Source organism: Methylobacterium sp. CM6247, from assembly GCF_054817925.1.
In genome coordinates this window covers 4,513,082-4,568,375 of record NZ_JBTXKX010000003.1, presented here as the reverse complement: position 1 = coordinate 4,568,375, position 55,294 = coordinate 4,513,082, and the positions used below count along the sequence as shown (strand labels likewise).

Genomic DNA, 55,294 nt, shown 5'->3' with positions numbered 1-55,294 from the left:
TTAACGTCCCCATAAGACGCTGCAGCGCACCCATGAAGCACTCACATCGCAATAACGCTTTAGATCAGGACTTGAAGCCGTTTCATGGCGCATCGCCAGATCGATTGTGATCCTTTCTTGTGCGACGCACAATGGGGCATGTGAACAACGCCGTGAGTGTCTGGATGGCTTATGCGGAGAAGGCACACGCCCCCGGCGCTTACTCCTTCGGAAGCGCCGGGGGAGGGTTCGCTGACAACGCGATCACCTTCCCGGGGTTCAGCAAATCTCGCGGATCGAGGGCGCACTTGAGCCGGCGCATCAGGTCCAGGCCGACCGGATCGGCGTAGAGGCCCAGTTCGTCTCGCTTGATTAGGCCGATGCCATGTTCGGCGGCGATGGACCCGCCCATCCGATGCACGATGTCGTGAACGATCCTGTTGAAGCGTCCCCATTCCTTGAGGAACGTAGCCTTGTCCATGCCGAGAGGCTGGCTAAGGTTGAAGTGGATGTTGCCGTCGCCGAAATGCCCGAAGGCGCAGACACGCAGGCCAGGCATTTCAGTCTCGCATGCCGCGATCGCCGTATCGAGGAAATCGGCGAGACGCGATAGCGGCACCGAGACGTCGTGCTTGATCGAGCCGCCTTCGAGCGACTGAACGTCAGACAAGTTTTCTCGGAGCGCCCATAGGCTCGCGTTCTGCGTCTCACTCGACCCGATGACCGCGTTTTCCACGAGACCACGATCGATAGCAGTGGCAAGCGCCGTCTCGATGGCATCCGAGGCCTCTGCCCCAGCGTGCGTCGTAGACATTTCGATGAGCGCGTAGCCCGCATGATCCCCGGGAAGAGGACGTGGAAAAGCGGGTCTGTGTTTCAGTACGATTTCGAGTCCGAAGCGCGGAATGTACTCGAATGCCGTGAGGTTATGGCCAGCCGTCCGTTTAAGCGTGTCGAACAAGGCCAGAGCGGAATGCGGCGACGAAAGACCCGCAAAGCCGACTGCCCGCGACGAAGGCTTGGGATAGAGCTTCAGCACCGCCGCGGTGATGATTCCAAGGGTCCCTTCTGATCCAACGAACAGGTGTTTCAGGTCGTAGCCCGCATTGTCTTTGCGCAGCGCGCTCAACCCGTTCCAGACCCGGCCGTCTGCCAGCACCACTTCGAGGCCGAGCACGAGATCGCGCATGTTGCCATAGGCAAGGACGCCGGTTCCGCCGGCATTGGTGGCGAGGTTGCCGCCGATCGTGCACGAGCCCTCCGAGGGCAGTGACAGGGGGAACAGCATCCCCTGCTCGTCGGCCGCCGCCTGAGCCTCGGCGAGCAGGACGCCCGCCTCAACGGTGATACTGGCGCTCAACGGGTCGATGGCGCGGATGTGCGAGAGGCGACCAAGCGACAGGACGATCCCGCCATGCGGCACTCCGCCTCCCACCAACCCGGTATTACCACCCTGAGCAACGATGGCGATTCCAGCGTCGGCGCAGGCCGCAACAACGAACGCGACGTCGCCGGTATCGGCCGGCCGAACGACGGCGAGCGCGCTGCCATGAAAGAGGCCGCGCCATTCCAGGAGATGGGGTGCAATCTCTGCGGGGGCCGTAAGGACGTGCTTCTCCCCCAAACGCTCGGTGAGACGGAAGAGAAGATCGGCGGGAGCAGTCACGGGCAGCTCGGGGCTTGAGATCGGGGGTAACACGAAGGGGGAGGCCGGACCATCACGATGGCGGCTGCGAGCTCACCTCCTATGATAAGGTTCGTGACCCGTCTTTGCAGGGCACGGAGCCGTGCCGCAACCGATCAGCGCAAACCCGGAGGAGGCGCCCAACCGATGCTGTCCGTGATCCCGAACCCACCCCGTACCGCCCTGCCCATTGTTGGCAGCGAGGACTTTTTCCCTGTGCGCCGCGTCTATTGCGTGGGACGCAACTACGCCGCCCATGCCCGCGAAATGGGGAAGGATCCCGAGCGCGAGCCGCCGTTCTTCTTCATGAAACCGGCGGACGCGCTTCAGATCGTCCCGGGCGCGGATGCAGTAGACCATCCCTATCCGCCCCGCACCGCCAATTACCATTTTGAGGTGGAACTCGTAGCAGCCCTCGGACGCGGCGGGCAGGACATCCCCACGGCCGATGCCCTCGATCATGTCTACGCCTACGCCGTCGGGCTCGACATGACCCGACGCGACGTTCAGGACGAAGCCAAGCGCCTTTCCCGCCCGTGGGACCTCGCCAAATCGGCCGATGCCTCGGCACCCATCGGACCACTCCACCCGGTCGAAGGTCGCAGGCATCCGATGCGCGGCGCCATCACACTCTCGGTGGACGACAATCCCCGCCAAGCCGGCGACCTATCGGAGATGATTTGGTCCGTAGCCGACCAGATCGCGCTCCTTTCCACCTATTTCGAGCTCCATCCCGGTGACCTGATCTTCACCGGTACGCCTTCAGGCGTCGGTGCGGTCGAGCGCGGGCAAGTGATGCAGGCGGCCATCGAAGGCTTCGGTGCCATCCGCCTCAACGTCGTATGATTGGCTCCCTCCTCAACCGGCCGCTGATCCAACGGTTATTCCAGTTCGGCGCCCTCGTGTCCCGTGGAATGACCCTCGGCGTGCGGGGCGTCGCCTTCGACGCTCAGGGCCGCGTCTGCCTCGTGCGCCATACTTATGTGGAGGGATGGCACCTGCCCGGGGGTGGCATCGAGATTGGCGAGAATGCCGTCGACGCCATGGTTCGAGAGTTTCGGGAGGAGGCCGAGATCGTCGTGGAGGCGGCAGACACCTTGCGCCTGCATGGCTTCTTCCGCAGCACCGCCGCAGCGGGCCGCGACCACATCGCTGTCTACGTCGCCCCCACCTTCACACTCCTCGGACCGAAGGCGCCAGACCGGGAAATCGCGCAGAGCGACTTCTTCGCGCTCGACGCCTTGCCCAAAGACACGACGCGGGCCACCCACAGCCGCCTCGACGAGATCGTCCATGGACTCTCCCCAACGGCCACGTGGTGAGAACGCGAGAAAGTTGCCCGCCGGCAAAAGAACCGAAAAACAGCTCTTGCCACGCCCGCCGGAATGTTGTTTAGAGACGCCGTCCGGGGCCGCCGGCGGGTCTTCTCCTCAAGCGGCACGGCATAGTGAGCGGGTGTAGCTCAGGGGTAGAGCACAACCTTGCCAAGGTTGGGGTCGAGGGTTCGAATCCCTTCGCCCGCTCCAATTCATCCAACCATCAGAACATACGCGATAGGCCGCCTTCGGGCGGCCTTCGTCGTATCTGGGGCTCGCATTCCGTCTTTCGATGGACGGTCATGACGAGTTCTCAAGCATACACATTGCTGGTCATCCGATGGCTGCCAGCGGACCTTCTCGATGAACCAATACGCCCTCTGCATGTTGAGTCACCGACAGCAAGGGATAAAACGTATGACATCGACCTGGATGACCCTCGAGGAACTCGCCCTCAACCGCCAGATCACGGTGGATGAGGCGCTCCGCATCGTGAACGAGGCCCATTGCCCAAAGGTGTTCCGTGCTACGGCAACCCTGTATCTGGTCTGAGGGCCAGGCGGGCGTAATAGAGATTCAGTAGCGGTAGTTATTTTCTACCTCCGTCGGGTTCTGACTCGGCAACTTAGGACCCGGCGGCATACAGAGCGCTGAAATCAATGCGGGTTGCCTGTCTGACGGCATTCAAAAGCTGCACTATCTTCGCTTCGACAACCTAGGCTGCGCCCATGCAGCTCGACGAGGTGCGGTCAGCACCGTTGAACACGTTGAGTACGGTTCCGATAGCAGCGCCTATTATCTGCGCCGAGAGACCATTCGCCAGGAAATTCGTCGTGAGCATCCTTTTAAGATCCCCGTCTTTGGGCTTTGTGCTGCGGTTACTGAATATCACACCGGCATTAGTTTTTAATTGAGCTAAATGGGGATAGTCCAGCGCCATCATTTGGCACTGGGCTATTTTTGTTTCAAGAAATATCTAGCATCAGCTATTGGTACGGTATTAGTCGCGAATAACGTTCTATATCGAGGCGATAGCAGATCCGGTATTTCCGACCCGACCGTGCCGGGTCATACCGGTATTCGGCAGGATCGGTATTGTCTTGGGCTGCAACCCGCACTGCCCCTGCACCGGCGAAGAACGGCCAGCTGGTGACGTTTCCACCCGCCCCCACCTTGGCTGGGACAAATAGCGTTGGGACCGCCCAATTCAATAAATCTGCTCCTTCGCGCGCACGAGAAACCGGTTTGTCACCGCCGCTTGAAAGCGCTGAACGGTGATACCGTCACAGCGCCTGTCCGCCATTCTGACGCATGGGATCACAGATTTTCGCAGACACCTTATCGAGATGTTCGCATGCATTCTTGAGGTACCAAGCCTTCAGATCCGGCTGGGTTGGTGCGACGAACATCGCCACAAGGACGAAGCCGACGAAGCCGAGGACGACAAGCGTCAGAAGATTCCGCATCAACTCACTCCAAAAAAAGAGCGTCCTCTCCTGGAAACAGGGCGCAAGCCCATAGGAGACAACGTAAAACGGCCAGCCAATCGCCTCAACGGACAATTCAGCTGGCCGATTCGGTAATAACACGGCTTGTGAAAGCCGACACGGGAAAGGCTGTTGAGACCTGAACTTTCAACCTTGTTGGCAGCGTCCTGGTTCCCAGTTGTGGATCTTATCTCTCTGCAGGTTCAAAAAGCGGTAAGATCTTCATGGCCGGCACCAGCACGAGGCCTTTGTCGGTGATCCGAATCTCTGGAATGACAGACAGCGGAATTAGGTTGAACCCCATATAGGGGATCGTGCAGCCGGCCCGCTCCCAGGCCATCTTCAGCAAACGGACTTCTTCGGCGACGAGGCCGACGCGCTTGTCGGAGAGAAGCCCTGCCACAGGCAGCGGAACCATCGCGGTGACCTTCCCATCCTCGACCACGCAGACGCCCCCCTGGATCGTCGACAGCGCATCTAGAGCGACGCGCATGTCCTCTTCATTCAGCCCGGCCACGATTGCGTTGTGCGAATCGTGGCCGACACTGCTCGCGATAGCGCCCTGTTTCAGACCAAAGGCGCGCAGCAATCCGTGCGCGACGTTCCCGGCCCTGCCATGGCGCTCGATTACGGTGACGAAGCACAGGTCGTTGTCCCGCAATGTCGTTACCCAATCGAGGCCGGGAGTCAGATCGTAGCGCTCGTGGGTCAACTCGATGCCGGGAAGCGTGGTGCGAATGGCGTTGACGACACAGCGGCCTTCGGGAAACGGCGGGACGAGGGCAGGAAGCGGCTGTGGCAGATGCATCGTTGCATAGGCTGGTGCAGGATATCGATAGGGTCGCGAGAGTGCCGCATCGAGGAGGGGAGTAACCACACGGTTCTCGACCACGCACCGTCCGCCATACCATGTGGTCTGCGGGATCAAGTCATCATCGAGGAGGACCAGATCGGCCCGACGTCCCCCGCCGAACCCACCAATCTCGCCATCGAGCCCATACCGGGTCGCCGGATGGAGCGAGCCCATTGACCATGCCTGTTCGCGGGGGATGCCCATGCGGATTGCCTCGCGCACCACCCAATCCAGGCCGTAAGCGAGGAGATCCTGCGCGTCCCGGTCGTCGGTGCAGACGCAGACCCGCTTGGCCGAGGCTCCCAGTTCGATGATCGTGCCGATAGCCTTGGGCAAACTGTGCCAGGGCGTGGTCGGCGGGCCGCCGCGCAGGTAGATCCACAAACCCGCCTCGAGCAGGTCGTCGGCAATGTCCCTGTCGATGGCTTCGTGGGTATCAGTGACCCCGCTGGCCGCGTAGGCCGCAACGAAGCCGCGGCCGTAGATATGGCCGGAGACCGGCCGCCCCCGTTGCAGAGCCGCCGCGATGATGGCATGCGCCCTCTCATCGCCCTCGGCGACGGAGACGAAATCCATCTTCTCGCCAAGGCCGATCGCCTCCGGCCACGCATCGAACAAAGCTCCGATCTTCTCGGCCGTCAGGTCGCCGCCGGCGGTTTCCAAGGTCGGCGACGTAGCCGGGACCGTGCTTGGCACCGTGAGGTAGATATTGAGCGGCGCCTCGCGGGCGTCCTCCAGCATCCAGGCGATGCCGTCCGCATCGAGGACATTTCCGATCTCGTGGCTGTCGCAGACGATGGTCGTGGTGCCGTTGAGGAGCGCCGCCTCGGCATAGGCGCAGGCGGTCACCATGCTGCTCTCGATATGCAGATGTGGATCCACCAGGCCGGGCGCCAGAATACCGCCGGCCGCATCGTAACGGGGGGCACTCCCCCGATAGGCACCGGCAGGCTTTACGGCGGCGATACGTCCTCCGGCGATCCAGACTTCACTGTCCGGCCGGATCCGCTCAGAATAGGTGGAGAGGATACGCGCACCGGTGATGACGAGATCGGGCTCCGCCCGCCCCGCGGCGACGCCGGCGAGATGCCGGGTCATCCGGGCCAAGGGTGCGATGGAAAAACGTGTCAGAGGCGTCGGATCGGTCATCGTCGGCTTGGCTCCTGGCATCATCGGACCGGCCGCCACGGCAGGCCGGTCTTGCCCGGCGGCGCGCACGCATCATGCCACAGGCGGGTCTACCGCGCCTGCGCGTCCAGAAAGGCGGGTTGCCAACCTGTTTCGCCGGGACCATGTAGCGCTGCGAGTTCGGTCGTGGCGTCTCCCAACGGTGACGGTTACGGCGCAGGAATGTCGGCGGGACCAGACGGTCGAACGTCGAACATTCCGCCTACCGAACCCTCGACATCACATTCCCCGATCGCATCATCGAGCATTTGTCATGGCCAAGCGTACAAAGTCGAAACCGCAGGAGCGGGGCTCAGTCCTGTTCGACGTGGTCTATGAAGACGAGTCCCGTGCCTCGAACCGTCGGGTTCCCATGGAAATCCTCGGAGGGCTCGACGGTGACGAGCCCGCCCGGCAACTGATCGAGGAGCAGGACCGCGCCATCGCCGAGAAGTCGGGCCGCCCGTCCCGCGCCATTCGAAGCCTGAGCCGGTCGCCGGCCCGCGCGATCAGCAGCGAGTCCGGCGATTGATTCTCAGGCTTTCTTGAGGAACTGTGTCTTCAGAACGAGGCCCTTCACCTTCTCGGCGTTGCACTCGATCTCTTCAGGATCCTCCGTGAGGCGGATGTTCTTGATGAGCGTCCCGCGCTTCAGGGTGGTGGAGGTGCCCTTCACCTTGAGATCCTTGACCAGCGTGACGGAATCCCCGTCGGCCAGCTTGGTGCCGTTGGCATCCTTCGTATCGGCCATGGTTCAGGCCCCGGCATCGGGCGGCATGTAGGGCTGCCCGGCATTGGTCAGCGCCCGGTCCACCGCCTCGATGGCGAGGAGGATGCGCATGAAATCCTCGGCGGCGGAGGCAGCTGCGAGTTCGCTCGAACCGATCCGCTTGGCCAAGGCGTTGCGCTGTCGCGAGAGGCTGGCGCGGGCGCGGTTGAGGTCGGCAATCTCGTCGGGCGTCATGGTAGGGTCTCTCTGCCGATCGACCGTCCAGGCGGTCTCGGGTGCGGAGCGATGCAATCTTTGGCCGCAGGATGCAATGGCGCATCCGGCGGCATCGCCGCGGATGGGGCGACGGATTCGATACAGACGGCGCCGGCCGTCTCGGGAAGCGGCCTTACAGAGCGGTCACAGCTCCGCGGACCGCCCCGAAAGCTCGGCCCGCAGGTTCCGGGCGGCCTGGGTCAGCGCCTCGTCGCGGCGGCGGCGCGGACGCGGCACGTCGATCGTCATATCGGCCGCGACCCGGCCCGGACTGCCGGCGAGGACCACGACACGGTCGGCCAGGGTCACGGCCTCGTCGATGTCGTGGGTGACGAACAGGATGGTCTTGCCGGTCGCGGCCTGGATGCGCTGCAACTCGTCCTGCAGGCCCTCGCGGGTGAAACTGTCGAGTGCGGAGAAGGGCTCGTCCATCAGGAGCACGTCCGGGTCCACGGCGAGCGCGCGCGCGATGGCGACGCGCTGGCGCTGCCCGCCCGAGAGCTGGTGCGGCCAGCGCTGGCCGTATTCGCCGAGTCCGACGAGGTCGAGCATCTCCTGCGCCTTGGCGAGGCGCTGCGGCTTCGACAGGCCGCTGCCTTCCAGGCCGAAGGCCACGTTGGCGACGACCCGGCGCCAGGGCAGCAGGCGCGCATCCTGGAACACCAGCGCCATCGGCGTCCGGCAGCCCTCGCGCGTGGCGAGGCGCACCGTTCCCCCGCTGGGGGCGGCGAGGCCGATGAGAACGCGCAGAACGGTGGATTTGCCGACGCCGGATTCACCGACGATGACCACGAACTCGCCGCGCGCGATGGAGAGGTCGAGCTCCGACAGGATGACGTTGCGGATTCCGTCGCGCTCGTAGGCGAGGCTCAGGCCGCGTATGTCGATGATCGGGTCCATCAGGCGCGCCACCGCAGGAGCCAGCTCTGGAGGGCGACGAAGCCGGTATCGAACAACCCGTAGAGGCCGGCCATGGTGAGCATGTAGACGACCACGATATCGGTGGAGAGGAGGCTGGAGGCCTGCATCATGCGGGCGCCGACGCCAGGCACGCCGAAGATCTCGGCGGCCACCACCGCCATCCAGGCCTGGCCGAGGGCCGTGCGCAGGCCGACGAGGATGCCAGGGGTCGCGGCCGGCAGCAGGATCTTGGTGAGCCGCGCCAGGGGCGAGCGGAAGCCGAAGGCCTGGGCGACCTCCACGAGGTCCCGGTCGACCCCACGAACGGCCCCTTGAGTCGCGAAAAACACGATCCAGAACACGCCGATGGCGATGATGAACACGGCGGCCGAGGGCTGGACCCCGAACCAGATGATGGCGAAGGGCACCCAGGCGAGGCCGGGAATGGGCCGCAGCAGGCGCACGATCCAGGCGGTGAGCGCCTCGAAGCCCCGGAACATGCCGACCAGGATGCCGAGCGCGATGCCCGCCCCGGCGCCTACGGCGAGGCCGACGAGGTAGTGGCTCAGGCTCGACAACACCGCCTCGCCCCACACCCCGAGACGGATCTCGTTGAGGAAGGCGGCCGGGATCGTGCTCGGCGGCGGCAGGAAGGCCGGGTTGATCAGCCCGAGCCGAGGCATCGCCTCCCAGAACAGGAGGAAGGCGGCGAGGCCGAGAGCCGCGAGGGCGGGTGCGCGAAGGGCCTTCATCCGATCAGCGCGCGATGGCCTTCTCGTAGTAGCGGGAGTCGAACAGCCCATCGAGGGGCACGTCCTTCTCGAGGGCGCCGATGGAGACCTGATAGGCCTGCATCGCCTTGGTGGCGACGATGATGGCGCGCGGATCGACGGTGAACTTCGCCGCCGGCGAGGTCAGGGCCTTCTGGATCGTGGCGAGGTCGACGATGCCCTTGCCGAGGGCGGCGAGCACATGGGGCGCGGCCTTGGCCGAGTCGGATTTCAGCAGCGTGTCGGCGCGGATGAGGGAGCGCACCAGGGATTCCACGGCGCCGGGGTTGCGGTCGGCATAGGCGCCGTAGACGCCCACCACCGTGCCCGGCTGGTCGGGGAACATCTCGGCTCCGTTGGCGATCAGCTTCACGCCCGGATTGCGGCCCTGGATGATGGTGAGGGCCGGCTCGCGGATCGAGGCGCCGTCGACGGCTCCGGCGAGGATCGCCTGCTGCGTGGCGTCGATGCCCATGGGCACCACCTCGGCATTGGCCTTGTCGGTCTTCGCCACCTGCCACAGCCAATGCTGCAGGGTGGTGTTGGGCACCGAGCCGAGGGGCTGGGTGGCGAGGCGGGCGGTGCGGCCCTCCTTGGCCTTGAACTGCGCGAAGGCCTCGGCCTTGCTGGCGCCGTTGGCGAAGAACGGGGCGAGCTTCGGCCCGGCCACGAACACCATCTCCTCCACGGCCGTGGAGGCGACCACGCGGACGTCGATGTTCTTGGTCCGCGCCACGGCCAGCGGCGCGACCCCGGCCACGTAGACGTCGATCGTGCCCGAGGCGAGGGCCTGGATCATGTTCGGGCCGGATTCGAAGGTGGTGAAGGAGGGGGCGAGGCCCGCCTCCTTGAGCCAGCCCTCGCCGTCGGCGACGAAGATCGGCGAGGCGCCGATGACCGGGATGACGCCGATCCGCATGGGGATCGGGGCCGTCTGGGCGGAGGCGGGGGCCGCGATCAGCCAACCGGCCAGGGAGGCCAGGATCGTCGCGATGACGGGAAGGGCAGGGCGCATCGAAAGGTCCGGATTCCGGGGGAAACAGGTCGGCTCGCGGCGAGCCGTGGCCCGGCCATGCCACAGGAGCCGCGTTCTTCAAACACCGTTGCGCGAAAGAACGGCCCGCTTCGCGAATCTAAGGACGCCATTCCACGGCCAAGCTTGAGGGGAGAGGCTTTATTCCCCAGCCCCGGGCGTCCGGCCGGAACGGCCTTGGCTGTATTCAGTTGAGAGGCAGGACCTCGTGAAGAGCAAGGCCTCGGCCGTCCATCGAGACGGCCGACCAACGACAAGGACAGACGCCATGAGCTTTCTCGGCAGCATCGTCAGCAAGATCCTCCATCCGTTCGGCGGCGGAACCACCTCGGCGGACGCCGCACCGGCAAACGCCCCGGCCGGCTCCAGCACCACCGCCCCCACGGAATCGGCGGCCGCTCCGAAGCCCGGCGAGCCGGTGGACGTGGAAGCCGTGCTGAACGGCATGGCCGCGAAGAACTCGCAGCAGCTGAACTGGCGCACCTCCATCGTCGACCTGATGAAGCTCCTCGACATCGATTCGAGCCTCAGCGCTCGCAAGTCGCTCGCCGACGAGCTGCACTACACCGGCGACAAGGAAGACTCGGCCACGATGAACGTCTGGCTGCACAAGCAGGTCATCAAGAAGCTCGAAGAGAACGGCGGCAAGGTGCCGGCCGACCTGAAGGATTGATCGCCGCTTGAACCCTCCCCCCTCTGCGGGGGAGGGTGCCTGCGGAGCAGGCGGGAGAGGGGGCGACATTTCCGGACAACGCGCTCCCCTCATCCGATCCGCTTCGCGGACCACCTTCTCCCGCAGAGGGGCGAAGGACACGTGCGCCACCGGCTCTCCACACACCTTCACCCCCGCGCGCGACAGCGCCGGGGGCATGGCCCAGAAGAAGCCCCGAACAGGGGACGCGGGACGCCGCGGAACCCATTGAGCGCTATAATAAGTTTGCCGGTCCCCCGGCGTCCCGTCAGGCTCCGGCGTTCCCGCCGGGGCCTGTTTTGCGTCGCGGTGTCTCCAGCGGTCCTCGCGTTGCGTCGCGCCTGAGGTGGTCGTGTTGCATCCCAGCCCGGCTGTTCGAACGGACTTTGCCCCGCACGCCCTCTCGTATTGGAGGGGCCGCAAACCTCGTCATGGCAGCCCAGAACGGGGTCGGTGCCGGGGCATTTAACTCCCGACCTACCGCGCCCCCATCCGAGCCAACAGACTATCGAGCCGCCGCCCGGGGCGATGGTGACCGACACCACCGACGCAGGCACCGCCCCGCCGCCCCTTTCGGCCCGCCCGGTCGGTCACCGGACAGGCCCCCTTCGCTGGGCGGCAGGTGTGGGGATATAGGCATGGAATAGGAATTTTGTCAATATCAAGTTGATAGATGATGCTCGCCATCACCGATCAGCCGCCGAGGCTGGCTCAGCCCCACCGTCGATGGCAAAGCCTGTTCATTTGGTTTACGGGAATACAGCGCTGTAAACATCAAGAATGATCCCAGTCATCGCAACACATAGGGAATCCCAATCAAAATTATTAGAATCGATCTGATGTTGGGCAGGCCTGTAATGTACAAAAGAATTTCTTAGCCAGTATATAGACTTAGAAGCACGAGATACCAATAAATCTGGATCAGATGTCAGATCTTTATTAAGTATAGACAATATAGATACTAGATCAAGAGGTGATGCATATCTCAATATCGCCTCTAAACTCCTCTCCTCCCTCGGATGCCATCCCAATGCATCCTCTAAAATGGTGGCTACTTCACCCCAGCCGTTTGGTATCGCAAGCTTCGTCACAAGCGACTGAGCACTTGAATAAGCATACAACGCCTCAAGACACCGATATTGGGCAAGAAAGAAAGTAGATCTGTCACTGTCGAATATTGACCTACATAATACTTTATAAGGAATTCGACGAATATCAAGTTTGCATAGCGCAGAAAGAGTTTCGGCAAGCGCTCTATCCATCCAGAAAAAGCCAGCAGAGCATTCATCTAGGCAAAACTCGAAAAATACATTCCATACGCTTGAAACATCAGCGTCCCTAAAATCAAAAACTCTTACCGCTGGATAAATAGTTGCAATTTCCTCATAGGAATGTCCACGATAATTTGAGTGGCATCCTTATCCGACCATTCAACGATATTTTTCACATGACTTACGTCGGCTTTAGGACGAGGGCGAAGCTCAGCTAAAGCTACAGTTAGGAAGGCGGGGTCTAACTCCAATTCTCTCTCGGAGTAATTTTTATTAACTACGTCAAATCCTATAGACAGCAAATATGAACGAGCATCGATATCAATTTTTGCGAGCTTTTTAGTTGGAGAGAAAGAAAATTGCTCAACAACTTTTGAGTTAGTCATAAAATAACGATGCTTGCTTTCTGATGCAATCCACCTGCGCGCACCGCTGTTCGAAAGTCCGTGGGCCCTTGACCTACAAAAATCGTCAAGGGCCGTGAAAACTTGAGTGTTCACGGAGATTAAATGTCTTGTCATTAGTTCGCGCGCCAACAAGGCTCGAGATTTTTAAGATCAAAGTTTTCTTCAATCAACACCTGGAATCCATCAAAGTACAATCCACGTTCGTAACGACCGACTTGACCAACTCTTTTGTCCAGAGTTTCTGATAATACATCAAGCTTTAAAAAGTCGCCTAAATCCTCTGTGCGAAGAAGCGTGAGCCTTGCGAGCATTCTCCGAGCGTCTTTCCGAATTTTCCTCATCCTTGCAATTCTCTCGTCGTGAGTTCGATCCATTCCAGGACGCCCCAATACGTTTTGAGCAACTGCGACGGTGAACCCTATTCGCGCCGGCTGACTATCGAATATATTGCGTCCCTTCGAAAATTTAGCATTCGATCCTCGATCATACCGGGAGAAAACTTCGTCAAAGCTAGCTAACATGGAAAGGCAGTCATAGAACTGCGGCTGAAAGGCCGAGTCATTCAAGTTGTCAACAAAGTCGAGTCTAGAAAACTCATCAGACAAAGCTTCTCGAGTATCAATATTTGTTTTGCGCAGAGAAAACGCGATATACAGTTCCACCAACGCATCGCTACTGAATTCGCCCGGATTAACTCTTCTCCCCGGCTTATCGGGTGTGAACATTCTGTTAATTTCGGGAACATTATCTTGCACTTCACCCAAGAGAGGGGCAAAGACGACAGAAAGCTGCCGAGAAAGAGGCCATGGCACTTGCCCTGTATTAAGGACAAGCATCCTATATACCATTGTGCTAACTGATCGCGTCAACCAAAATTCGACGCGCATACTTCGATTCAATACACTTGTATCAATGTCTGATGCTTCTGACAGTGCCGATGTACGCTGCATTCCATCAATGATTGAAAGCTGCTCCCTGACACTTGTAGGCAGAATATCATCTGGTACCGTTGCTGTATTATTGGGGTATGTGTCGAAAGTTTCTTGATCGACAACAGCACCAATTACTACAGGCGGAAGCACGGCGCCACGCCTAATATCTGCAACCATTCGCTCACGAATTCGTTTCGCAGTAGTAGTTTTTAGTTTGTCGCGCTGACCACTAAGAGCGCCCCGCGCAGAATGCGCAAGACTAACCAACCTCAAATAGTCGCCTATAGTCATCACGGTTTGAACCGAAAAGCATTCTGCCCTTTGATCATGAAGCCAGTTCATCACATACTCCAGCAGTTATATTTTTGCATATCAGGGATTTATTACAATATTTCTTGAAGACAGTGTTTTTATAACGACGCTAAATGCTAGGCGCATTTAACGAAAAATCGCAGTAAGTCGTGCGTCTCACCGTCCCGTCCTCACCCGCGTCCAATTCCGCGTCACGAACCGCTGCGTCCGGTCATCCCAGGCCTGGTTGGTGAACAGCCGCTGCATCGTCGCGTCGTCCGGGTAGATGCCGGGGTTGGTGAGGATCTCCGGCTTCACCAGGGGTTTCGCGGCGAGGTTGCCGTTGGCATAAGCGACGAAGTTGGTGTTGGCCGCCGCCACCTCGGGGCGCATCATGTAGTCGATGAAAAGGTGGGCCTCCTCGGGGTGGGGCGCGTCCTTCGGGATGGCGAAGGCATCGAACCACATCAGCGCGCCTTCCTTCGGGATGAAATAGGCGATCTCGACGCCGTTCTTCGATTCCTCGGCGCGTTTCTTGGCCTGCATCACGTCGCCGGAATAGCCGACCGCGAGGCAGAGATCGCCGTTGGCGAGGCCGTTGATGTATTCCGAGGAGTGGAATTTTCGCACCGAGCCGCGCACCTTGAACAGCGCGTCGGTGACCTGGGAGATGTCGTCCCAGCGCTTGGTGTCGGGCTTGAGGCCGTAGGCCGGCAGCATGCTGGGGATCAGGTCCTCGGGGCTGTCGAGCATCATCACCCCGCAATCCTTGAGCTTGGCCATCAGGGTGGGGTTGAGCACCAGGGTCCAGCTGTTGAGCGCCTGGTTCGGGCCGAGGCGCTCGCGCACGGGGCCGAGATTCACGCCGATGCCGGTGGTGCCCCACATGTAATCGACGGCGTAGGTGTTGCCGGGGTCGTAGACCGCGAGGCGCTGGGCGATCTCGGGCCAGGCGTGTTTCAGGTTCGGGATCTTGGCCTTGTCGAGGGGCCGGAACACGCCGGCCTTGATGAGGCGCTGCAGGAACGGGCCGGTGGGCACCACGAGATCGTAGCCGGACTGGCCGGCGAGCAGCTTCGTCTCCAGGATCTCGTTGTTGTCGTAGGTGTCGTAGACGACCTTGATCCCGGTCTCCTTGGTGAAGGCCTCCAGGGATTTCGGATCGATGTAATCCGACCAGTTGTAGATGTTGACCACGCGCTCCTGCGCCTTCGCCCCCGCCGAATTGAGGAGGGCGAAGGCGAGGAACAGGGACCCGAGAAGGCTGAGCGCCAGCGCGATCATCAGGACGGCGAACACGATACGACGCATCGGCGGGCTCTCTTGTCTCGGGACCGGGTCGGGATCAGGCGGGGAGCTTGGCCGCGACGACGACGATCTCCACGAGGTATTCCGGCCCCGCGAGCTTGGCTTCCACGGTGGCGCGGGTGGGCGGGTTCTCCTTCGAGACCCAGGCATCCCAGGCCGCGTTCATCTCGGCGAAGGTCGCCATGTCGGCGAGATAGATCGTGGCGGAGATGAGCCGGGTCTTGTCGCTGCCGGCCAGCGCCAGCAGCCGGTCGATCTCGGCGAGCACTTCCTGCGTCTGCGCGGTCACGCCGGCCCCCACCGTCGTCCCCGCCACTTGGCCCGCGAGGTAGACCATGTCGCCATAGGTGACGGCCTGGCTCATGCGGGCGCCGGATTCGAAACGGGTGATGGTGGTCATGGATCGCTCTTCATGGGGCGCCGCGCGGGCGCGTCGTCGGGGCAAGCGTTGTGCCGCGCGCCACGCATCCGCGTAAAGGGGAGGGCGGCGGCCAAGGTCGAGAATGCGACACAATCGCCGTCCCGCGGCGCAACCCATCCCGCGATGCGGCGTTGCATGAGCACAAACGGTCAAGTCCGGGCGGGACAATCCCGGCCACCGCGTTTCGAGGATCAGCTCATGGATATCATCTGGACCATCATCATCGGCTTCCTGGCCGGTGTCGTCGCCAAGTTCATCATGCCGGGCGACAAGGAGCCTGCAGGGTTCATCCTCACCACCATCCTGGGCATCATCGGCGCCTTCGTCGCCACCTTCCTCGGTCAGGCGCTCGGCTGGTACGGTCCGAACCAGGGCGCGGGCTTCATCGGAGCCGTGGTCGGCGCCATCGTCGTGCTCGCCATCTACGGCTTCATCGCCAGCCGCCGCACCACCACCCTCTGAACGGACGTGACGGCGCGGGCCTCGGGTCCGCGCCTCTCGCATTTCATCGGACAGACAAAAGGGGCGCCCCATCGGAGCGCCCCTTTTTCGTGGTCCGGTTCAGGAAAGGTAGCCGGCGGACTTGGCCGGGCAATGACCGGTTGCACCCCGGATGGCGAGGCCGGCGCCGACGACCAGGGCCGCCAGGCTGAGCCACTTGTTCGGGCGGGGCTGGGCGGCGGCGGCGGCGATGCCGAGGCCCAGAACGACGGACACGGCCCGCTCGGTGGTCGACAGGTTGGTTTCGCCTTCGAAGATGCTCGGAATCATCGGATCGGCCATGGTCGCACATACTCCTCGTGTTGCGTCGCGGGGCGAACGCGGCGGGAGGATGGGTGTTCCTCACGACCGGACCGGGGCGTTGACGCATCCTCGCCCCAAACGAAAAGCGCGGCCCCTTGCGGAGCCGCGCTTCTCATTCTCGATCAACCCTCAGGGCTGAGACGGCTTACGCGTCCTGGCGGGGTCCGCGGGCGCGGTCCTGCTCGGCGTTGCGCTCGGCCTTCAGCTTCTCGGTCAGATCCTCGCCGGTCTCCTGGTCGACGACCTTCATGGAGAGGCGGATCTTGCCGCGATCGTCCGCGCCGAGGAACTTCACCTTGACCTTCTGGCCGTCCTTGACGACGTCCGTCACCTTGGCGACGCGCTGGGCAGCGAGTTCCGAGATGTGGACGAGACCGTCCTTGGCGCCGAAGAAGTTCACGAAGGCGCCGAACTCCATGCACTTCACGACGGTGCCGTCGTAGATCATGCCGACTTCGGCTTCCGCCACGATCGACCGGATCCAGTTATAGGCGGCCTTGATGGCCTTGCCGTCGCTGGAGGCGATCTTCACCGTGCCGGTGTCGTCGATGTTGATCTTGGCGCCGGTCTTCTCGACGATCTCGCGGATCACCTTGCCGCCGGTGCCGATCACTTCCCGGATCTTGTCGGTGGGGATCTGCATGGTCTCGATGCGGGGCGCGTATTCGCCGAGCTCGGGACGGGCATCGGTGAGGGCCTTGGCCATCTCGCCGAGGATGTGGACGCGGCCTTCCTGCGCCTGATGCAGGGCGACCTTCATGATCTCCTCGGTGATGCCGGCGATCTTGATGTCCATCTGCAGCGAGGTGATGCCGGCTTCCGTGCCCGCCACCTTGAAGTCCATGTCGCCGAGGTGATCCTCGTCGCCGAGGATGTCGGACAGCACGGCGTAGCGCTCACCCTCGAGGATGAGGCCCATGGCGATGCCGGCCACCGGACGGCGCAGGGGCACGCCGGCATCCATCAGCGACAGCGACGCGCCGCAGACGGAGGCCATCGAGGAGGAGCCGTTGGACTCGGTGATCTCGGACACGACGCGGATCGTGTACGGGAACTCGTGGGCCGGCGGCAGCACGGGGTGCACGGCGCGCCAGGCGAGCTTGCCGTGGCCGATCTCGCGACGGCCCGGGGAGCCCATACGGCCGGTCTCGCCCACCGAGTAGGGAGGGAAGTTGTAGTGCAGCAGGAAGGTCTCCTTGTAGGTGCCTTCCAGCGCGTCGATGAACTGCTCGTCCTCGCCGGTGCCGAGGGTGGCGACCACGAGGGCCTGGGTCTCGCCGCGGGTGAAGAGCGACGAACCGTGGGCGCGCGGCAGCACGCCGACCTGCGACACGATCGGGCGCACGGTGCGGACGTCGCGTCCGTCGATGCGGGAGCCGGTGTCGAGGATGTTCCAGCGGACGACCTTGGACTGCGCTTCCTTGAACGCGGCCTTGACCTTCTCGGCGGGGAACTTGGCCTCGCCCTCGGCCGGACAGAGAGCCGCGATCACCTTCGCCTTCACGGCGTCGACGGCGGCGTAGCGCTCCTGCTTCACGGTGTTCTTGTAGGCGTCGCGGAGTTCCGCTTCGCAGACGTCGAGCACGGCCTTCTCCACGTCGCCGTTCTCGGGCGCTGAGAAGTTGCGGGGCTCCTTGGCGGCCTTCTCGGCGAGGCGGATGATCGCATCGATGACCGGCTGGAAATGCTTGTGGCCGAACATCACGGCGCCGAGCATGGTCTCTTCGTCGAGCTCCTTGGCCTCGGATTCCACCATCAGCACGGCGTCCTGCGTGCCGGCGACGACGAGATCCAGGGTCGAGTTCTCGAGCTCGGGAACCGGCGGGTTCAGGATGTACTGGCCGTTCACGTAGCCGACGCGGGCCGCGCCGATCGGGCCGGTGAAGGGCACGCCCGACAGGGTGAGGGCGGCGGAGGCCGCCACCATGGCGAGGATGTCGGGATCGTTCTCGAGGTCGTGGGTCAGGACGGTGACGACGACCTGGGTGTCGTTGCGCCAGCCTTCGACGAAGAGCGGACGGATCGGGCGGTCGATGAGGCGGGAGACCAGCGTCTCCTTCTCGGAGGGACGGCCTTCGCGCTTGAAGTATCCGCCGGGGATGCGGCCGGCGGCGTAGGCGCGCTCCTGGTAGTTCACGGTGAGCGGCAGGAAGTCGATTCCGGCCTTGGGCTCCTTGCCCGACACGACGGTGGCCAGCACCGAGGTCTCGCCATACGTCGCCATCACGGCGCCGTCGGCCTGGCGGGCGACCTTGCCCGTCTCGAGGACGAGCTTGCGGTCGCCCCAGATCAGCTCTTCACGTTGTACGTCGAACATATGTCATGCCTTCCTGCGGTCGGGCGTGCCCGGCGCCGCCAGGGGCAAGACGGCAAGGAGTTCCGCGCCGGACCGGCGAAGAACTCCTGGCGATCCTGTCCCCGACGAGTGCGCCTCGAAGCGGCCCGATGGTCGCGCGGCCAGACCCATTCCGGCAGCGCGGGACGTCAATGAAACGCGGCCCTGAGCCAGGCTCGGGACCGCGAAAATCGCCTTAGCGGCGGATGCCGAGACGCTCGATGAGGCTGCGGTAGCGAGCCTCGTCCTTGCGCTTGACATAGTCGAGCAGCGAGCGGCGCTGCGAGACCATCTTCAGGAGGCCGCGGCGGGAATGGTTGTCCTTGCCGTGGGTCTTGAAGTGGCCGGTGAGGTTGGTGATCCGCTCGGTGAGGATCGCCACCTGGACCTCCGGAGAACCGGTGTCCTTGCCGCCGGTCGCGTATTCCTTGATGAGCGCAGTCTTGCGCTCGGCCGAAATCGACATCGCATTCCCTTTCGATACGGGTTTTCGGGTCGAGACGGTCCTCCTCGGGAGGGACCGCCTCAGCCTGGGACGGGGCCTGTGCCGGGATGTCGTCCAGCACGGTCGCGTTCACAAGCAGGTTTGGCCCCGTGCCCGTTTCCGGGTCGAGGCACCGAGACACATACACGAATCCGGGTCGCGTGCCACCCCCCGCGGCACCCCGGCGGGCCGTTGCCGGGCCGGGGAACAGAATTCCCCAAACTGTTATGCCGGCCCGGCACCCGCGCCAACGCCTTGATTCAGCACAGTGTCGGCCGATCTGCCGACATCTCTTTCATCGCAGCGTTACAGTCGGCGCTTAATTCAATCGTTGTCACGGACCACCAGAACATTCATATGGTTGGGGCTAGTCGGCGATCCCCTGTCGCCCAACAATTTACCATGTCGCCGGAAACACAATGGATAGAATCGCCGTAAAAATCCTGAAGCCAATAGCCTTCGCGGCACTAACATTTGGCGCAAGCTATTACTTGTTCAATTCAGCATTCGTCTCCCTGATTCTCAGCCTCGTCCCCCTATTACTCGGATGGCTGGGTGTGCTTGAAACGTTTTCGTACACGATCGCAGCAGCTTTATTCATCGCCGCCGTCGTCTGGTCCGTCGTTCCGGTGGATATGAAGAATCTGGTGGCGCTACAGACCGAGGCTGCAGTCAAGGAATTCTCGACGACGATGCCTACGCCAAAAAAGCCCGACTGAGACTTTCCAACTGCTTCATCGGGTAGCTCGATGGAAGCGCCTGACGAATCAGGCCGTCAGCGCCTCGCTCACGCCGCGGATGTCCCGAACCAAGGCGTCGATCCGATCCGGATCGGAATCCCAGGCGAACATGAACCGGGCGCCTCCGCCGATAAACGTGTAGAAACGCCACCCCCTCTCCCGCAAAGCCTCCAGCCGCTCGGGGGAGGCCTTCAGGAACACCGCATTGGCCTCCACCGGGAACATGGCGGTGAAGCCGGGGCATTCCGCCACCGAAGCGGCGAGGCGTTGCGCGCAGGCATTGGCATGGGCCGCGTTGCGGAGCCAGGCGCCGCCTTCCAGCATTCCGACCCAGGGGGCGGTGAGGAAGCGCATCTTCGAGGCGAGCTGACCCGCCTGCTTGCAGCGATAGCCGAAATCCTCGGCGAGGGCAGGATCGAAGAACAGGATCGCCTCGCCTGCCGCCATTCCGTTCTTGGTGCCGCCGAAGCAGAGCAGATCGACGCCAGCCCTCCAGGTCATCTCCGCGGGCTCGCAGCCGAGGCTGGCGCAGGCATTGGCGAAGCGCGCCCCGTCCATATGAAGGCGCAGACCAAGGTCACGGCAGGCAGCGGAGATCGCCCGGATCTCGTCGAGCGTATAGACCTGCCCCGTCTCGGTTGGCTGGGTAATGGTCACGACCCGGGGCTTGGGGAAGTGGATGTCCGAGCGGCCGGAGGCGAGCCCGCGGATGAGGGCGGGGGTAAGCTTGCCGTCGGCGCTCGCCGCCACCAGCAGCTTCGAGCCGTTGGAAAAGAACTCCGGCGCGCCGCACTCGTCGGTCTCCACATGGGCCGAGGCCGAGCAGATGACGCTATGGTAGGATTGGCACAGGGAGGCCAGCGCCAGGGAGTTCGCGGCGGTACCGTTGAAGGCGAAGAACACCTCCGCATCCGGCTTGTCGAACAGATCGCGGAACGCGTCCGATGCCCGCTTCGTCCAGGCATCCTCTCCATAGGCGGGCACCGAACCGCCATTGGCCGCTTCGGTGGCGGCCCAGACCTCGGGGCAGATGCCGGCGTAATTGTCGCTGGCGAATTGCTGGGGTTCGGTCTTCATCGTCACTTCGCCTTCCGTCGGTCCCGCAGGAGAGCCGAAGCGACGCGTGGCGAAACCCGTTTCGTTGCCGGTTCGGCCACATCCCCTCCAGTCGATGAGGGCTCCACCTTGCTCGGATCAGCAGGTTGGCGTCGGGCGTCGCCGCGACTCTTGATGCAAAGGGAAGCTTAACAGCGCGCGGGGCCAGCCGCAACGCGACGAGAGTGATGCGTACCGCCCGTCCTCCGACACTCGAAGGACGGGCGGGGAACTACCTTCAGGCCGTCGGGCGACCCGAGCGACCGGAATAGCGGCGACGGAGGTAGGAGACGACTTTGGGGAGAAGGAAGGCGAGGATCAGCTTGCGCATGCGCGACACTCCGGAAAGGGAAGAAGATACGGCTCCATCCGGAGCCGCCTGTCTGGAGAGCAATGATCGGCCCGGCGTTGCGTTCCTTGGCCGGCTTCACAGATGGGATGCGACGGCCCGTCAGAGCTCCAGCGTCAGCGTGACCGGGACATGGTCGGAGGGACGCTCCCAACCGCGTGCCTCGCGGAAGACGTCCACCGCGCGGGCGGTGCCGTCGAGATCCGGCGAGACCCAGACATGGTCGAGGCGACGCCCCTTGTTGGCGGCGGACCAGTCGGGCGAGCGGTAGCTCCACCACGTGTAGATCTTCTCCGGCTCAGGCGTCAGGACGCGGGCGGTATCGATCCAGCCGGCCTCACCACGCAGGAGCTCCAGCGCTTCCGTTTCTACCGGCGTGTGGCTGACGACGGAGAGAAGCTGCTTGTGCGACCAGACGTCGTGCTCGAGCGGCGCCACGTTGAGGTCGCCCACCAGGATCGCCGGGCCGGCCATGCGCCGCCCGCCCCATTCACGCAGGTCGCGGAGGAAATCGAGCTTGTGGGCGAATTTCGGGTTGAGGCCGGCATCCGGAATGTCGCCGCCGGCCGGAACGTAGAAGTCATGAATCACGAAGCCGGCGGCAGCGCCAGCCTCCGGCCCGAGCGCCGCCGAGATGTGGCGGGCATCCGGCTTCCCGCAGAAGGCCATGACGTCGCGGGTGAGCAGGGGAAAGCGCGATAGGATGGCGACGCCGTTATAGCCCTTCTGGCCGGCGAACACGACGTTCTCGTAGCCCGAGCCGCGCAAGGCCTTGAGGGGAAAGGCATCGTCCGGGCACTTCGTCTCCTGCAGGCAGAGCACGTCGGGCTTCACCTCGGCGAGAAACCGAAGGACGAGATCGATGCGCAGCCGCACCGAATTGATGTTCCAGGTGGTGACGGAGAGGCGCAACGGGTCTAGCTCACATATGTCATAAGGATCGGGACCGGCCGCTTCGATAGACCGGATCGGCCCGCCCGTCGCCGCACAATTGCCGCGTTCCATCGTCGAGAGGGATGCGCCGTCGCAGATACTGGAAGGATCGCCCGTCGTGTCGCGCACCCGCTCTGCGCTTTTCAATATTTACTGGGCCGCCTGGACCGCTTGTTTCGCGCTGCCCCTCGTGGTGCTCGCGATCCTCGGTTGCCCGACACGGCCGATCCGTGCGGCGACGCGGCTGTGGTCGCGCGGCATCCTGTTCGGCCTGCGTCATATCGTCGGCCTGACCTATGTGGAGGAGGGGCGCGCGCATATCCCCTCCGAGCCGTGCCTGATCGTGGCCAACCACCAATCGGCCTGGGAGACCCTGGCCTTTCTCATCCTGATCCCGAACGTCGCCATCGTGGCCAAGCGCGAACTCGTGGCGATTCCCATCGTGGGCTGGTTCCTGCGCCGTTCGCCGATGATCATCATCGACCGGGCCAACGGCACCCAGGCCCTGCGCACGATGATCGACGAGAGCCGGCTCGCCATCGCGGAAGGCCGCTCCATCCTGATGTTCCCGGAAGGCACCCGGAGCACCATCGACGCGCCGGTGCAGTTCAAGCGCGGGGTCGAGCTGCTCTATGCCAAGCTCGGTCTGCCCGTCCTGCCGGTGGCGGTGAATTCGGGCCTGTACTGGCCGCATGGCGGCTCGCGCCACATTCCCGGGACGGTGGTGGTGAGCTACCTGGAAACCCTGAAGCCGGGCCTCTCGGGCGGAGAGTTCATGCGGGGCACGCAGGACGCGATCGATGCCGAGCTGAACCGTTGGCGGAGCGGCAACCCGGAAATGAGCCTTCAAGCGTCGTAAGCCTCCAAACCGCTCCTCGAAGAGCCGAGGCCGGCATGGCCCGGAGCCCGTCGTGCTTCCGATAGATCGATCCTCCCTCCACGCGAGGGAAATAACTCCCGCCTAGGTTGTGTGAGTTAATCCACAGTTAGTAAGGTTGTCCTATATGCTTGCGGCAAGACCACAACCGCAAGGTTAACCGCCATGACCGCAATCGCAGCAGCATCGACGGCGGGGACGACTGTTGGCAGGCCCGGCGCCGACAAGTCGCAGAACGGGGCACAAGCTCCCGCCGCTACGGCCTCATCCGCCGTGACGAAACCCGCCGCCGTGATCGACCTGAGCGCCAATGCCAGATCGGTACTCGCCAGCCTCGTGGGAACGTCGACGGGGACCAAGGACGTCACGCCGTTCGAGACGATGCTCAAAGAGCGGACCGACGCCCTAACGCAGAAACTGCTCAAGGCGTTTGCGGACAAATCCATTCCCGCGGACGAATCGTTCACGCTGCAGCTCGACGATCTTGGGAATCTCAGAACCGACAGCCCATACAAGAAGACGATGGAGGAGATTTTCGAAAAAGATCCCGACCTCGCCAAGGAATTCAAGGAGATCGCCTCCCTCAACTCCATGAAGGCAGCTCAGAAGGCCATGGAGGCCTTCGAGAAGGAGAAGGCCGCCGCCAGGGACGATGATGAGAGAAGTGCGGCACAGAGCCGGTTCACCACGCGCCTATCGACGTCGCTGGAACTCTCGAAGACAATGGTCCTGAAGGACGGAAAACTGACGTCGCTGAGCCTGGACTTCATGACGAAGTCGGTGGGCGAAACCGTCGCGCCGAAAGCGAGCGAGAAAGCCAAGCAGCTGGCCGCCAAGGGGGTATCCATCGAGGTCTGAGCCAGAGCGTCCGCGTATGACGCTGGAGATCTTCCGGCTCGATGCTTCCGCAAAATTGGCCTGTCCCGGCCGCCTGAAGCGGCAGCTCACAGTGATCCGGCACCCGGTGCAAGGGGCTCTGCCTCGACGGCCACGGATTGGGGAGCTGGATGAGCGAGACGCCCTTCTCCCCTCCACCCGGGATGGGAATGGCCTTCACTGCGCCTTGATCTGCTTCTCCATCGCCTTGTCCTCGCTGCGCCCGTAATTGATGAAGAACTGGCTGCCGTCGATGGCCTTGCCCTTCTGCAGGTTCGAGAGCTGGACCGTGGTCTGGTAGCCTTGCGGATCGGTGATCCGCCACTGGCTGAGCGTCTTCACCTCGGCGTCGAAAAACAGCTGGATCTTCGAGGTACCGCCCAGTGTCGCACGGTCCTCCAGCGAGATGCGGATGCCGCCCGGATCGTTGGCGATGTCCGACACGGTGAGGTCGCGGGCAAGGTCGATCTTATCGCGCAGCAGGAATTTCAGCGGCGTCTGCGAGATGAAGTAGAGGTCCTGGGTCTTCAGCTTGCGGTCCTTCACCGCCACCGACGTGCCGTCCGCCACCACCTCCATGGGGGAGGGCTGGTCGTAGTCGAAACGCAGGCGGCCAGGCTTGGCCAGCGTCAGCTTGCCCCCGATGCGGCGCCCATCGGCGGCGATCTGGACGAAGTTGCCGCTGAGCGTGGTCATTCCGTTGAAATAGGCATTGGCCTGGGCGAGCACGGCGGCGGGCTCGGCATCCAGCATGGACGACGCGGCGGTGGGGGCGCCGACGGCGGCGACCTTGGCGGGCGCGTCCGAGGGCGCGGCCTTCGCGGCGGGTTTCGCGCCGGAGGCGGCCTTGTCCGCCCCCGCCTTGGCGTCCTTGGCGGGTTTGGGCGCCTGGGCCGCCGGCTTCTTCGGCGCGGTGGGAGCGGCCGGGGGCGCTTCCGGCTCGGGAGCGGGGGCCGGCGCGGGCTGCTCCTTGCGGCCGAACAGACCGTCGAGGAAGGACGAGACCTGCGCCGTGGCCGGCGCGGGTTGGAGGCCGGCCGCCAGCACGAGGAGCGAGCCGGCGGCGAGAAGGTGGCGTCGGCCGGTCATCCTGGGGCGTTCTCCGAAGTCGGGTGGGGTTCGGCTTAGAACTCGACCCTGTGGCGAATATGGGACGGGACCTCCCTCGCCCCAAAAGGGAGACGGACGGTACTCATACCGTTCTCCGCTCGATCGCCTCGGATCGTGCGGTCGCCGCGGGTCTCCCTCTCCCGTGTGGGAGAGGGTACCCGCGGTACATCTCGTTCTTCGATGATCAGCCGGTTCGACGGAATCGGTCCAGCGGATCACGTCTCACTCGTCATCGTCCATCATCGACGAGGACATGGAGATCGACCCCATGCTGGACGGCGCGGTTTCCATCAGGATCTCGCGTTTGCCGGCGTGGTTGGCTTGGCCCACGATGCCCTCGACCTCCATCCGCTCCATGATCGAGGCGGCGCGGTTGTAGCCGATCTGCAGGCGGCGCTGGATGTAGCTGGTGGAGGCCTTGCGGTCCCGCATCACCACCTGCACCGCCTGGTCGTAGAGGTCGGCCCCCGCATCGATCCCGCCGCCCGCATAGGCGCCGGCATCGAAGATCGGCGCGTCGATCTCCTCGGCCTCGGCGGCCGCCGCCTTGTCGGCCTTGGAGGCCTTGGCCGGCTTCTCCTCGGGCGGGTTCTCGTCCACGGTGACGGCTTCGAGATAGGACGGCCGGCCCTGACGCTTGAGGTGGGCGACCACGCTCTCGACTTCCGAATCCGAGCAGAACGGGCCGTGGACGCGGGTGGTGCGGCCACCTCCGGCCATGAACAGCATGTCGCCCTGGCCCAGCAGCTGCTCGGCGCCCATCTCGCCCAGGATCGTGCGGCTGTCGATCTTCGAGGTGACCTGGAAGGAGATCCGGGTCGGGAAGTTCGCCTTGATCGTGCCGGTGATGACATCGACCGAGGGGCGTTGCGTCGCCATGATGAGGTGGATGCCGGCGGCACGCGCCATCTGCGCGAGACGCTGGATCGCGCCTTCGATGTCCTTGCCGGCCACCATCATCAGGTCGGCCATCTCGTCGACCACGATAACGATGTAGGGCAGGGCCGAGAGGTCCATCTCCTCCGTCTCGAACACGGCCTGGCCGGTCTCGCGGTTGAAGCCGGTATGGATCTCGCGGGTGATGATCTCGCCCTTGGCCCGCGCTTCCGCCATCCGGGCATTGTAGCCGTCGATGTTGCGGACCGCGATCTTGGACATCTTCTTGTAGCGCTCCTCCATCTCGCGCACGGCCCATTTGAGGGCGATGACCGCCTTCTTCGGGTCGGTGACGACGGGGGAGAGCAGGTGCGGGATGCCGTCATAGACGGACAGTTCCAGCATCTTGGGGTCGACCATGATCAGGCGGCACTCTTCCGGCTTCATCCGGTAGAGGAGCGACAGGATCATCGTGTTGATCGCCACCGACTTGCCCGAGCCGGTGGTGCCGGCCACCAGCAGGTGGGGCATCTTGGCGAGATCGGCGATGATCGGTTCGCCGCCGATATTCTTGCCGAGGCACAAAGCGAGCTTGTGCTTGCTGATGCAGAAATCGGCCGAGGACAACAGCTCGCGCAGGTAGACGGTCTCGCGGGTCTCGTTGGGCAGTTCGATGCCGATGACGTTACGGCCGGGCACCACCGCCACGCGGGCCGAGACAGCCGACATGGAGCGGGCGATGTCGTCCGAGAGGCCGATGACGCGGCTCGACTTGGTGCCGGGGGCCGGCTCCAGTTCGTACAGGGTCACGACAGGGCCGGGGCGCACGGCGAGGATGTCGCCGCGCACGCCGAAATCCTGCACCGTTTGCTGGAGGTTCAGCGCGTTCTGCTCCAGCACGTCGGCATCGACCTCCTCGGTGCCGGTCACCGGCGGCTCGGCCAGCAATTCCAGCGAGGGGTGCTCGTAATCCTCGTTCTCCACCAGCGACATCGGCGTGTGCCGGCCGGCCGGGATCAGCGTGGCGCGGGGCTCGGGGAAGATCGCGCGGGACGGGGACGGGGCAGGCGGCGGGGCCGGCAGGGCGAGGACGGGAGCCGGGGCTTCCTCCATCTCGACCGGTGCGGCGGCTTCGGGGACGGCCGGCGCTTCCGCCACCTGCGGCTCGGGCTCCGGAGCCGGGGCGGCGGCCTTCGGGTTGCGCAGCAGGACCGGGCGCGGCGGCAGCGGCGTGAAGACCGGAGCGGCCCTGGCAGGGGAGGGGGCCTGCATCGGAGTGGCTTGCGCGACGGAGGCGTCCATCACGGGAGCTTCCGCGACGGGGGGCTGCATCACGGGAGCTTGCATCACGGGAGCCTGCGCCACCGGGGCGGCGGGCATGCGGGCCGGGCGGATCGCAGCGCGGGCGGCCATGGCCGAGACGGCAACCGAACGCTGGGGGGCAGGCCCGGTCTGCTCGATGACGAGAGCCAGGGTGGCCGCCTCGGCGACTTCGGCGACGCGGTCCTCGTGGCTCGGCTCGTCCCTGACGGGCGCGGACTGGCCATAGTCTTGGCCGTTATCTTGGCCGTTGGCGGGCAGGGGCGCGCCGCCGCGGTCGAACCGCATCAGCCGGTCGAGGACGTAGACCGGGCTGGGCGGCAGCGGGCGCAGGAGCGAGATGTCCACGGGCGGCGAGACCATGAAGGGTGAGGTCTCGTCTTCCTGCGCGCTGACCGGGGCGAGATCCGGCACCGGAGAAACCGCTGGCACGAACGGAGCCACAGCCTCGTCGGAATCGGCCTGGATCGCCGACCATGTCTCCACGGCGGTCGAATCCTCGCCATCGAACCAGGCGCGCATGGCGGCCCAATCCGGAACCTCGGTCCAATCGCGGTCGACGGGCAGCGGGGCCGGCTCGGCGGCGACGATCGGCTCGCTCACCGCTGCGGGGATCGGCAATGTCTCCTCGACGATGGTGGCGAGGACGGCCTGCGGTCGACGATCGGGCGAGCGGAAGAAGCGCACTCCGGGCGGCGGGGTATAGGGCTGGCGCCACAGGGGCTGGGGCGGCTCGGGGGGGATCGCGGCGAGAAGCGCGGCCTCGGCCGCCTCCTGGGCGGCACGTTCCGCTTCCGCGGCGGCGAGGGCGGCGCGTTCGGCGGCCTGCCGTGCCTCGTCCTCGGCCTGCCGCGCGGCGCGGACCTGCTCCTCCTGCGCCAGGCGCTCGGCATCGAGCGCCCGCTGGCGACGCTCCTGCAGCACCGGATCCGGAGTGCGGGTGTAGCGCACCGCCGGCGCGTCCGGCTCGGGCGCGGAATGGGCCGGCGCGTCGTAGCCCTCCGGCGTGATGGAGGCGGGACGACGCGGCGAACGGATCAGCACGCGCGGGCTCGATGCGCCGTGGTCGATCCGGCTCTCGCCGGTCGAGTCCATGGCCGCGATGCCCGAGGAACGGGCGAGATCGGTTGTGGCGCGGTCGTCGAAGACGTGGTCCGGCCAGGCCTGCGCCTCGGCCCATTTGCCCTGCTCCAACCAAGGCTGGGCCTGGGGAGCGGGGGCGTCGTGCACCATGTCCCGGGGGGCCGTGAGCCAGGATTGCGCCGGGCGCGGCGAGACCAGGCTCGGGCGCTGGGGCGGTCCGGCGAGGCGCCGGGTCAGGCTTGCGCGCAGGCTGATCAGCCTGTGCGCGAGGGCGCCCAAGGTCAGGCCGGGGCGGTCACCACCGCGTCCGGGCCGAGAGGGATCACGATGAGAATAGGGAGGCCGTCCCGATGCGCGCATGATGCTCTGAATTGACTCGTAGGGTACCGGTCCGCGTCCTCGACAGGAGCGGTTCTTCCCGAAGCTAGGGCCAACGTCGTTAACAGACGCTTGCCCGTATCCCGCGAAGTGTCGGATTGCCGAGGGAACGCGACGCCGCCTCCCCCTGGAGCCCCGGCGCGTAACCGGTTAGGTTAGGGAACCCAATGAAGCGCTTCGGATCACACGGGTTTCCTTCGACGACCCTGCCGGTCCGTCCCCGCGCCATGCAGATAGTGCGTCACACTCGCTAGAGGCCCCCTGCCCCTTGGCCGAAACGACACGAAGAACCGCCTTCAAGTCCCTCTATCGTCACGGTTTCGCCCGTGTGGCGGCCTGTGCCGGGCGGAGCCATCCGGCCGACCCGGAGAGCAATGCCGATGGAATTCTGTCGCTCGCCGAGGAATGCCATCGGGCGGGAGCGGTCCTCGCCGTGTTCCCGGAACTCTGCGTCTCGGCCTATTCCATCGAGGACCTGCTGCTGCAGGCGACCCTGCTCGATGCGGTGGAGACGGCGATCACCCGCATCGTCGCGGCCTCGACCGAGCTGACTCCCATTCTCGTGGTCGGCGCGCCTCTGCGCTGGCGCCACCGCGTCTACAATTGCGCGGTCGCCATCCACCGGGGCCGGGTGCTCGGCGTGGTGCCCAAGAGCTACCTGCCGAATTACCGGGAATTCTACGAGAAGCGCCATTTCGCCTCCGGCGCCGGTCTCCTCGGCGAGTCGATCACCCTCGGCAGCGGTGTCGTCCCCTTCGGTCCGGACCTGCTCTTTTCGGCCGAGGACCTGCCCGGCTTCACCCTCGGCATCGAGGTCTGCGAGGACCTCTGGGTGCCCGCTTCCCCGGGCACCGATGCGGCCCTGGCCGGCGCCACCGTGCTCGCCAACCTGTCGGGTAGCCCGATCACCGTGGGGCGCGCGGAATCACGGGCCATGCTCACGCGGTCGGCCTCGATGCGCTGCTCCTGCGCCTATGTCTACGCGGCGGCGGGCCTCGGCGAATCCACCACCGACCTGTCCTGGGACGGCCAGACCAGCATCGACGAGGTCGGCATCCGCCTCGCCGAGGGCGAACGCTTCGCCGCCGGGCCGGTGGCGACCCTGGCCGATATCGACCTCGACCTCCTGGCGCAGGAGCGGCTCCAGACCGGAAGCTTCGACGACAATGCGCGCGGGCGCGGGCTGTCCTACCGCACGATCCGCCTCCGGCTCGGTCCGCCCTCGGGCGATCTCGGCCTGAGGCGCCGGGTGGAGCGCTTTCCCTTCGTACCGGCCGATATCGGCCGCCTCGCCCAGGATTGCTACGAGGCCTACAACATCCAGGTGGCGGGCCTCGCCAAGCGGCTCGCCGCCACCGGCACGAAGAAAGCAGTCATTGGTATTTCGGGCGGCCTCGATTCGACTCATGCCCTCATCGTCGTGGCCAAGGCCTTCGACAGGCTCGGCCTCCCACGGACGGACATCCTCGCCTACACCCTGCCGGGCTTCGCCACGTCGAACGCCACCAAGGCCAATGCCCACGCGCTGATGGCAGCCCTCGGCACCACGGCGGGGGAGATCGATATCCGGCCAGCGGCGCGGCAGATGCTCGCCGATATGGGCCACCCGTTCGGGCAGGGGGAGCCGGTCTACGACGTCACCTTCGAGAACGTGCAGGCGGGGCTGCGGACCGATTACCTGTTCCGGCTCGCAAACCAGAACGGCGGCATCGTCATCGGCACGGGCGACCTGTCGGAACTGGCGCTCGGCTGGTGCACCTACGGCGTCGGCGACCAGATGAGCCATTACGGCGTCAATTCCGGCGTGCCCAAGACGCTGATCCAGCACCTGATCCGTTGGGTCATCGCCAGCGGCCAGATCGGCGAGGGCGCCAACGCCACCCTGCAGGCGATCCTCGCCACCGAGATTTCGCCCGAACTCGTACCCACGGAGGAGGGCGGCTCGCCCCAGAGCACGGAGGCCAAGATCGGCCCCTATGCGCTGCAGGATTTCAACCTGTTCTACACCCTGCGCTACGGCTTCAAACCGTCGAAGATCGCCTTCCTCTCCCTCCATGCCTGGGGGGATGCGAAGCGTGGCGCATGGCCGCCGGACTTTCCCGAGGGCAAGCGTCAGGCCTATGGGCTGCCGGAGATCCGCGCCTGGCTCGGCGTGTTCCTGCAGCGCTTCTTCGGCTTCAGCCAGTTCAAGCGCTCGGCCATGCCCAACGGCCCGAAAGTCGCGGCCGGGGGCTCGCTCTCTCCGCGCGGCGACTGGCGCGCACCCTCCGACGGCAATGCCCGGATCTGGCTCGACGAGCTCGCCCGCAACGTCCCCGAAAACTGATCGACATAGTCCGGTCCGATTATGGCACTATCGGCTGAGTCGGGGTGGCCAGTCGGAGACCGACCGATGCAAAGCTACAACGTGTTCTGCCTGAAGTCCGTCAGCGGCCTGTGCTGCGCGGTACCCGAGTGCCGTGCCGTTCCGAGCTTTCTGAGCGCACGGAACTGGGCGTTCAGCGGACGGCTGAGCGACGAAGCCGAGGCCCCGGCCGATTTCGACGAGCGGGCCGCGACCACGGCGGTGCGCTTCAACGGCTTCTACCTGTTCGAGACCATGGACCGGCGCTTCAACTGAGCGGGCGCGCCCTCACCGCGGCGATCATTCCTTAAGGGGCCCCATGCGAGGGTCCCGCCGGTCGCACCAAGCGGAGCCGGAGACCGGCCGTCATGTCGGACAATCGCAAGGAAGCGCGGCAGAGGACGTTCCTCAAGGGCCGCATCATCTTCAACAACGGCGCGTCGAGCATGGATTGCCTCGTCCGCGACATGTCCGCGACCGGTGCGCGCCTCGCGCTGACGGAGACCGCGACCCTTCCGGAGATGTTCGACCTCTTCATCCCCCAGAAAGAGCGGACCTATAAGGCGAACCTGCGCTGGCGCCGCGCCGATGGCATCGGTGTCGCCTTCGCGGACGAGACCACAGCCGCCGCTCCGGTTCCGCCGCCCCAGGACGATCCGGCCGCGATGCTGGCCCTGATCCGTCGCATCGCCGAACTCGAAGCCGAGAACGCCGCCCTGCGCCGGCTGATCGCCGCGACGCGGGCGCCTGCCAGCGTCGCCTGATCGTTCACGCCGCGTCGAGGGCCGCCCTGATCTGCGCCGCGTGGATGCCGAGGAGATCGTTGTCGGCCATTCCCCCCGTATGCCGGCCCAGCGCCACGCCGTCGAAGCGCGGCACGATGTGGATGTGGAGGTGGAACACCGTCTGCCCGCCGGCGGGCTCGTTGTACTGGAAGACGGTCAGGCCATCGGCCGCGAAGGCCGTCTTCACCGCGCGGGCGACGCGCTGCACGGTAGCAATGGTCGCGGCTAGCGATGCGGGATCCGCATCGAGCAGTCCGCGCGCCGGGGCCTTGGGGATGACCAGGGTATGGCCCGGCCCCTGGGGCATCACATCCATGAAGGCGAGGGTGTGCTCGTCCTCGTAGACCTTGTGGGCGGGAATCTCGCCCCGCAGGATCTTCGCGAAGACGTTGTCGGGATCATACTGCGCAGCTTCGACGTTTGAGGGCATGGGCCGGTCTCCATCGCGGATGTGCGTCTGCGGTTTTCCGGCCGGACCTTGCACAGACTGGCCCCCGGCGTCCACGGCGCGGGGATCGTCCCTTCGATGAGAGTTTCGCCGGCATGGCGCATGAGAGCAACGGCGCGATCTACACCGCCGCAGGGGCCAACCTCGCCATCGCGGCGGCGAAGTTCGTGGGCGCCTTCTTCACCGGTTCCTCGGCCATGCTGGCGGAGGGAGTCCATTCGCTGGTGGACACCGCCAACCAGATCCTCCTCCTCGTCGGCCTGTCGCGGGCCAAGAAACCGGCCGATGCGCGCTTTCCGTTCGGCTATGGGCGCGAGGTCTATTTCTACGCCTTCATCGTGGCGCTGTTCATCTTCCTCGGCGGCGGCGCCTTCGCGGTCTACGAGGGCATCCACAAGATCCACTACCCGGAGGCCTCTGCCGACGCGGTGATCTTCGGCCGCACCATTCCGGGCTTCTGGGTCAACCTCTCGATCCTCGGCTTCGCGGTGCTGGCCGAGGGCTATTCCTGCACCGTCGCCCTCAAGGCGTTCTGGGCCGAGAAGGGCGATCGGGAGGCGATCACCGCGATCCGCCGGAGCAAGGATCCGGCCCTGTTCACGGTCCTGATCGAAGATGTCGCCGCTCTTCTCGGTCTGACGGTCGCGCTGGCAGGCGTGATCCTCGCCGAATGGCTGCAGATGCCCGCCCTCGACGGCTGGTCGTCCATCGGCATCGGCGCGATCCTGATTGGGATGGCGCTGTTCCTGATGATCGAGACGCACGGCCTCCTCGTCGGCGAGGCGGCCGCCCCCGAGACCGTGGCGGCGATCGAGGAAACGGTGCGGACGGAGCCGGGCGTCCGCCACGTCAACGCGGTGCTGACCCAGCATCTCGGCCCCTCCGACATCCTGGTGAATGTCAGCCTCGACATGGAGGACGACCTCAAGGCCGGCGAGGTCGAGGCGATGGTCGGCCGCCTCGATGCCCGGCTGAAGGCGCGCAACCCGGCGGTGAAACGCGTCTTCATCGAGATCCAGGCGAAGGATTCCACCGCCTGACGGTCAGGCGTCGGCCAGGGCCTTCGCGATGTCGCCTTCGAGATCCGCGGGCTTGGCGGTGGGCGGGTAGCGGCCGATCACCTTGCCGTCGCGGCCGACGAGGAACTTGGTGAAGTTCCACTTGATGCCCTTGGTGCCGAGGAGGCCGGGCTTCTCCTGTTTCAGATGGGCGAAAACCGGGTCGGTGCCGGCCCCGTTCACCTCCACCTTGGCCAGGACGGGGAAACTGACATCGTAGGTCAGGCTGCAGAATTGCGCGATCTCCCCGGCATCGCCCGGCTCCTGGGCGCCGAATTGGTTGCAGGGGAAGCCGAGCACCACGAGCCCCTCCTCGCGGTGCTTGCGCCAGAGCGCCTCCAGCCCCTCGTATTGCGGGGTGAAGCCGCATTTCGAGGCGGTGTTGACCACGAGCACGACCTGCCCCCGATGCTGGTCGAGGGGATAGGGCGTGCCGTCGGCGGCCTTGGGGGCGAAATCGAACAGGCTGGTCATGCGGCGGTGCGCTTCTCGACGAGGCGGGCGAGGTAGGAGCTGCCCAGGGGGATGATGCTGTCGTCGAAATCGAAGGCCGCGTTATGCAGGCCCGGCCCCGGCGTCCCGCCGATCCAGGCATAGGCTCCCGGCACCACCATCAGCATGTCGGCGAAATCCTCGCTGCCCATGCGCGGCACTGCGTCGTCGTCGACGCTCGCGGCCCCGAAGATCTCGCGGGCGATCTCGGCAGCCGCGGCGGCATGGGCGGCGCTGTTCTCCAGAACCGAGAACGTGTCGCGGATTTCCACCCCGATCTCGACTCCGTGGGCGAGGGCGATGCCCTGCGCGACCTCGCGGATGCGGCGCGAGACGAGCGCGCGCACGCCGGCATCGAAGGTCCGCACCGTGCCGGCGAGATGGGCGCCCTCAGGAATGACGTTGTAGGCCGCCCCCGCATGGATCTGGGTCACGGAAAGCACGGCGCTCTTCAGCGGGTCGGCATTGCGCGAGACGATGGATTGCAGCGCCTGGACCAGGGCAGAGGCCGCCACGATGGAATCGAGACCGCGATGCGGTTCCGCCGCGTGGGCGCCGCGCCCGGTGATGCGGATATCGAAGAAGTCCGCCGCCGCCATCATCGGGCCGGGCCTGATCTTGAGCTTGCCGTGCGGGCCGCTGGGGGTGTTGTGGAGCCCGTAGATCTCGTCGCAGGGGAAGCGCTCGAACAACCCGTCGGCCAGCATGGCGCGGGCGCCGCCGAGCCCTTCCTCCGCCGGCTGGAACACGAACAGGGCGGTGCCGTCGAAATCGCGCGTCTCGGCGAGGTAGCGGGCCGCGCCGAGCAGCATGGTGGTGTGGCCGTCATGGCCGCAGGCGTGCATCTTGCCCGGAATCGTGGAGCGATGGGGGAGGTTGGTCTCCTCCTCGATCGGCAGCGCGTCCATCTCCGCCCGCAACCCGATGCGGCGCCCAATGGCCGAGCGCCCCTGCAGCACGCCGACGACGCCGGTTCCGCCGAGCCCGCGATGGACCTCGATGCCGTAGCGCTGCAGCTGCTCGGCCACGAGGTTGGAGGTGCGCACCTCCTCGAAGCCGATCTCGGGATGGGCGTGGATGTCCCGGCGGATCGCCGTGAGGTCGTCGGCGAAGGATCGGATACGGTCGATCGGGCTCATCGGGTCTCCTCGTGATCGGACGGCTCGGGAGCGGGATTCGTGCCGTCCCGACGGAAGGGCGTCATCTCGCCGAGCACCGAGGCCGCCTCGACGACATGCTCGCGCTCGCGGCGGAGATAGTCGGCGATGGCCCGGCGCAGGGCGGGATCGGCGATGTCGTGGGCCGAATGCATCAGCACCGGGGCGTAGCCACGGGCGAGCTTGTGCTCTCCCTGCGCGCCGGCCTCGACGCGCTTGAGGCCGCGCCGGATCGCGAAATCGATGGCCTGATAGTAGCAGACCTCGAAATGCAGGAACGGGTGGTCCTCGTTGCAGCCCCAGTTCCGGCCATAGAGCGCGACGTCGCCGATGAGGTTGATCGCACCGGCGATGTAGCGTCCCTCGCGCTTGGCCATCACCAGCAGGACGCGCTCGGGCATGCGCTCGCCGAGCAGGCCGAAGAACGTGCGGTTGAGATAGGGCCGGCCCCATTTGCGCGCGCCGGTATCCGAGTAGAACTCGTAGAACGCATCCCAATGGGCCGGGGTCAGGTCGGCCCCGGTGACGTGCTCGATGGTGATGCCCTGGCTCAGGGCGTCGCGCCGCTCGCGCCGGATCGCCTTGCGCTTGCGCGAGGCCAGGGCACCGAGGAAATCCTCGAACCCGGCATAGCCCTCGTTGGACCAGTGAAACTGCTGGTCGACCCGCTGGAGCATCCCGACCTCCCCGGCCTGCTCCCACTCGCGCTCGCGCATGAACGTGACATGGATCGAGGAGGCCTTGGTCTCCGCCCGGAGGGCACGCAATCCGGCGATGAGGGCGGAGGCGGCCTCGTCCACGTCCTGACCCGGGGCGATCAGGAAGCGCGGGCCGGTGACCGGCGTGAACGGTACGCTGACCTGGAGCTTTGGATAATAGGCGCCACCGGCCCGCTCATAGGCATCGGCCCAGCCATGGTCGAAGACGTATTCGCCCTGGCTGTGGGATTTCAGGTAGCAGGGCGCAAGGCCGACGAGTTGCCCCTCGCGCTCCACAGCCACATGCAGCGGCAGCCAGCCGGTCTTGCGCGAGACGCAGCCGGAATCCTCGAGCGCCGACAGGAAGGCATGGGAGACGAACGGATTGTGGGTCTCGTCGCCCGCCGACAGGGTCTCGGGCGACGTGGCGCAGGCATCCCATTGCGCAGCGGGAATCTGGGCGAGGCCCGTGATGGCGCGAACCTGCAGCATCGGCGCAGGGTCCAGCGCATCCTCTGATGCCGGTCCGGTCTTTTCCATCACCGCAATCTAACCCTGCCGGGCGAGGGGACAAGCGCGAGTGACGAGCACGGCCGTCGCAGGCCAGCGGTTTCGGCGGGCCGACGACGATCCATCGCCGTCCCGGGCGATTACGGCCTGAACCCCTCGAACACCATCTGGTCGGCATGCTCGTGCGCACGCTGGCGCTGGTCGGGGTTGCGCACAGTCCAGGTCATCACCGGCATCCGGCCGAGATGGCGGCTGAGGAAGGTGGCAGCGCAGGGCAGGTCATCCACCCGCCAGGACAGGAAGTCGGGGCGGCTCGCCTCGAGATGGAGCAGGTTGGCGAGCGAATGCCGCAGGCCCTCCGTCATCAGCGCATAGGCCGGATCGTCCTGGCTGGTCTCGCCCACGATCCCGCGCGGGATCCGCGGCGCGAGGCCGGCGAAAGCCTCGATCAGGGCCGGGTCGAAGGACTTCACCGCCACCGGCCCGTCATACTCCGCCACGATGGCGGCCACGCGCTCGACCAAGCGAAGGTCGCCGGTAAAGCGCGACTTGACCTCGACCACGAGGGGCACCCGGCCGGCGATGGCCGCGAGGGTGTCGGGCAGGGTGGGGATCGTCTCGGAGGAGCCGGCAACCGCCAGGGACCGGAGGGCGTCCGTCCGCGTCTCGGCCACGAGGGCGACGGCGCCGGTGAGGCGCCCCAACGCCTCGTCGTGGAACACTATCGCCTCGCCATCGGCGCTGATCTGCACGTCGCACTCGATCGCGTAGCCTCCGGCGATGGCGGCCCGCGCCGCCGCCAGGGTGTTCTCGGGGATGCCCGCCGCGCGGTCATGCAAACCCCGATGGGCGATCGGCCTGGCCGTCAGCCAGGCAGGGGCGTTCGACCCCACCGTCATTTCACCTCGAACATCGCCTCGACCTCGACGGCGGCGTCGAGGGGGAGTTCGGCGACGCCCACGGTCGCGCGGGTGTGCCGGCCGCGATCACCGAGGATCTCCACCATCAGGTCGGAGGCTCCGTTCATGATCCCGGCAAGGCCCGCGAAGGTTGGAACGGCGTTGATGAAGCCGCCGAGCCTGAGGCACTGAACGACGCCGTGGTCGAGATCGCCGATGGCGGCTTGCAGCTGCGCCAGCACGTTCAGGCCGCAAAGCCGGGCCGCTGCGATGCCCTGTTCGGGCGAGACCTCGCCGCCGAGCTTGCCCTTGTGGGCATCGGCGAGCTTTCCGTCTGCGCCGAAGCAGATCTGGCCGGAAATGATGACGAGGTTGCCGGTGCGGATGAACGGCACGTAGTTCGCAACGGGGGAGGCCGCCTTGGGCAGGACCAGACCGAGGGTTTCCAGGCGTTCCTTGACCGTGCTCATCCGTCGTCTTTCCTCAAAGCTGGCCGGGATATCGCCGTGAAAGGCGATGGGCGCTCCCGAATTCATGCGGCGGGACTGAGCATGATCGCGCCATCTCGCGCAACCCGCTGGCGTCCGGCCGAGTGGTCGACCAAAGGGGCAGCCAAGTGCCAAGCTCGCAAGTGCGAAGCTCCAGCACCGGGCCAAGCGCCCCGGACATGGACCGGACCCGATCGAACGCGCCGTTACCGGCGCCCGTCGCTACAGCCTAACCACAAGGCGTGTCGGTCCTGTGAACACCCCACATCATTGACATAACGGGGCAATTCTCTAGTAATCGCAGCCGTGCCGCCCGGATTCGAGGCGGCACTTTCATTTGGTGCGGTGGCGCTCCTCGCGTGCCCGCTTTGACGAACGGGAAGTCGGGATCGTGACATCCGCTCTTCTGCCGACCTATGCCCGGGCTCCGATCGCTTTCGAGCGTGGAGAGGGTGCTTGGCTCGTAGCGCATGACGGCAAGCGATATCTCGATTTCGGCGCCGGCATCGCGGTCAACGCCCTCGGCCATGCCCATCCGCATCTCGTGGAGGCGCTGACCACCCAGGCGCAGAAGCTGTGGCACACCTCGAACCTGTTCGAGATTCCCGGGGGCGAACGCCTCGGCCGGCGGCTGGTGGACGCGACCTTCGCCGACGTGGCCTTCTTCGCCAATTCCGGTGCCGAGGCCAACGAGGCCGCCATCAAGATGGCGCGCAAGTACCATGCGGCCGGCGGCCATCCCGAGCGGTTCCGCATCGTCACCTTCGAGGGCGCGTTCCACGGACGGACGCTGGCGACCATCGCGGCCGGCGGCCAGCAGAAATACATCGACGGGTTCGGCCCGAAGGTGGACGGGTTCGACCAGGTGCCCTTCGGCGACCGCGAGGCCCTGCTCGCCGCCATCGGCCCCGAGACCGCAGCCCTGATGATCGAGCCGATCCAGGGGGAGGGCGGCATCCGCACGGTGCCGCCGGAGATGCTGCGCGACCTTCGGGCGCTCTGCGACGAGCACGGCCTGCTCCTGATCATGGACGAGGTTCAGACCGGCGTCGGCCGCACCGGCCGGCTGTTCGCCCATGAATGGTCGGGGGTGACCCCCGACATCATGAGCGCGGCCAAGGGCATCGGCGGCGGCTTCCCGCTCGGCGTCTGCCTCGCCACGGCGGAGGCCGCGCGCGGCATGACGGCGGGCAGCCACGGCACCACCTTCGGCGGCAACCCCCTCGCCATGGCCGTGGGCAACGCCGTGCTCGACGTGGTCCTGGCGGAGGGCTTCCTCGACCATGTCCAGCGCATGGGCCTGCTGCTGAAGCAGCAGCTCGCCTCGGTCATGGACCGCCATCCCAGGGTTATCACAGAGATTCGCGGGACCGCGCTGATCCTCGGCCTCAAGCTCGACGTGCCCAACACCACCTTCACGGCGGCCGCGCGCGACGAACACCTGCTGGTGATCCCCGCCGGCGACAATGTGGTCCGGCTCTTGCCGCCGCTCATCATCTCCGAGGCGGATGTGGCCGAGGCGGTGAAGCGAATCGACGCCACGGCGGGTCGTCTCCAAGTCCAGATGCGCGGCGCCGCCGAGTAACCGACAGGCCGTCCATCCCGCACGAGATGTCCCGACGCACGATACGAAGAACGGACCTATGAATTCCCACACCAACGGGGCCGCAACCGGGCCCCGCCACTTCCTCGACCTCAAGGATTTCTCCGGCGAGGCCCTGCGCTCCGTCCTGGATTCCGCGGCTGCGATGAAGGCACGCCGCCGCAAGGGAGAGGTCGCGGCCGATCGTCCGCTGACGGGCAAGATGCTGGCGATGGTGTTCGACCGGCCCTCGACCCGCACCCGGGTCTCGTTCGACGTCGCCATGCGTGAACTCGGCGGCGAGACGCTGATGCTGACGGGCAGCGAGATGCAGCTCGGCCGGGGCGAGACCGTGGGCGATACCGCCCGTGTGCTGTCGCGCTACATCGACGCGATCATGATCCGCATCCTCGACCACGACCTGATGCTGGAATTGGCCGAATATGCCGAGGTCCCGGTGATCAATGCCCTCACCAAGGTCTCGCATCCCTGCCAGATCATGGCCGACGTGCTCACCTTCGAGGAGCATCGCGGGCCGATCCAGGGGCGCACCATTGCCTGGTCGGGCGACGCCAACAACGTGCTGGCCTCCTGGGTCCACGCGGCGGCGCGGTTCGACTTCACCCTCAACATCGCCGCCCCCCTCGAACTCTCGACGCCACCCGCCCTGCTCGCCTGGGCGAAGCAGGAGGGCGCGCGCATCAACGTCACCACCGACGCCTTCGAGGCGGTGGACGGCGCCGATGCCGTCGTCACCGATTGCTGGGTCTCGATGGGGGACGACGACGAGCATTACCGTCACAACCTGCTCTCGCCCTACCAGGTGAATGCCAAGCTGATGGCGGCGGCCAAGGACGACGCGATCTTCATGCACTGCCTCCCCGCCCATCGCGGCGAGGAAGTGACGGCCGAGATCATGGACGGCCCCCGCTCGGTGGTGTTCGACGAAGCCGAGAACCGCCTGCATGCGCAGAAGGGTATTTTGGCGTGGTGCCTGGGGGCGTGAGACACTGAGCGGGCGACTTGCCCATATCGGTTGACGACGGTCCCGGTCGAGAATTCCCAATCGCGCCGGTGACGGATGTGGTGTTCGCGCGCGGCTGAAGGCCGTGTGAAACGGCGGGCTCATCCCTATATTCGGTCTTGGACGCACGGTCGGCGGTTGCGTGCCATACTCGACGATGCAGACAGTCGCGATCCGCACAGCGTTGCTCATCCCCAGCGCGACCTCATCCTGAGGTGCCGCGAAGCGGCCTCGAAGGAGGTTTCCAGTGTTCGTCGCCCGAACTGGAGGCCTCCTTCGAGGCCTTCGCTTTGCTACGGCGCCTCAGGATGAGATCGAGAATCGAGCCATTCCGTTCGGTCCGCGAACCGGATGGACAAGAGACATGGAGAGGCCATGACCTCCGGACACGAGATTTCCCCGACCGTCATCGAGGGCGCGGACGACGTCGCCCTGCCGTTCTCGGTGGAGGCACTGGACGTGCGCGGCCGCGTCGTGCGGCTCGGGCCCAGCGTCGACACCATCCTGCGCCGCCATGGCTATCCCGACCCGGTGGCGCGGCTGCTGGGTGAGGCAGCGGCGCTCACCGTGCTTCTGGGCTCGTCCCTGAAATTCGAGGGCCGTTTCCAGTTCCAGACCAAGAGCGACGGCCCGGTCGAAATGATCGTGGTCGATTTCGAGGCGCCCGACCGGCTGCGCGCGACGGCGCGGTTCGACGCGGAGCGGGTGAAGGCGCTGGGGACCACTCCGCTCAAGAGCGCGGACCTGATCGGGCAGGGCCATCTCGCGATGACCATCGACCAGGGCAACGATTTCAGCCGTTACCAGGGCGTGGTCGCGCTCGAAGGGCAGAGCCTCGAAGAGGCGGCGCACCAGTATTTCCGGCAATCCGAGCAGATCCCGACCCAGGTTCGCCTCGCCGTGGCCGAGCAGTTCGCCAACGGCACCAACAGCTACCGCGCCGGCGGACTGCTGGTTCAGTTCCTGCCCCAATCCATCGACCGTGCGCGGTTGGCCGACCTCCCCCCGGGCGACATTCCCGAGGGCCATGCCCATCTCGGCGAGGGCGAGGTCCGGGAGGACGATGCCTGGGTGGAGGCGCGCAGCCTCGTCAACACGGTGGAGGACCACGAGCTGGTCGATCCGGAGGTTTCCTCCGAGCGGCTGCTTTACCGGCTCTTCCACGAGCGCGGCGTGCGGGTGTTCGAGGCGCAGGGCATCCACGAGCGCTGCCGGTGCTCACCGGAGCGCGTCCTCGGCATGATCCGCTCCTTCGCCCCGCAGGAACGCCGCGACATGGTCGCGGAAGATGGCCGCATCGGCATCACCTGCGAGTTCTGCTCGCGGCGCTATGACATCGACCCGGCCGAGGTCGAGGCCGGGATCGACGATCCCGCCTGAGGTACCCGCCGACGGGGGTGGCTCCCCGGCTCATCCATGGACGGCAAGCCGGGACTGTGCGCAGCCCGGCAGCCGGGCACGAACCTTCGCCACAGCAAAGCTTGGGCGCATTCCGGGGATCATCAATATTCGCCGGCCGATCTCAATCATGCGCTCGTGAAATCATCGGTTGCAGAGGGGGCAAACCACGTAAGACGTTCGATCACTCGCTAAACCGAGTGAACGGTTTTGCCACGTTCGACGTTTCGATGGCTCGAAAGCTATGGGAGAAACGTCCATGACGAAATTCGGACTGGGTCTTGCAGCATTACTGTTCTCGACATCTGTCTTCGCGCAAGGCGCGGCAGTCGGGGGATCGACCGGTACAGGCGCGGGATCGGCAGGCGCCGGCGCGCGCGAAAGCGTCGAGAGCGGGCAGGGCGGTCGTGGCGGGGCCGCGAATGCCGAACGGGGCGGGGCGCAGCGCGCAACGGAAAGCCGCGACGCGAGCTCGGCGCGACAGGAATCCTCCAGCCGCGATTCGGCCGGACGCGAATCACGGAACCAGGACATGCCCCGTCAGGGCGGACGTGACGGCGGAGACCGTCAGGGCATGAGCGGCGAGGGCCGGTCGATGCGGACCGAGTCCGAGGGACGCATGAGCCGTGATCGTGCCGACATGCGTGAGGGCCGCAGCATCGAGCGGAACACGACCCGCGTCAGCGGCCGCTTCGACGGGGGCCAGCGTTCCGGGCGGTACGTGACGATTCGCGGGCAGAGGGTCGTCTACGGATCGCCGCAATACCGCCGTCTCGTGGTCGTCGAGCGCCGGGGCGGCGATCGTTATGTCCAGAACGGCCGCCGGCGCTTCGTGACGATCCGGGGTCAGCGCGTCGTCTACGGCTCGCCGGAATATCGGCGCCTCGTCACGATTCACCAGACGGGTTCGCGTCGATCCGGCGGGCGCTACGTGGTCATCCGCGGCCAGCGCGTTGTCTACGGCTCACCCGAATATCGGCGTCTCACCGTCACCACCGCGCGGAGCGGTCGTGACAGCATTTCGGTGAGCGGCCGCACCACCGAGCGCTACCGTGGCGGCGAGGAGCGGGTGTCCGGCCGCGCGACGGTGCGTAGCGAAGGCGGCATGCGTCGCGACGGCAATCGCGGCGGCGAGGCCGATCGTACGGTCGGCATGCAGCGGAACGAGACCGAGCGCGGCGGCATGCGCAATGCCGGCCGCGAAGGTGGCCAGGCGGGCGGCCAGGAGGGCGGCATCCGCAACGCGGCCGAGCGCGGCGACAACGGTGCCATGAAGCCGGCCGGCATGAACGGCCGGAGCGGTGGCGCGGAGCGCGGCAGAGGCGAGGGCGGCAGAAGCGAGGGGGGCAGAAGCGAGGGGGGCATGCCGGGCGGACGCAACTGATCCGCACGCGCCTCCGACGATAGTATGACGGCGATGGGGAGGGGTCACATCGTGACGCCTCCCCTTTCCTCGTGACCGGCTTCTGGGCCGGTGGCCGTCTCAGACGAAGTGCTTCGACAGTTTCAGCCCCTGGGCCTGATAGTTCGACCCGGCATCCGTGCCGTAGAGAGTGGCGGGCCGCTCGGCCATGCGCTCGTAGACGAGGCGGCCGACGATCTGGCCGTCTTCCAGCAGGAAGGGCACATCGCGCGAGCGCACTTCGAGCACGGCCCGCGCCCCGGCGCCGCCCGCGGCGGCAAAGCCGAAGCCGGGGTCGAAGAAGCCGGCGTAATGGACCCGGAATTCACCCACCAGCGGATCGAACGGCACCATTTCGGCGGCGAAATCCGGCGGCACCTGCACCGCTTCCTTGGAGGCGAGGATGTAGAATTGGCCGGGATCGAGGATCAGCGCGCCCGAGCCGTCGGCGGCCAGCGGCTCCCAGAACTCCGCGATGGCGTGCCGGCCCGGCGCGTCCACATCGACGAGGCCGGTATGGCGCTTGGCGCGATAACCGATGAGCCCTTCGAATCCGGCGAGGTCCACCGAGACGGCGATGCCACCCTGGAAGGACGGGTTGGCCGAAGCGACCAGAGGGGTCGCCGTATGCAGCGCAGCGAGTTCGGCATCGGTCAGGCGCGGCTCACCGCGACGGAAGCGGATCTGCGACAGGCGTGAGCCTGTGCGCACGCGGACCGGGAAGGTGCGCGGCGAGATTTCGGCATAGAGCCGGCCCTGGTAGCCCGCCTCGACCTGATCGAAGGCCTGGCCCCGGTCGGTGATGACGCGGGTGAACACATCAATGCGGCCGGTGGAGCTCTTCGGATTGGCGCTGGCCGCCACGTCCGCCGGAAGGGCCAGGGTCTCCTGCAATTCGGCGATGTAGACGCAGCCGGTCTCCAGCACCGCACCCCGCGTCAAGTCGATCTCGTGAAGGGCGAAGGCCTCGATACAGGCCGAGACCGGCCGGCTACCGGGCAGGAAACTCGTGCGGACCCGGAAAGCGCGAGAGCCCAGGCGCAGGTCGAGGCTGGCCGGCTGGACCTGATCCGCCGCGAAAGGGGTTTCGGGGAGAATGGCACCGGCCGCATGCAAAGCCTGGATGCCCTGCGCGGCCAGGATGCCGCCGGAACGCGGGCTTATAGAAGGCGGGCTTGCAGAAGGAGAGGGGCCCGGTCGTGCCGTGTCCTGCTTGGTATCCGGCATGGTCTCGCGTCGCCCGCTCCGAACTGGGCCACCGCCCCCGGCTGGGGATCGCGACTGCCGCATGGTTTCGCACAGTCTCTCGCGTATCCTCTAAGGGTCCCTTAACCCTCCTCGTCCCTGCCGATCCGCAACACGATCCAGGCGACCACCAGACGGGCGATGGCCCCCATGGCGATCAGGCCCGCCAGCGCGCTGGCCAACGGCGGAAAGCCTGCGGGCCACAGTAGGAGCGCGACGGCGAAGAGCACGGCCCCGAGGCCTGCCGCCGGGCCGAAGGCGAGAACCACGGACGGCAAGCCGGCGATTCGGGGCGCGGGGCCGCGTCGGGCCAGGAGTGCGCCCGCCAGCAGGGCGAGACCGTCGAGCAGGAGCGCGCCGCCCAGGGCCAGGGCCGGCCAGCCGTTCCGCTCCGGCATGGTGAAGGCGAAGGCACCGGCGAGACCCGCGATCGCGAGGCTGGCGAGAACCGCACGGCCTGGAGACGGCGCCGGCCGGTGCGAGAGGGTCTCCTCGACCACGGGACACGACCTTCCGATTGGAGCGGGCTATCCCGCATTCAGCACGATTGACGCAATTTCGCCCGGGACGTACCACGGCGAAAAGGCTATGTCGCTTCGGGTGGGCGACGGTACGGGAGGCTTTGAAGGCGATGTACAAGGCCCAGACGCGCGGCATCAGCGTGACCGTCCAGCCCCGCTTCGTCGAGGAGGAATCCTCCCCCGACGAAAGTCGGTATTTCTTCGCCTACACCGTCGAGATCGTGAATAACGGCTCCGAGCAGGTGCAGCTGCGTTCGCGCCACTGGCGTATCGTCGATGGGCGCGGCGAGACCCAGGAGGTGCGCGGCGCCGGCGTCGTCGGCAAGCAGCCCGTTCTCGGCCCCGGCGAGTCGTTCAGCTATACCAGCGGTTGCCCGCTCACCACGCCCGACGGCCTGATGGCCGGCAGCTACACCATGTCCACCACCGCTGGTGAGAGCTTCGAGGCCGAGATCCCCGCCTTCTCCCTCGATTCGCCGCACGTCCGCCGCAGCGTCCACTAAGCAGGTTCACGTTGGCAGGCCAACGCTTCACCCTGCTTCGGTTTTTGCCCTGACGCAGGTTTTTGCCACAAAACCGGGGGCCAACTTTTGCGAAACCTGCTTAGGCCGATGTCGGGTGGCGGAGAACGGTTGAGCACGCTCGACCTGCTGGCGCGCCTCGTCGCCTTCGACACGGAGAGTTCGCGCTCCAATCTCGCGCTCATCGACAGCGTCTGCGCCTATCTCGACGGCTGGGGCGTGAGCCATGTGCGCATCCCCAATGAAGCGGGTGACAAGGCGGCGATCTTCGCGACGATCGGCCCACAGGTGGATGGCGGCATCGTCCTGTCCGGCCATACCGACGTGGTGCCGGTGACGGGACAGGCCTGGACCACCGATCCTTTCACCCTGCGGGTCGCCGATGGGCGGGCCTACGGGCGCGGCTCCGTGGACATGAAGGGCTTCTGCGCCCTGGCGCTGGCAGCCGTCCCGGACATGCTCGCCGCCGACCTCAAGCGGCCGATCCACATCCTGCTTTCCTACGACGAGGAGACCACGTGTCTCGGCGTCGCCGACACCATCGCCCGGTTCGGCGAGGATCTCCCCCGGCCGGGGGCGGTGATCGTGGGCGAGCCCACCGATCTCGACGTAGCCGACGCCCATAAGAGCATCGTCACCTATTTCACCACCGTCCACGGCCACGAGGCGCATTCCGCCAAGCCCATGCTCGGCGCCAATGCGGTGATGGCGGCGGCCGAGCTCGTCTCCGAATTGAACCGCATCGCCGATGCGATGATCGAGCGGGGCGACGTATCGGGCCGCTTCGACCCGCCTTCCACCACCGTGCATGTGGGCACGATCTCCGGCGGCACGGCGCGCAACATCCTGCCCAAGGTCTGCACCTTCCACTGGGAGTTCCGCGGCCTGCCCGATCTCGACATGGCCGAGATCCCGGCCCTGTTCGCGGCCAAGGTCGAGACGGTGCTGAAGGACCGGCTCAACCGCTACGGCGATTACGGGCGGATCGAGACCATCGAGGAGGTGGCGGTGCCGGGCCTCGCCCCCGAGCCGGGCTCGGAGGCCGAGCGGCTGGCCTTGCGGGTGGCGGGTCGCAACCACACCATCTCCGTCTCCTACGCCACCGAGGCGGGACGCTTCCAGAAGGCGGGCATACCCACCGTCGTCTGCGGCCCCGGCTCCATCGACCAGGCCCACCAGCCGGACGAGTACATCACCCTTGCCGCCCTCGAGGCCGGCGAGGCGTTCATGCGCCGTCTCATCTCGGAATGCGTCGTAACTCCATGAGCAAGTTCGCTCCCCGTACCATCGCGGCCGACGGCCCGGTGAAGCTCCGCCCGCTGGAGCGCGAAGACCTGATGTTCGTGCATCAGCTCAACAACAACGACAGCATCATGCGCTACTGGTTCGAGGAGGCGTACGAGTCCTTCGCCGAACTGGCGCAGCTCTACGAGCGCAACATCCACAACCAGACCGAGCGGCGCTTCATCATCGCCAATTCGGAGGGCGCGCCGGCAGGCCTCGTGGAGCTCGTGGAGATCAACCACCTGCACCGGCGCTGCGAATTCCAGATCGCGATCCACCCGGCCTTCCAGGGCCAGGGCTACGCCCCGCGCGCCACCCGCATCGCCATGGATTACGCCTTCAGCGTCCTCAACATCCACAAGCTCTACCTGCACGTGGACAAGGACAATGCCCGCGCCGTCCGCATCTACGAGCGCTGCGGCTTCGTCCCCGAAGGCATCTTGAAGGACGAGTTCTTCGTCAACGGCAAGTATCGCGACGCGGTACGGATGTGCCTGTTCCAGCCCGCCTACCTCGCCCGACGCGGCAGCGGTGATATTTCGGAGCCGGTGCTGAAGTCGTAGCCGTCGATCCCGGAAGGTCTCTTATCGGCCTCGTGCGATCGCCTCGGCTGCGATCCGCGCTCAGGCAATGGCGAAAAACACAGCCAGCGCCCGCGTCACCCCCAGCATCGTCTCGGCATCGAGATACCCGATCCGTGCGCCGATCTTCTCACGCTTCACCGACATGGCCTTGTCCACCATGACCTGTGAGTGCTTCTTCAAGCCATTGGCCTCAGTCGGCTCGACGGTCGTGCGGATCAGGGGAGCCTCGGCCAGCGTGCCGGATATCAGCAGGACCGTGACCGTGCCGGTCTCAGCGAACGCGTCCGATTGGATGATGAGGGCTGGACGAGGTTTGTCGAAATCGCCGGGCATGGCGATGGTGACGAGATCGCCCCGCTTCATGCCTCGCGCTCAGGGAGCATATCGACGAGCGCGGCCTTCATGAAGGCATCCAGTTCCCGATCGGCCGCATCTGTCGCCGCGACGACCCGAGCCTGTCGCGCGCATTCTTCGGCAAAGCCCGCTCTTCGGGTGTCGGGCACCCAGATCTGGATGGGCCGGAGGCCAGCCGCCCGGAGCGCATCACGACGCTTGCTGACACGCTGACCGACAGTTGCCGACATGACGAGTCCTTTCCCGAGTCGTTACATGTAACGTAGGCTCCGCATGCGACGATGCCAAGGGGCCAGGACAGTGACGGACCGCCGGTCGCCGGTCTCAGCCAAAATCAGCGGCCGCGCGGTCGAGCAGCCAGGTCAGAGAGCCGACGCTCGAGATGTGGCGCGCGGGCAGATCCTCTCCCTTGGCGATGCGCGCGAGGGGATCGCGCTTGCCGGCCCCCGTCACCAGGACGAGAAGCTGACGCGAGGAGGCGAGCGCCGGGAAGGTGAGGGTGACACGCGGCACCAACGGCGCGAGACCGGCCTCCGGGACCAGCGCCACCCAGGCCTGACGCTCAGCGAGCGCGGGCTTGCCCGGGAACAGCGACGCGGTGTGCCCGTCCTCGCCGATCCCAAGGAGGACGAGATCGAAGAGCGGGCGCGCCGGGTCGAGTTCGTCGGCGCCGTAGAAGCCCTTCAGAGTCTCGGCATAGGCGGAAGCCGCCGAGTCCAGCGTCCCGTCGGTGGGAATGCCATGGAGATGGCCTTCGGGGATCGGGGCGTCCCCGAACGCCGCGCGGGCCATGTGCATGTTGCTGGCCTCATCGGTCCAGGGCACGAACCGGTCGTCGCCGAAGAACCAGTGCAACCGGTCCCAGGGGAGGGCACCGACATAGTCGGGCCCGCCCAGCAGGGTGTAGAGCCGCTTCGGCGTGGACCCACCGGAGAGGCAGATGGCGATCCGCTCCTGCTTGCTCTCGGCGCAGAGAGTGACGAGGCGGTCGGCCGCCGCGCGGGCGACGCTCTCGCCATCAGGAAAGATTTCCGCGTTGTTCGGTAGCGGGATCATGCGGCGACGCTTCCTCCTGGTCTGGTCCTTTATCGCCCGTCCGGCAGGCTATATCGCCTGCACGACAGGCTATTTCGGTTCGACGTGGCCGCCGAAGCCCTTGCGCATGGCCGACAGCAGCTTGTCCGCGTAGGAGGCGTCCTCGCGGGAGCGGAAGCGGGCATAGAGGGCGGCGGAGAGCACATTGGCCGGCACCGATTCCTCGATGGCCGCGTTCAGGGTCCAGCGCCCCTCGCCGGAATCGGCGACGAAGCCTGAGAAACCGTCCAGAGCCTCGTTGCCCGCCAGCGCCCCCGCCGTGAGGTCGAGGAGCCAGGACGAGACCACGCTGCCGCGCCGCCACACTTCGGCGATGTCGCCGATATTGAGGTCGAAGCGCTGGTCCTCGGCCAGATCCTTCGAATTGGCGTGTTTCAGGATGTCGAATCCCTCGGCATAGGCCTGCATCAGCCCGTACTCGATGCCGTTATGGACCATCTTGACGAAATGCCCGGCGCCGCTCGGCCCGGCATGGATGTAGCCCTCCTCGGCGCGGGTATCGCGGCCCTCGCGACCCGGCGTCTTCGGGATGGTGCCGACGCCCGGTGCCAGGGTCTTGAAGATCGGGTCGAGCCTGTCGAGGGCGTCGTTGCTCCCCCCGATCATCATGCAATAGCCGCGTTCCAGGCCCCAGACGCCGCCCGACGTGCCGACATCGACGTAGTGGATGCCCTTCGGCTTCAGGGTGGCCGCCCGCCGGATGTCGTCCTTGTAGAAGGAATTGCCGCCGTCGATGATGACGTCGTCCGGCTGCATCAGGTCGCCGAGCTGCGCCACCGTGGCCTCGGTGATCGCGCCCGCCGGTAGCATCACCCAGGCCGCGCGCGGCACGTCGAGTTTGGAGACGAACTCCTCCAGGCTCGCTGCCCCGGTGGCGCCCTCGGCGACCAGGGCCGCCACGGCCTCCGGGTTCTGATCGAAGACCACGGCCGTGTGCCCGTCCCGCAGGAGACGGCGAACGATGTTGCCGCCCATCCGGCCGAGGCCGATCATGCCGAGTTGCATTGGGGATCTCCGTTGCTTTCCCCTCCCCCTTGTGGGGAGGGGTCAGAGGTGGGGGTCGTGCCGCTTGCCTCAGGAGAAAGAGGGTCACCCAAACACCCCCACCTCCGGCTCCTCCCCACAAGGGGGAGGAGAGGGCCTCAGATCACGCCACAGCCGCCTTGATCGCCGCCGCGATGCGCTTCAGCCCGGCGTCCACATCGCCACCCTTGATGTGGACGCGCAGGGCCCGGCGGCCGCGCTCGGCCAGGACCGCGAAATCGCCCCGCGCCTGGGCCGCCACCACGGTGCCGAAGCCCAGCGCCCGGCCGGGGATCGCGAGATCCTCCGACGGGTCGGCGGTGATCTGCAGGAACACGCCGGTATCCGGCCCGCCCTTGTAGGCCTGTCCCGTGGAGTGGAGGAAGCGCGGCCCGAATTCGAGGCAGGTCGCGACCTTGCGCTTATCGCGCAGAGCGATGCGCGCCTCCTGCAGGATGGCGTGGTGCGCCTCGTTACGGGCGACGTAAGCCAGCAGCGCGGCGTAGTCGCCGTCCTTGATCCGCGCGAGATGGGCCTTCAGTGCCGCCTCGAACCCTTCCGCCGTCTGCGGCAGCGCTCCGGCATTGGCCGGGTCCGCGTAGAGGGCGATGGTCTCGTCTTCGAAGAGCGGCGTCTCGGAGGGCAGCGAACCGCTTTTCTCGGCGGCGTCGAAGAGCTTCTTCGTCTCGATCTTGCTCGCTTCCACGTCCGGCTGGTCGAACGGATTGATGCCGAGCAGCGCGCCGGCGACGGCGGTCGCCATCTCGAAGCGGAAGAATTCCTGCGGCAGCTGCTCCTCGTTCGCCATGGTGATGTGGGCGACGGGGTGGCCCTCGCGCTCCAGGCTACGCACCGCCTCGTCCTGCTGGGCATCCGCCCGGTTGTCGAGACGCAGATAGACGAAGAAGCGGTCGCGGCCATAGACCGCCGGCACGCCGACCGGCTCGCCGTCGACGGGGATGAGACCCTTGCCGTCCTTGCCGGTGGATTCGGCGATGAGCTGCTCGGCCCAAGCCCCGAACGTATCGATGCCGGGGGAGGCGATGAACGTGACCTTGTCACGACCGTCATGGAGCGCAGCCGCCGCCATGGCGGTGCCCAGTAGGACACCGGGGTTCTGGGCGGGCGGCACGGCCGGGCCGCAGGAGCGGACCATGGTCCGCGCCGTGTCGAGGAAGTCCTTCACATCGATGCCGGACGCCGCAGCAGGCACCAGTCCGAAGGCGGAGAGCACCGAATAGCGCCCGCCGATCTGCTTCACACCGTAGAAGATCCGGCGGAAATTGTCGGCCTTGGCCGCCGCCTCCATGGCCGAACCGGGATCGGTGACGGCCACGAAATGCGCCCCGGCCCGCTCGCCGACTAGAGCCTTCATCCGGCCGAGGAAGTAATCGCGGAACACGTTGGGCTCGAGGGTTGAGCCGGATTTCGAGGCGACGATGAACAAAGTCGTCTCGAGGTTCACCGCGCTTTCCACGGCACGGACCTGATCGGGGTCGGTGGAATCGAGGATGCGCAGCGTCGGGAAACCGTCACGGCTGCCATAGGTCTCGGCCAGCACTTCCGGTCCGAGGCTCGACCCGCCCATGCCGAGGACGACGACGTTGGAGAAGCCGGTCTGGCGGACATCCTCGGCGAAGGCCTGGTATTCGGAGACTCGGGCGAGTTCGTCCTCGACGATGCGAAGCCAGCCGAGCCACTGGTCCTCGTCGGCATTCGACCAGACCGTCTTGTCATGCGCCCAGAGCCGGCGGATCGAGCCCGAGGCGCACCAGGATTCGACCGCCTTCTTCGCCTCGGTGCCGATGGCATCGCCGAGGATCAGGGTCTGGCCGTCGAGCTTGGCACCGAGGAAATCGGCGCGCTTGCCCGCCACCGCGCCCAGGAGCTTGTCGGCGGCGTCGATGAAGAGCTGGACGCCTTCCTCCACGAGCTGCTTGGCCACCGCCCCGATATCGATGCCGGCCTTGGCCAGACGGGCCATCACGGCCTCGGCGTCACCGACATTCTCCTCGATGGCGGGTTTGACCGTGCCGTGGTCGCGGAACGCGTCCATCGTGGCCGGCGGCATGGTGTTGACGGTATCCGGCCCGATCAGCTCCTCGACATAGAGCACATCGGAATAGGCCTTGTTCTTGACGCCGGTGGAGGCCCAGAGCAGGCGCTGCGCCTTGGCGCCCTTCTGCGCGAGCGCCTGCCATTTCGGCTCGGCGAAGATGCGCTTGTAGCGCTGGTAGGCGAGCTTGGCGTTGGCGATGGCCACCTTGCCCTTGAGGGCTTCCAGTTCCGCCTTCTCGTCCGGATCGTTGGCTTCCGCGATCTTGGCGTCGAGGGCCTTGTCCACGGTGACGTCGATACGGCTGATGAAGAAACTCGCCACGCTGGCGACCCTGGAGACGTCGCCGCCCTTGGCGCCGAATTCCTCCAGGCCGGCGATGAAGGCGCGCGCCACCTCTTCGTAGGAATCCTGGCCGAACAGCAGCGTGACGTTGATGCTGATCCCGTCGGCGGTGAGGGCCCGGATCGCCGGGATGCCGGCCGGGGTGGCGGGCACCTTCACCATCAGGTTGTCGCGGGCCACGGTCTTGTGCAGACGGCGGGCCTCGTCGAGGGTCTCATCGGTGTCGAGGGCGAGATAAGGCGAGACTTCGAGGCTGACATAGCCGTCGGCGCCGTCGCTCTGCTCGTAGACGGGGCGCAGCACATCGGCCGCCGCCTGGATGTCGGCGATGGCACAGCCTTCGTAGAGATCGATGACGCGGGCATCGCCCGCATCCATGACCTCCTTCAGCGCGCCGTCATATTCCGTGGAATCGCCGATCGCCTTCTCGAAGATCGAGGGATTCGAGGTCACGCCCCGCAGGCCGTCCTCGTCCACCAGCTTCTTGAGGCGTCCATCGGCGATGAAACCGCGGGCCACGAAATCCAGCCACACGGCCTGGCCCTGTTCAGGGAAGAGAGCCTTGAGCGGGTTCATGCAAAAACTCCTCGTCGTCGGTCGTCGTGAGTAGCGCGCGAAAGGCAGCGTCGTTCAGCACTCGTTGTCAGGATGCGCGCCTCTCCTCCCCCTTGTGGGGAAGAGCCGGAGGTGGGGATGGCTCCGCTGGCCTCCGCGGCCCGCGGGTCACCCAACCACCCCCACCCCTGACCCTCCCCACAAGGGGGAGGGGACGTGCGTTCCGTCCTTCAGGGAACCCGCGAGACCTACTTCTTGTGCCGCGCGATCTGGTCGCGGGCGGCCTGCAGCACCTTCTCCGGCGTGAAGCCGAACTTGGTCTGCAGATCCTTGATCGGGGCCGAGGACCCGAACGTATGCATGCCGATGATCGCGCCGGCGGAGCCCGCATAGCGGTCCCAGCCGATCACCGAGCCCTGCTCGACGGCGACACGAGCGAGCACCTCCGGCGTCAGCACCGCGTTGCGGTAGGCTTCGTCCTGACGCTCGAACAGGTCCCAGGACGGCATCGAGACCACGCGGGCCTTGATGCCCTCCGCCGTCAGCGCCTCGTAGGCCGAGACGCAGAGCTGCACCTCGCTGCCCGTGCCGATGAGGATGACCTCCGGCGTACCGTCGCAATCGGCCAGCACGTAGCCGCCCTTCGCGACGCCGGCGGCGCTGCCGTACTTGGTCCGGTCGAAGGTCGGCAGCGGCTGGCGGCTGAGGGCCAGCACCGCCGGCTGATCCTTCAACCCCATGATGACCCGGTAGGCTTCCGCCACCTCGTTGGCATCCGCCGGACGCAGGGTGACGAGGCCGGGGATGGCGCGGAGCGTCAGGAGCTGTTCCACCGGCTGGTGGGTGGGGCCGTCCTCGCCGACGCCGATCGAATCGTGCGTGAAGACGTGGAAGACCGGCAACTCCATCAGCGAGGCGAGGCGGATCGGCGGGCGCATGTAATCGGCGAAGACCAGGAAGGTCGCTCCATAGGCCCGGAGGCCGACGAGGCCGAGGCCGTTGACGATGGAGCCCATGGCGTGTTCGCGCACGCCGAAATGGATGTTGCGGCCGCCCGGCTCGAAGGACGAGAGCGTACCGGCCCCCTCGAATTCGAGCTTGGTCTTGTTGGAGGGGGCCAGATCCGCCGAGCCGCCGAGCAGGTGAGGTACGTTCTTGGCAATGGCGTTGAGCACCTTGCCGGAGGATTCGCGGGTGGCCATGCCCTTGGCGTCGGCCGGGAAGACCGGGATGTCCTTGTCCCAGCCATCGGGCAGGCGGCCCGTGAGGAGTGCGTCGATCTCTTCGGCCAGGGCCGGATCGGAGGCCTTGGCCTCGGCCATGAAGCCCTCCCAAGTGGCGAACAGCTCGGCGCCGCGCTGGCCGATGCCGCTGCGGAAGTTCTCGATGACGCCGTCCGGCACCAGGAACTGGGAATCCTCGGGCCAGCCATAGGCCCGCTTGGCGCCCTTCACCTCCTCCTCGCCCAGGGCGTCGGAATGGGCCTTCGAGGTGTTCTGCTTCTTGGGCGCGCCGAAGCCGATGATCGAGTTGACGACGATGAGCGTCGGCCGGTCGCTGGATTGGAGGAAGGTCTCCAGGGCGGCGGAAATGGCATGGACGTCGTTGGCGTCGGCCACCCGCAGGACCTGCCAGCCATAGCTGAGGAAGCGGGTCGCCACCTCTTCAGAGAAGGCGAGCTCGGTGTGCCCCTCGATGGTGATCGTGTTGTTGTCGTAGATCCAGCACAGGTTCGACAGGCGCAGATGCCCGGCGATGGAGGCGGCCTCGGCGGCCACGCCCTCCATCAGGTCGCCATCCGAGCAGATCGCGTAGACGTTGAAGTCGAACAGCGGCAGGTCGGGGCGGTTCAGGGTCTCACCGAGGAAGCGGCCGCCCATCGCCATGCCGACGGAATTCGCCACACCCTGGCCGAGCGGCCCGGTCGTGGTCTCGACGCCGGTGGTGAAATGGTATTCCGGGTGCCCCGGCGTCTTGCTGTCGAGCTGGCGGAAGTTCTTGATGTCTTCGATGGTGATGGCCGGCTCGTTGCCGCCATCGCTCTGGGCGACACCGGCGAGGTGCAGCAACCCGTAGAGCAGCATCGAGGCGTGGCCCGCCGAGAGCACGAACCGGTCGCGGTTGGGCCAGTGCGGATGCGCCGGGTCGTAGCGCAGGTAGCGGTTCCACAGGGTGTAGGCCACGGGCGCCAGGGCCATCGGCGCGCCGGCATGGCCGGAATTCGCCTTCTGCACCGCGTCGATCGCCAGGGTACGCAGGGTGTCGATGGAGAGCTTGTCGATCTCGCTCAGTTCACCCTTCGGCTTGGTCTCGGCTCCGCTCATGGTCTCGTCTTCCTACTCTTTACGGGGCTGCGGCGCTCAGCTGTGCTGGGCCGCGGCGCCTTCTAGGTTTGCGCCGCCCTGACTGGGAGAGCTCGCCTGGCCGGGAGAACTCGCCTGGCCGGGAGAACTCGCCCGGTTCGGCGATGTGGCCCGGGCGAGGGCGGATTTCTCGCTGCGCTCCCGCGCCGGCCCGCTGGCACGGCTATAGTTCAAAATCGTGTTCACCAACGTGACGTGACTGAACGCCTGGGGGAAATTGCCGACAAGGCGCTTGGCTCCCACGTCGTATTCCTCGGCCACGAGCCCGACATCGTTGCAGACGCCGATGAGGCGTTCGATCAGCTCCC

At 65.9% G+C, this 55,294-nt stretch carries 55 protein-coding genes, 1 tRNA gene and 1 riboswitch (1 of these 57 only partly in view); of the genes, 21 read left to right on the top strand and 35 right to left on the bottom strand.

Features of this window, described 5'->3' with window-relative positions; genetic code table 11:
• Positions 1-199 precede the first annotated feature (199 nt).
• Positions 200-1,645 carry an FAD-binding oxidoreductase gene (locus tag ACYQOP_RS22630; RefSeq protein ID WP_461224283.1) on the bottom strand — a complete coding sequence of 482 codons (1,446 nt, stop codon included), beginning with the start codon at positions 1,643-1,645 and terminating at the stop codon, positions 200-202.
• A 165-nt stretch (positions 1,646-1,810) separates the two neighbouring features.
• Here ACYQOP_RS22630 and ACYQOP_RS22625 point away from each other — a divergent pair, with 165 nt between their 5' ends.
• The 4 genes from ACYQOP_RS22625 (at position 1,811) to ACYQOP_RS22610 (ending at position 3,531) form a co-directional block, all read left to right on the top strand.
• Positions 1,811-2,509, top strand: coding sequence for a fumarylacetoacetate hydrolase family protein (locus ACYQOP_RS22625; RefSeq protein ID WP_056427516.1), 699 nt, complete (start codon positions 1,811-1,813; stop codon positions 2,507-2,509).
• Complete coding sequence (locus tag ACYQOP_RS22620) at positions 2,506-2,985, top strand: NUDIX domain-containing protein (RefSeq protein WP_461224281.1); 480 nt, start codon at positions 2,506-2,508, stop codon at positions 2,983-2,985. The genes ACYQOP_RS22625 and ACYQOP_RS22620 overlap by 4 nt, the downstream gene beginning before the upstream one ends.
• A 129-nt stretch (positions 2,986-3,114) precedes the next feature.
• Positions 3,115-3,189: transfer RNA gene (locus tag ACYQOP_RS22615), tRNA-Gly, on the top strand.
• A gap of 207 nt (positions 3,190-3,396) precedes the next feature.
• A complete protein-coding gene (locus ACYQOP_RS22610) occupies positions 3,397-3,531 on the top strand; it encodes a hypothetical protein (protein ID WP_280136553.1) in 135 nt (44 codons plus the stop codon).
• Between the two features lie 163 nt (positions 3,532-3,694).
• Here the strand turns inward: ACYQOP_RS22610 and ACYQOP_RS22605 are convergent, their stop codons facing one another.
• The 3 genes from ACYQOP_RS22605 to ACYQOP_RS22595 form a co-directional block, all read right to left on the bottom strand.
• Complete coding sequence (locus ACYQOP_RS22605) at positions 3,695-3,922, bottom strand: hypothetical protein (protein ID WP_461224279.1); 228 nt, start codon at positions 3,920-3,922, stop codon at positions 3,695-3,697.
• Between the two features lie 340 nt (positions 3,923-4,262).
• Positions 4,263-4,445, bottom strand: coding sequence for a hypothetical protein (locus ACYQOP_RS22600; RefSeq protein ID WP_056427522.1), 183 nt, complete (start codon positions 4,443-4,445; stop codon positions 4,263-4,265).
• Between the two features lie 208 nt (positions 4,446-4,653).
• A complete protein-coding gene (locus ACYQOP_RS22595) occupies positions 4,654-6,468 on the bottom strand; it encodes an adenine deaminase (protein WP_461224277.1) in 1,815 nt (604 codons plus the stop codon).
• Positions 6,469-6,760: 292 nt separating this feature from the next.
• On the opposite strand from ACYQOP_RS22595, the gene ACYQOP_RS22590 reads away from it, so the two are divergent.
• Entirely contained in the window at positions 6,761-7,018 is a 258-nt protein-coding gene (locus tag ACYQOP_RS22590) for a hypothetical protein (protein WP_056427528.1), read from the top strand.
• 3 nt (positions 7,019-7,021) lie between these two features.
• On the opposite strand, the gene ACYQOP_RS22585 is transcribed toward ACYQOP_RS22590, so the two are convergent.
• From ACYQOP_RS22585 to ACYQOP_RS22565, 5 genes are all read right to left on the bottom strand, one after another.
• Positions 7,022-7,237, bottom strand: coding sequence for an alkylphosphonate utilization protein (locus ACYQOP_RS22585; protein WP_056427531.1), 216 nt, complete (start codon positions 7,235-7,237; stop codon positions 7,022-7,024).
• A 3-nt stretch (positions 7,238-7,240) separates the two neighbouring features.
• On the bottom strand, positions 7,241-7,450 hold the full coding sequence (locus ACYQOP_RS22580; protein WP_056427534.1) for a hypothetical protein: 210 nt from the start codon (positions 7,448-7,450) through the stop codon (positions 7,241-7,243).
• A gap of 165 nt (positions 7,451-7,615) precedes the next feature.
• Positions 7,616-8,371, bottom strand: a complete 756-nt coding sequence (locus ACYQOP_RS22575; RefSeq protein ID WP_461224274.1) for an ABC transporter ATP-binding protein — start codon at positions 8,369-8,371, stop codon at positions 7,616-7,618.
• Positions 8,371-9,123, bottom strand: coding sequence for an ABC transporter permease (locus ACYQOP_RS22570; RefSeq protein ID WP_461224272.1), 753 nt, complete (start codon positions 9,121-9,123; stop codon positions 8,371-8,373). Before ACYQOP_RS22570 ends, ACYQOP_RS22575 begins: the two co-directional genes overlap by 1 nt.
• 4 nt (positions 9,124-9,127) lie before the next feature.
• A complete protein-coding gene (locus ACYQOP_RS22565; protein WP_461224270.1) occupies positions 9,128-10,156 on the bottom strand; it encodes an ABC transporter substrate-binding protein in 1,029 nt (342 codons plus the stop codon).
• A gap of 286 nt (positions 10,157-10,442) precedes the next feature.
• Between ACYQOP_RS22565 and ACYQOP_RS22560 the strand changes: the two genes are divergently transcribed.
• Positions 10,443-10,847 carry a DUF3597 domain-containing protein gene (locus tag ACYQOP_RS22560; protein ID WP_461224268.1) on the top strand — a complete coding sequence of 135 codons (405 nt, stop codon included), beginning with the start codon at positions 10,443-10,445 and terminating at the stop codon, positions 10,845-10,847.
• 1,372 nt (positions 10,848-12,219) lie between these two features.
• Here ACYQOP_RS22560 and ACYQOP_RS22555 read toward each other — a convergent pair.
• From ACYQOP_RS22555 to ACYQOP_RS22540, 4 genes are all read right to left on the bottom strand, one after another.
• Positions 12,220-12,636 (bottom strand): hypothetical protein, encoded by a 417-nt coding sequence (locus ACYQOP_RS22555; protein WP_461224266.1) that lies wholly within the window; start codon positions 12,634-12,636, stop codon positions 12,220-12,222.
• A gap of 20 nt (positions 12,637-12,656) precedes the next feature.
• Positions 12,657-13,817 (bottom strand): hypothetical protein, encoded by a 1,161-nt coding sequence (locus tag ACYQOP_RS22550; RefSeq protein ID WP_461224264.1) that lies wholly within the window; start codon positions 13,815-13,817, stop codon positions 12,657-12,659.
• Positions 13,818-13,943: 126 nt separating this feature from the next.
• Positions 13,944-15,077, bottom strand: coding sequence for a polyamine ABC transporter substrate-binding protein (locus ACYQOP_RS22545; RefSeq protein WP_461224262.1), 1,134 nt, complete (start codon positions 15,075-15,077; stop codon positions 13,944-13,946).
• A gap of 34 nt (positions 15,078-15,111) precedes the next feature.
• On the bottom strand, positions 15,112-15,474 hold the full coding sequence (locus ACYQOP_RS22540) for a RidA family protein (protein ID WP_461224260.1): 363 nt from the start codon (positions 15,472-15,474) through the stop codon (positions 15,112-15,114).
• 219 nt (positions 15,475-15,693) lie between these two features.
• Here ACYQOP_RS22540 and ACYQOP_RS22535 point away from each other — a divergent pair, with 219 nt between their 5' ends.
• The gene (locus ACYQOP_RS22535) at positions 15,694-15,957 is read left to right on the top strand and encodes a GlsB/YeaQ/YmgE family stress response membrane protein (RefSeq protein ID WP_056427555.1); all 264 of its coding nucleotides are present in this window, start codon (positions 15,694-15,696) and stop codon (positions 15,955-15,957) included.
• Between the two features lie 99 nt (positions 15,958-16,056).
• Here ACYQOP_RS22535 and ACYQOP_RS22530 read toward each other — a convergent pair whose 3' ends face one another.
• From ACYQOP_RS22530 to rpsO, 3 genes are all read right to left on the bottom strand, one after another.
• The gene (locus ACYQOP_RS22530) at positions 16,057-16,278 is read right to left on the bottom strand and encodes a YgaP family membrane protein (RefSeq protein ID WP_207414197.1); all 222 of its coding nucleotides are present in this window, start codon (positions 16,276-16,278) and stop codon (positions 16,057-16,059) included.
• A 166-nt stretch (positions 16,279-16,444) separates the two neighbouring features.
• Positions 16,445-18,616 (bottom strand): polyribonucleotide nucleotidyltransferase, encoded by a 2,172-nt coding sequence (gene pnp, locus ACYQOP_RS22525; RefSeq protein ID WP_461224258.1) that lies wholly within the window; start codon positions 18,614-18,616, stop codon positions 16,445-16,447.
• A gap of 214 nt (positions 18,617-18,830) precedes the next feature.
• Complete coding sequence (rpsO, locus tag ACYQOP_RS22520; protein ID WP_018044126.1) at positions 18,831-19,100, bottom strand: 30S ribosomal protein S15; 270 nt, start codon at positions 19,098-19,100, stop codon at positions 18,831-18,833.
• 437 nt (positions 19,101-19,537) lie between these two features.
• Between rpsO and ACYQOP_RS22515 the strand changes: the two genes are divergently transcribed.
• On the top strand, positions 19,538-19,837 hold the full coding sequence (locus ACYQOP_RS22515; RefSeq protein ID WP_207414199.1) for a hypothetical protein: 300 nt from the start codon (positions 19,538-19,540) through the stop codon (positions 19,835-19,837).
• 48 nt (positions 19,838-19,885) lie between these two features.
• Here the strand turns inward: ACYQOP_RS22515 and ACYQOP_RS22510 are convergent, their stop codons facing one another.
• Together ACYQOP_RS22510 and ACYQOP_RS22505 are read right to left on the bottom strand one after the other, a co-directional pair.
• Positions 19,886-20,935, bottom strand: a complete 1,050-nt coding sequence (locus ACYQOP_RS22510) for a threonine aldolase family protein (RefSeq protein ID WP_461224255.1) — start codon at positions 20,933-20,935, stop codon at positions 19,886-19,888.
• A gap of 50 nt (positions 20,936-20,985) precedes the next feature.
• A riboswitch (SAM-I-IV-variant riboswitch) is annotated at positions 20,986-21,097 on the bottom strand.
• Positions 21,098-21,404: 307 nt separating this feature from the next.
• Positions 21,405-22,214, bottom strand: a complete 810-nt coding sequence (locus ACYQOP_RS22505; protein ID WP_461224253.1) for an exodeoxyribonuclease III — start codon at positions 22,212-22,214, stop codon at positions 21,405-21,407.
• A 139-nt stretch (positions 22,215-22,353) separates the two neighbouring features.
• Here ACYQOP_RS22505 and ACYQOP_RS22500 point away from each other — a divergent pair, with 139 nt between their 5' ends.
• Together ACYQOP_RS22500 and ACYQOP_RS22495 are read left to right on the top strand one after the other, a co-directional pair.
• Positions 22,354-23,094, top strand: a complete 741-nt coding sequence (locus ACYQOP_RS22500) for a lysophospholipid acyltransferase family protein (protein ID WP_461224251.1) — start codon at positions 22,354-22,356, stop codon at positions 23,092-23,094.
• Positions 23,095-23,403: 309 nt separating this feature from the next.
• The gene (locus tag ACYQOP_RS22495) at positions 23,404-23,970 is read left to right on the top strand and encodes a hypothetical protein (RefSeq protein ID WP_461224249.1); all 567 of its coding nucleotides are present in this window, start codon (positions 23,404-23,406) and stop codon (positions 23,968-23,970) included.
• 195 nt (positions 23,971-24,165) lie between these two features.
• Here the strand turns inward: ACYQOP_RS22495 and ACYQOP_RS22490 are convergent, their stop codons facing one another.
• Together ACYQOP_RS22490 and ACYQOP_RS22485 are read right to left on the bottom strand one after the other, a co-directional pair.
• Positions 24,166-25,077 carry a LolA family protein gene (locus ACYQOP_RS22490; RefSeq protein WP_461224247.1) on the bottom strand — a complete coding sequence of 304 codons (912 nt, stop codon included), beginning with the start codon at positions 25,075-25,077 and terminating at the stop codon, positions 24,166-24,168.
• Between the two features lie 243 nt (positions 25,078-25,320).
• On the bottom strand, positions 25,321-28,737 hold the full coding sequence (locus ACYQOP_RS22485) for a DNA translocase FtsK (protein ID WP_461224245.1): 3,417 nt from the start codon (positions 28,735-28,737) through the stop codon (positions 25,321-25,323).
• A 286-nt stretch (positions 28,738-29,023) separates the two neighbouring features.
• Between ACYQOP_RS22485 and ACYQOP_RS22480 the strand changes: the two genes are divergently transcribed.
• The 3 genes from ACYQOP_RS22480 to ACYQOP_RS22470 all read left to right on the top strand — a co-directional run bounded on the left by ACYQOP_RS22480 (position 29,024) and on the right by ACYQOP_RS22470 (position 31,863).
• Complete coding sequence (locus tag ACYQOP_RS22480) at positions 29,024-31,081, top strand: NAD(+) synthase (protein ID WP_461224243.1); 2,058 nt, start codon at positions 29,024-29,026, stop codon at positions 31,079-31,081.
• Positions 31,082-31,147: 66 nt separating this feature from the next.
• The gene (locus ACYQOP_RS22475; RefSeq protein WP_207413444.1) at positions 31,148-31,375 is read left to right on the top strand and encodes a hypothetical protein; all 228 of its coding nucleotides are present in this window, start codon (positions 31,148-31,150) and stop codon (positions 31,373-31,375) included.
• Between the two features lie 92 nt (positions 31,376-31,467).
• A complete protein-coding gene (locus ACYQOP_RS22470; RefSeq protein ID WP_461224240.1) occupies positions 31,468-31,863 on the top strand; it encodes a PilZ domain-containing protein in 396 nt (131 codons plus the stop codon).
• 4 nt (positions 31,864-31,867) lie between these two features.
• Here the strand turns inward: ACYQOP_RS22470 and ACYQOP_RS22465 are convergent, their stop codons facing one another.
• Positions 31,868-32,314 (bottom strand): HIT family protein, encoded by a 447-nt coding sequence (locus tag ACYQOP_RS22465; protein ID WP_461224238.1) that lies wholly within the window; start codon positions 32,312-32,314, stop codon positions 31,868-31,870.
• A gap of 113 nt (positions 32,315-32,427) precedes the next feature.
• On the opposite strand from ACYQOP_RS22465, the gene ACYQOP_RS22460 reads away from it, so the two are divergent.
• Entirely contained in the window at positions 32,428-33,372 is a 945-nt protein-coding gene (locus ACYQOP_RS22460; protein WP_461224237.1) for a cation diffusion facilitator family transporter, read from the top strand.
• A 3-nt stretch (positions 33,373-33,375) separates the two neighbouring features.
• Here the strand turns inward: ACYQOP_RS22460 and ACYQOP_RS22455 are convergent, their stop codons facing one another.
• From ACYQOP_RS22455 to ACYQOP_RS22435, 5 genes are all read right to left on the bottom strand, one after another.
• Positions 33,376-33,864 (bottom strand): glutathione peroxidase, encoded by a 489-nt coding sequence (locus ACYQOP_RS22455; RefSeq protein WP_461224235.1) that lies wholly within the window; start codon positions 33,862-33,864, stop codon positions 33,376-33,378.
• Positions 33,861-35,021: a M20 aminoacylase family protein gene (locus ACYQOP_RS22450; protein ID WP_461224233.1), complete on the bottom strand. Its 1,161-nt coding sequence runs from the start codon at positions 35,019-35,021 to the stop codon at positions 33,861-33,863. The genes ACYQOP_RS22455 and ACYQOP_RS22450 overlap by 4 nt, the downstream gene beginning before the upstream one ends.
• Positions 35,018-36,277 carry a GNAT family N-acetyltransferase gene (locus tag ACYQOP_RS22445; RefSeq protein ID WP_207413456.1) on the bottom strand — a complete coding sequence of 420 codons (1,260 nt, stop codon included), beginning with the start codon at positions 36,275-36,277 and terminating at the stop codon, positions 35,018-35,020. The genes ACYQOP_RS22450 and ACYQOP_RS22445 overlap by 4 nt, the downstream gene beginning before the upstream one ends.
• Before the next feature lie 110 nt (positions 36,278-36,387).
• Positions 36,388-37,146: a glycerophosphodiester phosphodiesterase family protein gene (locus ACYQOP_RS22440; RefSeq protein ID WP_207413457.1), complete on the bottom strand. Its 759-nt coding sequence runs from the start codon at positions 37,144-37,146 to the stop codon at positions 36,388-36,390.
• Positions 37,143-37,616, bottom strand: a complete 474-nt coding sequence (locus ACYQOP_RS22435) for a RidA family protein (protein WP_056427607.1) — start codon at positions 37,614-37,616, stop codon at positions 37,143-37,145. The genes ACYQOP_RS22440 and ACYQOP_RS22435 overlap by 4 nt, the downstream gene beginning before the upstream one ends.
• 409 nt (positions 37,617-38,025) lie before the next feature.
• On the opposite strand from ACYQOP_RS22435, the gene ACYQOP_RS22430 reads away from it, so the two are divergent.
• From ACYQOP_RS22430 to ACYQOP_RS22415, 4 genes are all read left to right on the top strand, one after another.
• Positions 38,026-39,219 carry an acetylornithine transaminase gene (locus ACYQOP_RS22430; RefSeq protein ID WP_461224230.1) on the top strand — a complete coding sequence of 398 codons (1,194 nt, stop codon included), beginning with the start codon at positions 38,026-38,028 and terminating at the stop codon, positions 39,217-39,219.
• A 58-nt stretch (positions 39,220-39,277) separates the two neighbouring features.
• A complete protein-coding gene (argF, locus tag ACYQOP_RS22425; protein WP_056427610.1) occupies positions 39,278-40,222 on the top strand; it encodes an ornithine carbamoyltransferase in 945 nt (314 codons plus the stop codon).
• Positions 40,223-40,615: 393 nt separating this feature from the next.
• The gene (locus ACYQOP_RS22420; RefSeq protein WP_207413463.1) at positions 40,616-41,620 is read left to right on the top strand and encodes an Hsp33 family molecular chaperone; all 1,005 of its coding nucleotides are present in this window, start codon (positions 40,616-40,618) and stop codon (positions 41,618-41,620) included.
• Positions 41,621-41,897: 277 nt separating this feature from the next.
• The gene (locus ACYQOP_RS22415; RefSeq protein ID WP_461224228.1) at positions 41,898-43,022 is read left to right on the top strand and encodes a hypothetical protein; all 1,125 of its coding nucleotides are present in this window, start codon (positions 41,898-41,900) and stop codon (positions 43,020-43,022) included.
• A gap of 99 nt (positions 43,023-43,121) precedes the next feature.
• Here the strand turns inward: ACYQOP_RS22415 and ACYQOP_RS22410 are convergent, their stop codons facing one another.
• Complete coding sequence (locus ACYQOP_RS22410) at positions 43,122-44,267, bottom strand: 2'-deoxycytidine 5'-triphosphate deaminase (RefSeq protein WP_461224226.1); 1,146 nt, start codon at positions 44,265-44,267, stop codon at positions 43,122-43,124.
• Positions 44,268-44,368: 101 nt separating this feature from the next.
• Positions 44,369-44,785, bottom strand: a complete 417-nt coding sequence (locus ACYQOP_RS22405; protein ID WP_056427618.1) for a hypothetical protein — start codon at positions 44,783-44,785, stop codon at positions 44,369-44,371.
• A gap of 131 nt (positions 44,786-44,916) precedes the next feature.
• On the opposite strand from ACYQOP_RS22405, the gene apaG reads away from it, so the two are divergent.
• The 3 genes from apaG (at position 44,917) to speG (ending at position 47,174) form a co-directional block, all read left to right on the top strand.
• Entirely contained in the window at positions 44,917-45,309 is a 393-nt protein-coding gene (apaG, locus tag ACYQOP_RS22400) for a Co2+/Mg2+ efflux protein ApaG (RefSeq protein WP_018044100.1), read from the top strand.
• Between the two features lie 108 nt (positions 45,310-45,417).
• Positions 45,418-46,593, top strand: a complete 1,176-nt coding sequence (argE, locus tag ACYQOP_RS22395; RefSeq protein WP_461224224.1) for an acetylornithine deacetylase — start codon at positions 45,418-45,420, stop codon at positions 46,591-46,593.
• Complete coding sequence (speG, locus tag ACYQOP_RS22390; RefSeq protein WP_207413469.1) at positions 46,590-47,174, top strand: spermidine N1-acetyltransferase; 585 nt, start codon at positions 46,590-46,592, stop codon at positions 47,172-47,174. The genes argE and speG overlap by 4 nt, the downstream gene beginning before the upstream one ends.
• Before the next feature lie 60 nt (positions 47,175-47,234).
• Here the strand turns inward: speG and ACYQOP_RS22385 are convergent, their stop codons facing one another.
• The 7 genes from ACYQOP_RS22385 to ACYQOP_RS22355 all read right to left on the bottom strand — a co-directional run.
• A complete protein-coding gene (locus ACYQOP_RS22385; RefSeq protein WP_461224221.1) occupies positions 47,235-47,558 on the bottom strand; it encodes a type II toxin-antitoxin system PemK/MazF family toxin in 324 nt (107 codons plus the stop codon).
• Positions 47,555-47,779, bottom strand: coding sequence for an antitoxin MazE family protein (locus ACYQOP_RS22380; protein ID WP_461224220.1), 225 nt, complete (start codon positions 47,777-47,779; stop codon positions 47,555-47,557). The genes ACYQOP_RS22385 and ACYQOP_RS22380 overlap by 4 nt, the downstream gene beginning before the upstream one ends.
• A 94-nt stretch (positions 47,780-47,873) precedes the next feature.
• Positions 47,874-48,605, bottom strand: coding sequence for a 6-phosphogluconolactonase (pgl, locus tag ACYQOP_RS22375; RefSeq protein ID WP_461224218.1), 732 nt, complete (start codon positions 48,603-48,605; stop codon positions 47,874-47,876).
• A 69-nt stretch (positions 48,606-48,674) separates the two neighbouring features.
• Positions 48,675-49,649 carry a phosphogluconate dehydrogenase (NAD(+)-dependent, decarboxylating) gene (gnd, locus tag ACYQOP_RS22370; RefSeq protein WP_461224216.1) on the bottom strand — a complete coding sequence of 325 codons (975 nt, stop codon included), beginning with the start codon at positions 49,647-49,649 and terminating at the stop codon, positions 48,675-48,677.
• 142 nt (positions 49,650-49,791) lie between these two features.
• Positions 49,792-52,644, bottom strand: a complete 2,853-nt coding sequence (locus tag ACYQOP_RS22365) for a bifunctional transaldolase/phosoglucose isomerase (RefSeq protein WP_461224214.1) — start codon at positions 52,642-52,644, stop codon at positions 49,792-49,794.
• A gap of 227 nt (positions 52,645-52,871) precedes the next feature.
• On the bottom strand, positions 52,872-54,947 hold the full coding sequence (gene tkt, locus ACYQOP_RS22360) for a transketolase (protein ID WP_461224212.1): 2,076 nt from the start codon (positions 54,945-54,947) through the stop codon (positions 52,872-52,874).
• A gap of 36 nt (positions 54,948-54,983) precedes the next feature.
• Positions 54,984-55,294 carry the end of a glycoside hydrolase family 15 protein gene (locus ACYQOP_RS22355; RefSeq protein ID WP_461224210.1) on the bottom strand. It continues 1,612 nt past the right edge of the window, so the window shows 311 of its 1,923 coding nt (coding positions 1,613-1,923); the start codon falls outside the window, past its right edge; the stop codon is at positions 54,984-54,986.

Coding starts and splice junctions, on each gene's coding strand:
- ACYQOP_RS22625 (WP_056427516.1), top strand. CDS start 1,811: ATGCTGTCCGTGATCCCGAACCCACCCCGTACCGCCCTGCCCATTGTT.
- ACYQOP_RS22620 (WP_461224281.1), top strand. CDS start 2,506: ATGATTGGCTCCCTCCTCAACCGGCCGCTGATCCAACGGTTATTCCAG.
- ACYQOP_RS22610 (WP_280136553.1), top strand. CDS start 3,397: ATGACATCGACCTGGATGACCCTCGAGGAACTCGCCCTCAACCGCCAG.
- ACYQOP_RS22605 (WP_461224279.1), bottom strand. CDS start 3,922: ATGATGGCGCTGGACTATCCCCATTTAGCTCAATTAAAAACTAATGCC.
- ACYQOP_RS22600 (WP_056427522.1), bottom strand. CDS start 4,445: ATGCGGAATCTTCTGACGCTTGTCGTCCTCGGCTTCGTCGGCTTCGTC.
- ACYQOP_RS22595 (WP_461224277.1), bottom strand. CDS start 6,468: ATGACCGATCCGACGCCTCTGACACGTTTTTCCATCGCACCCTTGGCC.
- ACYQOP_RS22590 (WP_056427528.1), top strand. CDS start 6,761: ATGGCCAAGCGTACAAAGTCGAAACCGCAGGAGCGGGGCTCAGTCCTG.
- ACYQOP_RS22585 (WP_056427531.1), bottom strand. CDS start 7,237: ATGGCCGATACGAAGGATGCCAACGGCACCAAGCTGGCCGACGGGGAT.
- ACYQOP_RS22580 (WP_056427534.1), bottom strand. CDS start 7,450: ATGACGCCCGACGAGATTGCCGACCTCAACCGCGCCCGCGCCAGCCTC.
- ACYQOP_RS22575 (WP_461224274.1), bottom strand. CDS start 8,371: ATGGACCCGATCATCGACATACGCGGCCTGAGCCTCGCCTACGAGCGC.
- ACYQOP_RS22570 (WP_461224272.1), bottom strand. CDS start 9,123: ATGAAGGCCCTTCGCGCACCCGCCCTCGCGGCTCTCGGCCTCGCCGCC.
- ACYQOP_RS22565 (WP_461224270.1), bottom strand. CDS start 10,156: ATGCGCCCTGCCCTTCCCGTCATCGCGACGATCCTGGCCTCCCTGGCC.
- ACYQOP_RS22560 (WP_461224268.1), top strand. CDS start 10,443: ATGAGCTTTCTCGGCAGCATCGTCAGCAAGATCCTCCATCCGTTCGGC.
- ACYQOP_RS22550 (WP_461224264.1), bottom strand. CDS start 13,817: ATGAACTGGCTTCATGATCAAAGGGCAGAATGCTTTTCGGTTCAAACC.
- ACYQOP_RS22545 (WP_461224262.1), bottom strand. CDS start 15,077: ATGCGTCGTATCGTGTTCGCCGTCCTGATGATCGCGCTGGCGCTCAGC.
- ACYQOP_RS22540 (WP_461224260.1), bottom strand. CDS start 15,474: ATGACCACCATCACCCGTTTCGAATCCGGCGCCCGCATGAGCCAGGCC.
- ACYQOP_RS22535 (WP_056427555.1), top strand. CDS start 15,694: ATGGATATCATCTGGACCATCATCATCGGCTTCCTGGCCGGTGTCGTC.
- ACYQOP_RS22530 (WP_207414197.1), bottom strand. CDS start 16,278: ATGGCCGATCCGATGATTCCGAGCATCTTCGAAGGCGAAACCAACCTG.
- pnp (WP_461224258.1), bottom strand. CDS start 18,616: ATGTTCGACGTACAACGTGAAGAGCTGATCTGGGGCGACCGCAAGCTC.
- rpsO (WP_018044126.1), bottom strand. CDS start 19,100: ATGTCGATTTCGGCCGAGCGCAAGACTGCGCTCATCAAGGAATACGCG.
- ACYQOP_RS22515 (WP_207414199.1), top strand. CDS start 19,538: ATGGATAGAATCGCCGTAAAAATCCTGAAGCCAATAGCCTTCGCGGCA.
- ACYQOP_RS22510 (WP_461224255.1), bottom strand. CDS start 20,935: ATGAAGACCGAACCCCAGCAATTCGCCAGCGACAATTACGCCGGCATC.
- ACYQOP_RS22490 (WP_461224247.1), bottom strand. CDS start 25,077: ATGACCGGCCGACGCCACCTTCTCGCCGCCGGCTCGCTCCTCGTGCTG.
- ACYQOP_RS22485 (WP_461224245.1), bottom strand. CDS start 28,737: ATGCGCGCATCGGGACGGCCTCCCTATTCTCATCGTGATCCCTCTCGG.
- ACYQOP_RS22475 (WP_207413444.1), top strand. CDS start 31,148: ATGCAAAGCTACAACGTGTTCTGCCTGAAGTCCGTCAGCGGCCTGTGC.
- ACYQOP_RS22470 (WP_461224240.1), top strand. CDS start 31,468: ATGTCGGACAATCGCAAGGAAGCGCGGCAGAGGACGTTCCTCAAGGGC.
- ACYQOP_RS22465 (WP_461224238.1), bottom strand. CDS start 32,314: ATGCCCTCAAACGTCGAAGCTGCGCAGTATGATCCCGACAACGTCTTC.
- ACYQOP_RS22460 (WP_461224237.1), top strand. CDS start 32,428: ATGGCGCATGAGAGCAACGGCGCGATCTACACCGCCGCAGGGGCCAAC.
- ACYQOP_RS22455 (WP_461224235.1), bottom strand. CDS start 33,864: ATGACCAGCCTGTTCGATTTCGCCCCCAAGGCCGCCGACGGCACGCCC.
- ACYQOP_RS22450 (WP_461224233.1), bottom strand. CDS start 35,021: ATGAGCCCGATCGACCGTATCCGATCCTTCGCCGACGACCTCACGGCG.
- ACYQOP_RS22445 (WP_207413456.1), bottom strand. CDS start 36,277: ATGGAAAAGACCGGACCGGCATCAGAGGATGCGCTGGACCCTGCGCCG.
- ACYQOP_RS22440 (WP_207413457.1), bottom strand. CDS start 37,146: ATGACGGTGGGGTCGAACGCCCCTGCCTGGCTGACGGCCAGGCCGATC.
- ACYQOP_RS22435 (WP_056427607.1), bottom strand. CDS start 37,616: ATGAGCACGGTCAAGGAACGCCTGGAAACCCTCGGTCTGGTCCTGCCC.
- argF (WP_056427610.1), top strand. CDS start 39,278: ATGAATTCCCACACCAACGGGGCCGCAACCGGGCCCCGCCACTTCCTC.
- ACYQOP_RS22420 (WP_207413463.1), top strand. CDS start 40,616: ATGACCTCCGGACACGAGATTTCCCCGACCGTCATCGAGGGCGCGGAC.
- ACYQOP_RS22415 (WP_461224228.1), top strand. CDS start 41,898: ATGACGAAATTCGGACTGGGTCTTGCAGCATTACTGTTCTCGACATCT.
- ACYQOP_RS22410 (WP_461224226.1), bottom strand. CDS start 44,267: ATGCCGGATACCAAGCAGGACACGGCACGACCGGGCCCCTCTCCTTCT.
- apaG (WP_018044100.1), top strand. CDS start 44,917: ATGTACAAGGCCCAGACGCGCGGCATCAGCGTGACCGTCCAGCCCCGC.
- argE (WP_461224224.1), top strand. CDS start 45,418: ATGTCGGGTGGCGGAGAACGGTTGAGCACGCTCGACCTGCTGGCGCGC.
- speG (WP_207413469.1), top strand. CDS start 46,590: ATGAGCAAGTTCGCTCCCCGTACCATCGCGGCCGACGGCCCGGTGAAG.
- ACYQOP_RS22385 (WP_461224221.1), bottom strand. CDS start 47,558: ATGAAGCGGGGCGATCTCGTCACCATCGCCATGCCCGGCGATTTCGAC.
- ACYQOP_RS22380 (WP_461224220.1), bottom strand. CDS start 47,779: ATGTCGGCAACTGTCGGTCAGCGTGTCAGCAAGCGTCGTGATGCGCTC.
- pgl (WP_461224218.1), bottom strand. CDS start 48,605: ATGATCCCGCTACCGAACAACGCGGAAATCTTTCCTGATGGCGAGAGC.
- gnd (WP_461224216.1), bottom strand. CDS start 49,649: ATGCAACTCGGCATGATCGGCCTCGGCCGGATGGGCGGCAACATCGTT.
- ACYQOP_RS22365 (WP_461224214.1), bottom strand. CDS start 52,644: ATGAACCCGCTCAAGGCTCTCTTCCCTGAACAGGGCCAGGCCGTGTGG.
- tkt (WP_461224212.1), bottom strand. CDS start 54,947: ATGAGCGGAGCCGAGACCAAGCCGAAGGGTGAACTGAGCGAGATCGAC.